This window comes from Massilia sp. Masssp93, assembly GCF_059491295.1.
Window position 1 is genome coordinate 1,085,790 of the sequence record NZ_CP168502.1, and the last position, 56,052, is coordinate 1,141,841.

Here is a 56,052-nt window from a genome sequence, read left to right on the forward strand (position 1 = left end):
TAGTTCGTTCAAGTCCGGCTTCGGCCAGTCCCTGCGCATCGGGATCGCTCCGGACGCGCTGGCGCTCGTGCGCACCAGCATCTGGCCGCACGAGCGCGCGCGCCTGCTGGGCCAGGTCGCGGCGACGGGGGCCGATCCGGTGTCGCTCGGCGCCGCGCTCGGCATGCTGCTGGGCGAGCACGACGTGGCCGGCCTGCCGGCGACGGTGGTGCTGTCGGACGATCTCGTGCGCCTGTGGCAGGTGACGCCGCCGCAGGGCGCGGCGCGCCTGGCCGACCTGGAAGCCGCGGCCGCGCTGCGCTACCAGGCGCTGTTCGGCGGAGGCCTCGGCGGCTGGAGCATCAGCGCCGACTGGGACGCCGCGCGTCCGTTCCTCGCGGCCGCGCTGCCGCTGGCGCTGCTCGAACAGCTGACGGCGGCGGCATCCAGCCAGCGTTTCAGGCTCGTCGAGATCGTGCCGCAGTTCGTCGCCGCGATGAACCAGCACCGCCGCGTGCGCCGCGCGGGGGCGTGGTTCGGCGTCGTGCACGGCGGCGTGCTGTCCGTGGCCGCGTTCGACGGCGACCTGCTCGCCGCGGTGCGCACGGCCCCGATACCGGCCGGCGCCGACCGCGACTGGCTGGAAGGCCACGTGGCGCGCGAGGCGTTGCGCGTGGGCCTGTCGCGGCCGGAACGCCTGCAGATCTGCGGGCCGGCGCCGACGGGCTGGGCGAGCAGCGCGGGACGGTTGAAATTCGCCTGTACGCTGTTCGAGGACGAGACCGATCCGCTGTGGCCCGATTGCGCGCGGCTCGCGCTGACGGGGAGGGCGCCATGAAGAAAGTCCGCATCGATTTCGCGCCGCCGAGCCTCGCCCGGACCTGGTATCGCGCGCCGCCGGGGACGTGGAGCCTGCTGATCGCGGCGGTCGCGTTCGTGGGGCCGCTGGCCAGCACGGTCGCGCAGTACCGCGGCCTGCAGCGCATGGAGGCGCAACGCACGGCGCAGGTGGCCGAGGCGCGGGCACGCGCGGCCGCGCGCGCGCCCGTGGCGGCGCCTGCGCGCACGGTGCCGCCCGCGCAGGCCGGCGCCGTCAACGCGTCCGTGCAGCAGCTGAACCTGCCGTGGCGCGGCCTGCACGACGCGGTCCAGGCGGCGACGCCCGCCAGCATCGCTTTGCTGGCGCTCGAGCCGGACGCGAAAAAGAGCACCGTGCGCATCACGGCGGAAGCGAAGAGCAGCGACGACATGATCGCCTACGTCGAGCAGCTGGAGCGCATCGAGTGGTTCACCACCGTGCTGCTGGCGCGCCACGAGATCAACGAGCAGGACCCGAACCGGCCGATCCGCTTCCAGGTCGACGCCCAGTGGAGGGCCGCCCAATGAAGACGACGTTCGCCTCGCCCATGCTGCGGCTGCGTTTGACGCTGCTGCGCGCGAACCCGATCGTGCTGGCGGCCGCAATCGCGCTGGCCGTCATGGCCGGCGGGCTCGCGTGGACGCTGAACGCCGTGTGGGCAATGGAACGCGCGCAGGAAGCGTACGCCGCGCAGGCGAAGCAGAAAGCGCAAGCGGCGCGCGTGCCGCAACCCGCGCCCGCGCCGGCACCCGCGCCCGCCCCGGCCCCGGACAACCTCGCCGCGTTCTACGGCGCGCTGGGCGAGCGCCACGGCGCCGAGCAGCAGGTCAAGACGCTGTTCGCCCTCGCGGCCAAGTCCGGCCTCGTGCTGCGCCAGGGCGAGTACAAGCCCGGCTACGACCGCAACGCGCACGTCTACACGTACCAAGTGAACCTGCCCGTGAAAGGCAGCTATGCGTCGATCTGGCAGTTCGCGATGGCGGCGCTGCGCGCGATCCCGTTCGCATCGCTGGACGAGATCACCTTCCACCGCGACGCCATCGGCGACGCGACGGTGGAAGCGCGCCTGCGCCTGACGCTGTACCTGCGCGACGGGAAGCCGCAGCCATGAAGACGGGCGGGATCAAGCCGCGCCACGCGATCCTCGGGCTGGCCCTCGCCGGCGCGGGCCTGCTGGCCGCGTTCGGCGACAAGGCGCCAACCGGGGGCATCGCCGAACCTTTGGTGCGTCCCGCGCAGCCGGCGCTCGTGCGCACGCCGGTGCCCGCACGGGCGCCCGCCGCGGCGCCGGCCGCGAAGGCCGGCGAGGCGGGCGAAGCGCAGGCGATCCTCGCGCTGGTGCCGCGCGACACGCTGATCGGCGACGGCGACGCCGCGTTCGGCCAGGGGCAGAACGGCGCCGGTCCGTTCGCGCACCAGGACTGGACGCCGCCCCCGCCGCCGCCACAGCCCGCGCCGCCGCCCCCGCCGCCACCGCCGCCCACCGCGCCGCCGCTGCCTTTCACCTTCATCGGCAAGTCCGTCGGCGACGGCGCCTGGGAGGTCTACCTGGCGCGCGGCGCACGCATCTATGTCGTGCGCGAGAAGGGTGCCGTGATCGACGGGACGTACCGCGTCGATTCGATCGCCCCGCCGGTCCTGACCCTGACCTACCTGCCGCTGAACCAGGTTCAACAGCTCAATATTGGAGTATTCGATTGATCGCTCGCCCCATTCTGGCCCGCCGCCTGCTCCCCGCGCTGCTCGCCCTCCTGCTGTCCGGTTGCGCGGCACAAATGGCCTACCGCGAAGGAAACGAGCTCGTGGCCCAGGACAAGGTCGAGGCGGGACTGTCGAAATACCGCGAAGCGCTGGCCGCGGATCCGGCCAACGTCGTCTACAAGGCCGCCTTCCTGCGCGCGCGCGACGCCGCGACGAACCGCCTGCTGCCCCAGGCCGACCATGAACTGGCCGACGGCAAGCCGGAACTGGCCGTGGCCGATTACGAGCGCGTGCTGGCGATCGATCCCCTCAACGAACGCGCGCGGGCCGGCCTGCGCCAGGTCGAGGCGGACCATCGCCACGGCGTGCTGATGGGCGAAGCGCGCGCCGCGCTGGAGCGCAAGGATTACGACACGGCGAAAACCAAGCTCACCGCCATCCTGACCGAGCGCCCGACCCATGAAGCGGCGCGCCGGCTGCTGGCCGAAGTCAACGAGAAGATCGCGGCCAACTCGCCCGAGGCGGCGCTGGCGGCCGTGTTCCGCACGCCCATCAATCTCGAATTCCACGACGCGCCCCTCAAGCAGATCTTCGAAGTCATCGCGCGCCACTCGGGCCTCAACTTCCTGTTCGACAAGGACGTCAAGACGGACCAGCGCGCGTCCATCTTTCTCAAGAACAGCACGGTGGAAGCGGCCATCTACTACCTCCTGATGACCAACCAGCTGGAGCGGCAGGTCATGGACGGCAACACGATCCTGATCTACCCGAACATCGCGGCCAAGCAGAAGGAATACCAGGAGATGACGGTCAAGACCTTCTACCTGGCGAATACGGACGCCAAGACGATCGGCAACACGCTCAAGACGATCCTGAAATCGCGCGACGTGGTGGTGGACGAGAAGCTCAACCTCGTGATCCTGCGCGACACCCCGGAAGCCGTGAAGCTGGCGTCGCAGCTGGTGGCGCTGCAGGACGTGCCGGAGGCCGAGGTGATGCTGGACGTCGAGGTGCTGGAAGTGCAGCGCAACCGCCTGCTCGACCTGGGCGTCGACTGGCCCACGAGCCTCGCGTTCGCGCCGCTGCTGTCGGCGACGGGCGGCGCGATCACGATCGACGAGCTGCACCACCTGAACAGCCAGACGATCGGCGTGACGGGCGTCGCCGGTTCCATCACCGCGAGCAAGACGGACGGCGATTCCGAAACGCTGGCCGCGCCCCGCATCCGCGTGCGCAACAAGGAAAAGGCCAAGGTCGTCATCGGCGACAAGCTGCCGACCATCACGACGACGATTTCGTCGGGCGTGGGCGGCTTCGCGTCGGAGTCGGTGAACTATGTCGACGTCGGCCTGAAGCTGGACGTCGAACCGACGATCTACCTGAACAACGAGGTCGGCATCCGCATCTCGCTCGAAGTCAGCAACCTCGTCGACACGGTCACGACGAAGGGCGGCACGACGGCCTACCGCATCGGCACGCGCTCGGCGTCCACGATGCTGCAACTGAAGGATGGCGAGAACCAGGTGCTGGCGGGCCTGATCAAGAACGAGGACCGGTCGAGCAGCACCAAGCTGCCTGGCCTCGGCGACTTTCCGATCCTGGGCCGCCTGTTCGGCAGCCAGCAGGACACCCGCAACAAGACCGAGGTGGTGTTGTCGATTACGCCGCACCTGATCCGCAACCTGCAGCGCCCGCCGGCGTCCAGTTCCGAATTCAGCGCCGGCACCGAGGCCAGCTTCCGGCGCCGTCCCGACACGAGCGTGCGCTCGCCGGTGCAGCTGCCGGCCCAGGGCACGCGGGCGTTGCCGGGCATGCCTGCGCGCGTGCCGGTGCCGGCGCAGCCCGCGCAGGCGCCCGCGCAACCGCATGCGCCGCCGCCCGCGGCAGCGAACGTGCAGGGCGGGATGGTCCCGGCCAGCAGCGTCGGCGCCAGCGCCGCGCTGCCGCCCGCACCGGCGTCCGTGGCGCCGTCGGAACTGCCGTCCGCGCCGCCGATCCAGATCACGCCGCTGCCGCAGCCGGAGGTCATGCCGATGCCCCAGCCGGCCGCCAACCGCGTGCCGGCATCGCAGGCCGCGTTCCCGAACCAGAAATGAACGCCCGGCGCCCGCGCGGCTTCACGCTGATCGAGCTGCTCGTCACGCTGGCGATCCTGGCGCTGCTCGGGACGCTCGTCGTGCCGACCGCCCAGGTCGTGCTGCAGCGCCGCCACGAACAGGCGCTGCGCCTCGCGCTGCGCGAGATCCGCGCCGCCATCGACGCCTACAAGAAGGCGGGCGACGAGGGCCGCGTCGCGCGCGCGGCGGGCGCTTCCGGGTATCCGCCGAAACTGGAGGTGCTGGTCGAGGGCGTGCCCGACCAGCGGAGCCCGAAGAAAGCCAAGATCTATTTTCTGCGCCGCCTGCCGCGCGACCCGTTCAACGGCGACGCCGACCTGAAGGACGCCGAGACCTGGGGCAAGCGCAGCTACGCCAGCGAGCCGGACGAGCCGAAGGAAGGGGACGACGTGTACGACGTCTACTCGACCTCGGGCAAGGTCGGGCTGAACGGCATCCCCTACGACCGCTGGTGAGCGCATGAAGATGAAACGCAAGCTGGGCTTCACCCTGATCGAACTGCTGGTCGTGCTGGGCATCGTGGCGCTGCTGCTGACGCTCGCGGTGCCGCGCTTCTTCCCGAAGGTCGACAGCGCCAAGGAGACGATCCTGGCCGAGAACCTGCGCAACACGCGCGCCGTCATCGACCAGTTTCATGAAGATACCGGGCGTTATCCGGAATCGCTGCAGCAGCTCGTCGAGAAAAAATACCTGCCGGCGCTGCCGTTCGACCCCATCGCCGACAGCGACTCGGCCTGGATCGTCGTCCCGCCGGAAGACGGCGACAAGGGCGGCGTCTACAACATCCGCAGCGGCGCGCCGGGTTCGGGGCGCAACGGCACACCGTATGCGGAATGGTAAAGCGCTCCGGCGCGAGGGCGGCTTCACCTACCTCGGCCTCGTGATCCTCGTGACCGTGATCGGCCTCGTCGGCGCGGCCACGTTGAAGGTCGACTCGCTGCTGCGCAGGGCACAGGCCGAGGACGACCTGCTGGAGACGGGCGCCGCGTTCAGCGAAGCGCTGCGCACGTATGCCGAGGCGACGCCCAAGGGCCAGCCGTCGCAGCCGCCGTCGCTGCAGGAACTGTTGAAGGACCCGCGCTTTCCCGGCGTGCGCCGGCACCTGCGCAAGATCTACGTCGACCCGCTGACCGGCAAGGCCGAGTGGGGCATCGTGTGGGCCAATCCGGGCGAGCGGCGCGGCGTGCTGGCCGTGTACAGCCTGTCGAAGGCGAAGCCGCTGAAGGTGGCGCATTTCGACGCGCGCTTTTCCGGATTCGAGAACAAGCAGCACATCTCGGACTGGAAATTCGTGGCGACCGGGCAGGGCCTCGTGCAGGGCCAGGTGCTGGCACAAGGCAAGCCCCAGGCGCAGGGCCAGCCGTCGCTGTTCCAGGCGCCGCCCGCGGGCGCGCCGCCGGAGCAACCGTCGCTGTTTCCCGGGCGGGGCGCGACGCAGTCGGACACGGCGCGGCCGGACGACAGTCCGGCGCCCGCGCCGTCCGAGCCGGCCGTGACGGCACCGGCACCGTTGGAGAAAGACGGGGAGCCCGCGCCGTCCGCCGCGGACGACGGCCGCCAGGGTCTATCTGACTAACGAAAAGCCAGCGGCATAAGTTTTACGTCGTTCCCGCGGAGGCGGGAACCCAAGTTTGAAAGGCCGCCCGCGTAAAGTGGGTCCCCGCCAAGGAGTGCCCAGGCGGACCGGCCCGTCACTTGGCGCGGCGCATGAACTGGCGCGGACGGAAGCCCAGCGCCAGCAGCGCGGCGAAATACACGCTCGCGCTGGCGCCGATGATGAGGAACAGGGCGCCGGCGCGCAGCACGGCGTGGGCACGCAGCGCGGCCCAGTCGAGCTGCGCCTGGCTGAACCACGCCACGGCGCCCATCAGCGCGACGGCCACGACGACCTTCACGAAGAACGGCAGCCAGCCCGCATGCGGCACGTAGATCGCGCGCCGGCGCAGGCCCGTGAACAGGAACGTCGCGTTGATGCAGGCGCCCAGGCCGATCGACAGCGCGAGTCCCGCCACGCCGAGTACCGGCACGAACACCATGTTCATCAGCTGCGTGGCGACGAGCACGCCGACGGCGATTTTCACCGGCGTGCGGATGTCCTGGCGCGCATAGAAGGCCGGGGCGAGGATCTTGACGAGGATGATGCCCAGCAGGCCGGCCGCATAGGCCATCAGCGGCGCCGTGGCGGCGGTGACGGCGTGCGCGTTGAAGGCGCCGTAGTTGAACAGCGTGGCGATCAGCGGCTCGGCCAGCGCGGCCAGGCCGACGGCCGCCGGCAGCGCGAGCAGGAACGTGAGGCGCAGGCCCCAGTCGAGCAGGGCGGAGTATTCGGCGGTGTCGCCGTCCGCGTTCGCCTTCGACAGGCTGGGCAGCAGCACCGTGCCCAGCGCCACGCCCAGCATGCCGGTGGGGAATTCCATCAGCCGGTCCGCGTACTGCAGCACGGAGACGCTGCCGGCGCCCAGGCGCGACGCGATGTTCGTGTTGATGAGCAGGCTGATCTGGGCGGCCGACACGGCGAACACGGCCGGGCCCATCTTCTTGAGGATGCGGCGCACGCCGGGATCGGTCAGGCCGGCGAGGGGATTGAACGACAGGCGCGGCAGCATGCCGATGCGCTGCAGGGCGGGAATCTGGATGCCGACCTGCAGGACGCCGCCGACCATCACGGCCACGGCCATCGAATAGACGGGCACCTCGAAATACTTCACCATGAACAGCGAAAAGAAGATCGAGGACAGGTTCCACAGCACGGGCGTGAACGCCGGGATCTTGAATTCGCGCCAGGTATTCAGCACGGCGCCGGCCAGCACGACGAACGACATGCACAGGATGTACGGGAACATGAGGCGGGTCATGACGACGCCGGCATCGAACGCCGCGCCCTTGAGGCCGCTGGCGATGACGTACAGGACGACGGGCGCGCCGATGATGCCGATGATGCTGGTCGCCAGCGTCGCCCACACGAGGGTATTGGCCACGTGGTCGACGAGGGTGCGGGTGGCGGCGTCGCCTTTCTGGCTCTTGTATTCGGCCAGGATCGGCACGAAGGCTTGCGAGAACGCCCCTTCGCCGAACAGGCGGCGCAGCAGGTTCGGCAGGCGGAAGGCGATGTTGAAGGCGTCGGTGTAGTCGCTGGCGCCGAAGGCGCGGGCAAACAGGGAGTCGCGCAGCAGGCCGGTGATACGGGACAGCATCGTCATGCTCGAGATGGCTGCCAGGGTCTTGAGTAGGTTCATAGCCCGCGATTATAGCTGGGCTAGTGCCTCCAGAACCCTTTGCGCTGACGAAATGCGAACGAGGATTTGCCCTGCGATGAAACCTTCGCTATAATCGAGGGCTGTATTGAATTCTGTTAGCAGACACTCGTTTGGCAGGCACTGGAATGGGCCGGTTTGAATGTTTGCAAACGCAACTTGACCCCGATTAGGAAATTCCATGGCAAATACCGCACAGGCACGCAAGCGCGCTCGTCAAGCAGTCAAGCAAAACGCACACAACTCGGCCCAGCGCTCGACCCTGCGTACCGCAATCAAGGCCGTCCGCAAGGCCATCCAGGCTGGCGACAAAGCCGCCGCCTCGCAAATCTTCCAGCAATCCGTGTCGACCATCGACAGCATCGCTGACAAGAAAATCATCCACAAGAACAAGGCCGCTCGCCACAAGAGCCGCCTGGCTGCCGCCCTCAAGGCACTGTCGGCTTAATACACCCGACAGCAACGCACGCGCGGCCGCAGGCCGCGTCCAGCGTGGATGAAAAACCCGCCCGACCACGTCCGGCGGGTTTTTTGTTGCCTGAAACCGGGGTCAGAGCCCGTTTTTGGGTAATAAAAAAGCAGCCTGGCAGGCTGCTTCCTTGGCAGGCCGGAGCCTGCTGGATGTCGAGAAGCTTACTTGGTTGCCGGCTCGGCAGCAGCAGCGTCGGCGGCAGCGGCCTTCTTGGCTTTCTTGTGGTGCTTCTTCATTTTCTTCGCAGGAGCGGCGGCCGGCTCGGCGGTGGTCGATGCGGCCGGAGCGGCTGCGGCCGGGGCCGGAGCTTGCGCGGCGAATGCGGAAACGGCGAACAGGGAAGCAACCAGGCCAGCGATCAGTTTGGACATTTCGGGTTCCTTTAAGAAGAAGGTGATCCACAACGGTGAATCTGTTCCCTTAACGATGCCCAAGAGTTGCCGGTTGACAGGCTTTTGTCGCTCCCACATTAACTTTTAGAAAGGTTGATTTTCCTCAACCCGTCAACCCTTGCCGCCCACGGCCGCCGCCGGCACTTCCATCCATTCCCCGGGCATCAGCGGATGCGTCGCCAGCGAAAACGGGCCGATGCTCGAGCGCACGAGGCGCAGCGTGGGCAGGCCGACGGCGGCGGTCATGCGCCGCACCTGCCGGTTCTTGCCTTCCTCGAGCGTGATGGCGACCCAGCTGGTCGGCTTGTCCTGGCGCACGCGGATGGGCGGGTTTCTCGGCCACAGCCAGTCCGGTGCCGCGATCAGGCTCGCGCGGCACGGCTTCGTCGTGAAGTCGCCCAGGTCGATGGGGGCCTGCAGCCGATCGAGCGCGGCGCGGTCGGCGACGCCCTCCAGTTGCACGAGATACGTCTTCGCTTCCTTGTGGTCGGGGTGGGCGATCTGGTGCTGCAGGCGGCCGTCGTCCGTGAGCAGCATCAGGCCTTCGCTGTCGGCGTCGAGGCGCCCGGCCGGATAGATATTCGGGATGGTCAGGTAGTCGGCGAGGGTCTCGCGGTCGTCCTCGCGCGAGAACTGGCACAGTACCTGGAAGGGTTTGTTGAACAGGATGAGGGACATGAAGAATGGATTTGGTGCATAATGTTGTGCCAGTGTTGCGTCTTAGACAAGACCGACGGCCATATCACTATTCTAATGGAGATCGCAGACCTGGCGGGCTGACGCCGCCTTCGCGACCCGCCGTGCGCCCACTTCGGAGAACATGATGCTTCAACATATCAAAGTACCTACCGATGGTCAGAAGATCACCGTCAACCCGGACTTCACGCTGAAGGTCCCCGACCAGCCGGTGATTCCCTATATCGAAGGCGACGGCACCGGCGTCGACATCACGCCCGTGATGCTCAAGGTCGTCGACGCGGCCGTGGCGAAGGCCTACGGCGGCCGGCGCAAGATCGCGTGGATGGAAGTGTTTGCCGGCGAGAAATCGACGCAGGTCTATGGCCCGGACGTGTGGCTGCCGGCCGAAACGCTGGACGTCGTGCGCGAGTACGTCGTGTCGATCAAGGGCCCGCTGACGACGCCCGTCGGCGGCGGCATCCGCTCGCTGAACGTCGCGCTGCGCCAGGAACTCGACCTGTACGTCTGCCTGCGCCCCGTGCGTTATTTCACCGGCGTGCCGTCGCCGCTGCGCGAGCCGCACAAGACCAATATGGTGATCTTCCGCGAGAACTCGGAAGATATCTACGCCGGCATCGAATGGGCGGCCGAGTCGCCCGAGGCAAAGAAGGTCATCGAGTTCCTGACCCGCGAGATGGGCGTGCGCAAGATCCGCTTCCCGGAGACCTCGGCGATCGGCGTCAAGCCGGTGTCGCGCGACGGCACGGAGCGCCTTGTGCGCAAGGCGCTCCAGTATGCGATCGACAACGACAAGCCGTCCGTGACCATTGTCCACAAGGGCAATATCATGAAGTACACGGAAGGCGGGTTCCGCGACTGGGCCTATGCGCTGGCGCAACGCGAATTTGGCGCCGAGCTGATCGATGGCGGTCCGTGGTGCAAGTTCAAGAACCCGCGCACGGGCAAGGACATCGTCGTCAAGGATTCGATCGCGGACGCGTTCCTGCAGCAGATCCTGCTGCGCCCGGCCGAGTACAGCGTGATCGCCACGCTGAACCTGAACGGCGACTACGTCTCGGACGCGCTGGCGGCGCAGGTCGGCGGCATCGGCATCGCGCCGGGCGCCAATATGTCCGATTCGGTCGCCATGTTCGAAGCGACGCACGGCACCGCGCCCAAGTATGCGGGCAAGGACTACGTGAACCCGGGTTCGCTGATCCTGTCGGCCGAAATGATGCTGCGCCACATGGGATGGACGGAGGCTGCCGACCTCATCATCAGTTCGATGGAAAAGGCGATCGCGTCGAAACGCGTCACCTACGACTTCGCGCGCCTGATGGAGGGCGCCACCCAGGTATCGTGTTCGGGCTTTGGCGAGGTCATGATCGAGAATATGTAAGCAGTTTTATTGACGCACATCAAGCCCCGTCCATGCGGGGCTTTTTGTTTTCTCCACTAATATATAGAGAGTGCGATGCTGGGCGCGTGAGGCAGGCGTATTTTGTGCGTTGCGCCATAAAAAAACCCCGCCGTAGCGGGGCTTTCTGCTTCCGAGGGTGCTTACGCGCCGACGATGTTGGAAGCTTGCTTGCCTTTCGGGCCTTGCGTGACTTCGAATTGGACTTTTTGACCTTCTTTGAGGGTCTTAAAACCGTTCATATTGATCGCGGAGAAATGTGCGAACAAATCTTCGCCGCCGTCATCAGGGGTGATGAAGCCAAAACCTTTGGAATCATTGAACCACTTAACAGTACCTGTTGCCATAAAATAACCTTCGATTAAAAACAAATCACACGAGCCATAAAAGCAAGAAGCTTCTTGCCCCCTCCTCAGCCTGCTCACTTCTTATCAACAAGTACATAAGTACATGTCAATAACTGCATTGTTGGTGCAATAATCTTGTAAGTCAAGCGGTTTTGAACACGCGTTGTAAAAATTTACATAGTGGCCAAAAATCAAGCTCTTGATTTTCGCAACGGAACCGCCATCTGCGCACCAACTGGAAAACGCGTAAGATGGAAAGCAAATGGGATTACCCTGAGCGTTAGTTTCCGCACACACGAAGATCGAAAGCAATTTAGAATACCCCTATGGCAACCAAGCACGATACCGAACAGCTGCTGGAGCGGCAGACAGTCAAGCCACCTCCCTTGTATCAGGTGGCGTTGCTCAATGACGACTACACGCCGATGGAGTTCGTGGTCGCCATCATCCAGGAGTACTTCAACAAGGATCGCGAGACGGCGACGCAGATCATGCTTTCTGTACACCGCCATGGCAAAGGCGTGTGCGGCGTGTTTTCCAAAGATATAGCGTGTACCAAAGTGGAGTTTGTATTAACGCATGCGCGCAAGGCAGGCCACCCCCTGCAGTGCGTGATGGAGGAAGTATGATTGCGCAGGAACTTGAAGTATCACTACACATGGCCTTTGTCGAAGCGCGGCAGGCTCGGCACGAGTTCATCACGGTCGAACACCTGCTGCTGGCGCTGCTCGACAATCCGTCGGCCGCTGAAGTCCTGCGTGCGTGCGCGGTCAATATCGAAGACCTGCGTAAGACCTTGACGAATTTCATCGGCGACAACACTCCGACGGTGCCCGGCACCGGCGAAGTCGATACCCAACCGACGCTGGGCTTCCAGCGCGTGATCCAGCGCGCGATCATGCACGTCCAGTCGGCGTCGAACGGCAAGAAGGAAGTCACGGGCGCGAACGTGCTCGTGGCGATCTTCGGCGAGAAGGACTCGCATGCCGTTTACTACCTGCACCAGCAGGGCGTGACCCGTCTCGACGTGGTCAATTTCATCTCGCACGGCGTGCGCAAGGACCAGCAGATCGACAGCCAGAAGGCGTCGGAAGGCGTGGAAGAGGCGCAGGTCGAAGGCCAGGCCAAGGAAAGCCCGCTGGATCAGTTCACCACGAACCTGAACAAGGCTGCCGCCGACGGTCGCATCGACCCGCTGATCGGGCGCGAAGAGGAAGTGGACCGCGTGATCCAGATCCTGTGCCGCCGCCGCAAGAACAATCCGCTGCTCGTGGGCGAGGCCGGCGTCGGCAAGACCGCGATCGCGGAAGGCCTGGCATGGCGCATCGTCCAGGAAGACGTGCCCGAGATCCTGCAGAATGCCGTCGTGTATTCGCTGGACATGGGCGCCCTGCTGGCGGGCACCAAGTACCGCGGCGACTTCGAGCAGCGCCTGAAGGCGGTGTTGAAGCAGCTCAAGGACACGCCGAACGGCATCCTGTTCATCGACGAGATCCACACGATCATCGGCGCCGGCTCGGCGTCGGGCGGCACGCTCGACGCATCGAACCTGCTCAAGCCGGCCCTGGCGAACGGTCAGCTGAAGTGCATCGGTGCGACCACGTTCACGGAATTCCGCGGCGTGTTCGAGAAGGATCATGCATTGAGCCGCCGCTTCCAGAAAGTGGACGTGAACGAGCCGTCGGTCGAGCAGACCGTGCAGATCCTGCGCGGCCTCAAGTCGCGCTTCGAAGAGCACCATGGCGTGAAGTATTCGGCGTCGGCGCTGTCGACCGCCGCCGAGCTCGCTGCGCGCTTCATCAACGACCGCCACCTCCCCGACAAGGCGATCGACGTGATCGACGAAGCGGGTGCGGCCCAGCGCGTGCTGCCGAAGTCGAAGCAGAAGAAGACCATCGGCAAGACCGAGATCGAGGACATCATCGCGAAGATCGCGCGGATTCCTCCGCAGACCGTCAACCAGGACGACCGCAGCAAGCTGCAGACCATCGACCGCGACCTGCGCAACGTCGTGTTCGGGCAAGACCCGGCCATCGATGCGCTGGCGTCCGCGATCAAGATGGCCCGTGCCGGCCTCGGCAAGCAGGACAAGCCGATCGGTTCGTTCCTGTTCTCCGGCCCGACCGGCGTCGGCAAGACGGAAGTCGCGAAGCAGCTGGCGTTCATCCTCGGCATCGAGCTGGTACGTTTCGACATGTCCGAGTACATGGAACGTCACGCCGTGTCGCGCCTGATCGGTGCGCCGCCGGGCTACGTCGGCTTCGACCAGGGCGGCCTGCTGACCGAGGCCATCACGAAGAAGCCGCATGCCGTGCTGCTGCTGGACGAGATCGAGAAGGCCCATCCGGACATCTTCAACATCCTGCTGCAGGTGATGGACCATGGCACGCTGACCGACAACAACGGCCGCAAGGCGGACTTCCGCAACGTGATCATCATCATGACCACGAATGCAGGTGCGGAAAGCCTGACCAAGCGTTCGGTGGGCTTCGTGGATTCGAAGGCGCAGGGCGACGAGATGGCCGACATCAAGCGCATGTTCACGCCGGAGTTCCGCAACCGCCTGGATGCGATCATCAGCTTCCGTGCGCTGGACGAGGACATCATCCTGCGCGTCGTGGACAAGTTCCTGATGCAGCTGGAAGAGCAGCTGCACGAGAAGAAGGTCGAAGCCATCTTCACCGAGAAACTGCGCAAGTTCCTCTCGAAGAAAGGTTTCGATCCGCAGATGGGCGCCCGTCCGATGTCGCGCCTGATCCAGGACATGATCCGCAAGGCGCTGGCCGACGAGCTGCTGTTCGGCCGTCTCGTGAACGGCGGCCGCGTCACGGTCGACCTGAACGAGAAGGACGACGTGTTCCTCGAGTTCCCGGAAGGGGACGTCCCGCCGCCGCCGGAGCCGGTCGAGACCGTCGAAATCGAATAAGCGACCCCGGTCGCTGCAACGAAAGCCCGCCTCGTGCGGGCTTTTTTTTCGTCCCGGATCAGGACGCGCGCCTTGTCATTCGCATGTCACAAAAGAATGCGTGTGTGTCACATATATTCATTTTGATGTCATATGGCATTCCTATAATCGGTCGCATCCCTCCCATCCGGACATTGCCCCATGCGACTCGCGCACCTCCAGACCGGCACCAAGATCATCGGCGCCTTTGCCGTGGTGTCTCTTGCCATCGTCATCATTTCCTTCGTCGCGCTGTGGCGCATGCAGGCCGCCGACGCCATCACGAACGATCTCGTCAACGATAAACTGGCCCGCCAGCAGCTGACGGCGGAGTTGCTGGGCGTGACGCGCCTGAACGGCGTACGCACCGTCGCGATCGCCCGCAGCGACAGCCTCGAAGCCGCCGATTATTTCCAGGGCCTGCTCGCGCAGGGCGACAAGAACGCGGCCGCGCTGGAAGCGAAACTGGGCGCGCTGGCCTCGAGGACGGATGAGCGCGCGCTGATCGACGGCGTCGCGCGGCGCAAGGCCGCCTATGTGAAAGTGCGCGCGCAGGTGTTCCAGGCCAAGGATCTCGGCAAGACGCAGGAAGTCGAACAGATGGCGGCCGGCGAGCTGGCGGCGACGTTCGACGCCTACACGCACGCGCTCGACGCGCTGCTCGCCTGGCAGACCCGCGAGGCGCACGCGATGGCGGCGACGTCCGCGCAAGCCTTCGCGCTCAGCCGCGTGCTGCTGCCGGCGTTCGGCGCGGCCGCGCTGCTGATCGGTTGCGCGGCCGGCTGGCTGCTCACGCGCAGCATCGTCACGCCGCTGCAGGATGCCGTCGTGCTCGCCGAGCGCGTCGCCAAGGGCGATCTGTCGGCCACCATCGCGCACGACCGCGGCGACGAGATCGGCCGCCTGTTCGACGCGCTGAACGATATGACGGGCGCCGTGTCGGCCACCGTCGTGAAGGTGCTCGACAGTGCGCAGATGATCGACGACGCATCGGCCGGGATCGCGGCCGGCAACCGCGACCTGTCGCAACGTACCGAAGCCCAGGCGTGCAGCCTGCATGCGACCGTGCAGGCCATGTCCGACCTGACCGAGGCCGTGGAGCAGAACCACGTCAACGCGCACGACGCCAACGAGCTCGCGCTGGCCGCATCCGGCGTGGCGCGGCAGGGCGCCGGCGCCGTCGAGCAGATGGTCGAGCGCATGGAAACGATCCGCCAGTCGGCCGCGCGCATCGGCGACATCACGGCGATGATCGACGGCATCGCGTTCCAGACGAATATCCTCGCGCTGAACGCGGCCGTCGAAGCGGCCCGCGCCGGCACCGAAGGACGCGGCTTCGCCGTCGTGGCGGCCGAGGTGCGCAACCTGGCCCAGCACTCGGCGGCGGCGGCGAAGGAGATCAAGCACCTGATCGGCGAATCGACGGGCGCCATCGAATCCGGCGCCGGCATCGCCAGCGCCGCGGGCGGCACGATGCGCGAGATCCTCGACCGCGTGCAGCAGGTGGCCGACCTGCTGCATGCGATCGACGGCGCCAGCTCGGAACAGGCGGCCGGCATCGCCCGGGTGCGCGGCGTCATCGCCGACATGGACGAAGCGACGCAGCAGAACGCGGCGATGGTCGAACAGGCGGCGGCCGCCGCGGCGACGCTGCGCGCGCAGGCGGAGGGGTTGACGGAGGTCGTGGCCACGTTCCGCGTGCGCAGCGAGGAGGCGGGGCGTCACGTGCTGGTCGTGGAAGACGAGGACGAGCAAGGCCGCGGGCTGGCATTGCCGGCACCGGCGTACGCCTGAGTCGCCGGCGCCATCCTTACCGTCGTTCCCGCCCAGGCGGAACCCAAGTATTGCGTGCATCGCCGCGGCGCACGCGACATTGGGTCCCTGCCTGCGCAGGGACGACGTTCATATTGCGCGGCCTAGATCGCCGCCAGCGCCTTCGCCAGGTCCGCCCGCTGGTCGTCGACGTGCTCGATCCCGACCGACAGCCGGATCAACCCGTCGCCGATCCCCAGCCGCGCGCGCTGGTCCGCCGGAATCGTCGCATGGGTCATGATGGCCGGATGCTCGATCAGGCTCTCGACGCCGCCGAGGCTCTCGGCCAGCGTGAACACTTCGCACTGTTCGAGGAAGCGGCGGGCGCCGGCGATGTCCGTGTCGAGGTCGATGGAGATGATGCCGCCGTAGCCGTGCATCTGGCGCCTTGCCAGTTCATGCTGGGGATGCGCGGCGAGGCCCGGGTAGTAGACGTGCCGGACCTTGGCCTGGCCCTGCAGCCACTGCGCCAGGTCGAGCGCATTGGCGTTGCTGCGTTCGACGCGCAGCGCCAGCGTCTTGATCCCCCTGAGCACGAGGAAGCTGTCGAACGGTCCCTGGATGGCGCCGACGGCGTTCTGGATGAAGCCGAGGCGTTCGCGCCAGGCCTGCTGGTGCGCCTGGCCGCCGACGACGGCGATGCCGCCGATGACGTCGGAGTGGCCGTTCATGTACTTCGTCGTCGAGTGCACGACGATGTCGATGCCCAGTTCCAGCGGACGCTGGTTGATGGGACTCGCGAACGTGTTGTCGCACACCGTCATCACGCCGCGCTCGCGGCACTGCTGCGCGATCGCGTGCAGGTCGGCGAGCTTGAGCATCGGGTTCGTCGGCGTTTCGACCCACACCATCTTCGTCTCCGGCCGCAGCGCGTTCGCCAGCGCGAGCGGGTCCGTCAGGTCGACGTAGGTGAATTCGTGGCCGGCGCTCACGCGGCGCACGCGCTCGAACAGGCGGTAGGTGCCGCCATACATGTCGTCGCCGGCCACGATGTGCGAACCGGCCGGGAGCAGTTCGAGCACGGCCGCGATGGCCGCGAGGCCGGACGCGAACGCGTACGCGGCGCCGCCGCTTTCGATGTCGGCCACGCAGCGCTCCAGCGCCCAGCGCGTGGGGTTGTGCGAGCGGCCGTAGTCCAGGCCCTTGTGCACGCCCGGGCTTTCCTGGGCAAAGGTCGAGGTCGCGTAGATGGGCGGCATCACGGCGCCGGTGGCCGGGTCGGGCGCCTGGCCGCCATGGATCACGCGCGTGGCGATGTGGCGTTTTTGGGTGTCTTCTGGATGGCTCACAGGATAACTCACGTCAGGGTCCGGCGCAGGTGGTTGAGAAGGTCGAAGCGGGTGATCAGGCCGTAGAAATGGTCGCCGTCGGCGATGACGGCGGTCAGGCCGCGGTCGAGGATGTCGCGCAGCTGCTGCATGCTCGCGGATGGCGCCAGCTTCTGCAGGTCGGACGTCATCGTACCGGAGACGGGCGCCTTGAAGCGCTCCCGTTCGCTCGTTACGTGCAGGAGCAGGTCGGATTCGTCGATCAGGCCGACGAGCTTGCCGCGTTCCACCACCGGCATCTGCGCGAGGTCGGCGCTGCGCATGCGGTTGAAGGCGGTCAGCAAGGTGTCGGACGGGGCGACGGTCACGACTTCGCCGTCGTCGAAGCGGCGCCCGATCAGGTCGCGCAGGTCGCCCATGCGCGGGCGGTGCAGCAGGCCCTGGTCGACCATCCAGCCGTCGCTGTACACCTTCGTCAGGTAGCGCGTGCCCGTGTCGCACACGAACGTCACGACGCGTTTCGGCGTCGTCTGCTCGCGGCAAAAGCGCAGCGCGGCCGCGAGCAGGGTGCCGGTCGACGAGCCGGCCAGGATGCCTTCCTGGCGCAGCAGGTCGCGCGCCGTGTTGAAGCTCTCTTCGTCGCTGATCGAATACGCCGTCTTTACGCGCGACATGTCGGCGATGGACGGGATGAAGTCCTCGCCGATGCCTTCCACGGCCCAGGAGCCGGAGACCTCGCTCACCTTGCCGGTCTTGACGTAGTCGGCGAGGATCGAGCCCTGCGGGTCGGCCAGCACGAACTCCAGGTCCGGCTGCACGCGCGCGAAGAAGCGCGACAGGCCCGTCAGCGTGCCGGACGACCCCACGCCCACGACGATGGCGTCCAGCTCGTGGCGCATCTGGTCCCAGATCTCGGGGGCCGTCGTGGTTTCGTGGGCCTGCGGGTTGGCGGGATTGTTGAACTGGTCGGCGAACCAGGCGCCGGGGATCTCGCGCGCGAGCCGGGCCGCGTAGTCCTGGTAGTACTCGGGATGCCCCTTGCCGACGTCGGAGCGGGTGAGGTGGATTTCGGCGCCGAGCGCCTTCAGGTGCAGGATTTTTTCGGAGGCCATCTTGTCCGGCACGACGAGCACGACGCGATACCCCTTGATGCGCGCGACGAGGGCGAGGCCGAGGCCCGTGTTGCCGGCCGTCGCTTCGACGACGGTGCCGCCCGGCTGCAGGCGGCCGTCGCGTTCCGCCGCCTCGATCATGGCGCGGCCGACCCGGTCCTTGATGGAGCCGCCGGGGTTCTGGGATTCGAGCTTGAGGAACAGGCGGCAGGGGCCTGTGTCCATGCGGGTGACTTCCACCATCGGGGTATTGCCGATCAGAGAAAACAGTGCAGCTTGCGACAAGTCTTGCATATTGCCTCCGTGTGAACGGGCGGGCGCGCCGCAGCATATCGCCGGGCCCGTGCGCGGGCCTCGTGGGCGCCGCGAGCGAAAAGCTGGCACCGATCGGGCACCAGGCCGTAGTAAAAAAATAATAATACGGCTTTTCGCGCGCGCGTGGGTTGGGCCGCGTTAAGGCGGACCTGGCATACGCGTGGCGGGTCGACCTGGGAATGCATGACCGGGCACTATCTTGCTCCGAGAGCAATAAACTCGTACACTGGGTCGTTCTGCAGTTTGCGATCGGCCCAGGAGCGATCATACGGTTCCGGGCCAAAACCACGAACAGTTTGCGAAATTCGCTCTCGCCGTCAACCGTCGGTCGAGACCGCGACCTCTTCCCACGCATCGAGATCGCGCATCAGGTCAGCCAGCTTGCCCCGCACCAACTGCAGCGCATCGCTGCCCAGCAGCAGATGCGTCGGCGGCACCTCCGCCCCGATTACGGCCAGCATCGCGCGCGCCGCCTTGGCCGGATCGCCCAGCTGTTTGCCGCTCTTTTCCTCACGCGCATGGCGAACCGGATCGAACAGCGTGTCGTAGTCTGTAATCGAACGCGCGGTACGCTGCATTGAGCGGCCGGCCCAGTCGGTGCGGAACGAGCCTGGTGCGACCGCGGTTACGGCGATACCGAACGCCTGGACTTCCTTGGCGAGCGTGTCCGAGATGCCTTCCAGCGCGAACTTGCTGCCGCAGTAGTAGGCGATGCCGGGCATCGTGATGTAGCCGCCCATCGACGTGATGTTGACGATATGGCCGCGCCGGCGAGTGCGCATAAACGGCAGCACGGCCTTTATCATCGCGACCGGGCCAAAGACGTTGACGTCGAACTGGCGGCGCATGTCCGACAGCGGCGATTCTTCCAGGATGCCTTCGTGCCCGTAGCCGGCATTGTTGACGAGTACATCAACAGCGCCGACGTTCGCTTCGATGTCCGCGACGACGCCGTCGATTGCATCGAATTGCGTCACGTCGAGCAGGCGCGCGTGGGCACGCGCCGGACACAGAGACTCGAACGCTTCCGCAGCCTGCACGTTCCTGACCGTGCCGACCACGCGGTGGCCGTCGGCGAGCGCTTGTTCGGCAAGGGCGCGGCCGAAGCCGCTGCTGACGCCGGTGATCAGCAGGAGTTTATTGGATGCCATATGGACGTTCCTGAGTTGGTGGAAGCCGCATGTTATTCTTCAAAAATTGATTCAATAAGCCACGATCACCTGCTTTTCTTGCCTAAAACTATGTCCCACTCGACTGCCGCGCATGAAAGCGACGATGCAGCCGGCAGCGCGCAGCGACGCATGGTCGAGCTGCTGCACGCGTTGGCGCCCGACGAGGGCTATAACCTCACTGCACTGCCCAGCGTGCGGATCCTGCGTTCCGACCGGGCGTTGACGCGCACGCCGGTGCTCTACGATCCGGGTATCGTGATCGTTTGCCAGGGCCGCAAGCGCGGCTACTTCGGCGACAAGCTGTACGTCTACGATGCCCAGCACTACCTGGCCGTTTCCGTTCCCGTGCCGTTCGACATGGAGACGGATGCGACACCGGCGCAGCCGTTGCTCGCGCTGTACCTGCACCTCGATTTCTCCATCGCCGCGGACCTGATGCTGCACATCGACCGCCAGGCAATGGTCGAACCTGCGCAGGCGCCGCAGAGCATGCTGTCGAGTCCCATTGATGCGGATATGCGCGTCTCGGTGTTGCGTTTTCTGGAGGCCTTGAACCGGCCACTGGAGGCGGCCGTACTGGGCCCCGGCCTGTTGCGCGAACTGTACTTCCGCGTGCTTACCGGCGCGCAGGGAAGCGCGATGCGCGAGGCGCTTGCGCAAAAAGGCCAGTACGGGAGGATCGGCCGCGCATTGCGCCGCATCCACGCCGATTACGCGGAAGCGCTCGACCTGGCGCAGCTGGCACGGGAAGCGGGCATGAGTATTCCTGCCTTTCACAGCCACTTCAAGGCGATCACGCAGGCGTCACCGATGCAGTACCTGAAGTCGACGCGGCTCCACCAGGCCCGCTTGCTCATGGTGCGCAAAGACCTTACCGCGGAATCGGCGTGTTATGCCGTGGGCTATAGGAGTTCGTCGCAGTTCAGCCGAGAGTTCCGGCGGCTGTTCGGCTTGACCCCGGCAGCAGAGGCCAGGCGGATGCGCGCGAACTTTGCCATTCCGCCAGCGTTTCCCGGCGTCGAGTTTGTCTCGTCACACTGAAAACATGGTAGAGCTTCGCCGCCACGTCGACTGCCGACCACGACCGGCAAGGAAGGACGGTCGTCTCCCTCATCAGCAAATCGCATCCTCGCTCGACCCCGGCTCCGAGGCGCTCAACGACCGGGTCGAAAGCTGCACGTCTTGAGCGAACCGTGGGCGGGGTCGCCGAAGCTGGCGTTCGAGCAGGTGACGGGACCCGTGAATACCTTGGTCACGTTTTCGGTTTCGGTACCGTAGCGCACGCGATTGGTGCCGCTGAGCTGGCAAATCGCGCCCTCGCCAGCGCAAGGCGTCCAGGCGCCGGCAACCGCGGTTTTCCGCGTCGCGGCCGGCGCCGCCGCCGTGACGCTGGCATAGCTGCAGGTCTTGGCAAGACCATGGACCGGGTCGCCGAACGCCGCGGTCGTGCAAGGCATCGATGTGGTCACGATCTTCGACGTGTACAGCCCCTTGGCGCCGAAACGCACTTCACGCGTGCCGCTGAAGTGGCAGGACTTGCCTTCGACGGCGCATTCGGTCCAGGTGACCGGTTTTGCGCTGGCCCTGATGCCCGGTTGCTCGTACGCGCCGACGTCGAGCGCGCCGGCCACGGGACGTTCCTCGCCCGACGCGACGTCCTTGTACTGTCCGGTAGGCGCCAGCGGCACGCCGGCGGCCGACCTGCCCGGGTCGGCGCCCGCGTCGATCACGAGCGCGCTGGCAAAACGCCGCAGGCTGTCGGTGGAATGGTCGACGGCGCCTGCCGCGAGCGCACGATAATTGTTCTTCAGTACCGCGGTGGCTTGCGTGCTCAATGCGCCTTCGCCGACGAAAATATTGTTCTGGATGAGCGCGGGCGTCGATACCTTGCCGCTGACGAACAGGAAGGTCCCGCCGGCAAACTCGTTGACCACCGTGTTATTGACGAAGTACAGGTCCTGGGATGGATTGGTCGGCCCTTCCTCCCCGTATGCGACGATCGTCGGATTTTGATTGGCGGCCGGCTGCTCGATGACGTTGCCGATGACGTAGGATGTGCCTGCGTTCGGGAGGTCGATCTCGTAGCTCGGCTGGCCCGGGGCCGTGCTGCCTTTTTCGCCGGGATTCGTGCTGGAAAAGCGGCTGTAGACGATCGTGTTCGTCATCGCGCGCGACTTCAGGTTGTGGCCGACGTTCGCATCGTGCGAATAGCTGTAGCGGAAGGTCAGGCTCTTGACCTTGCCGATGTACAGGTTGTGCGTCTGGCCGGCGCCGCCGAAGCCGTTGTGGCCGAACTCGGTGTATTCGATCAGTACGTCGCTGTTCTCGTTGCGGTTGCTGAGTATGCCGTTCTCGTTATCGTGCAGGAAGCTGTTGCGCAGCGTGAAGTTGGTGCCTTCCAGGCGCAGCGCCGCACCGTTCTGATCGGCCACCTTGGCGCCGTACATCTCGACGTTGTCGACGACGATGTCGTTGCCGGCGACGACCCAGGTGCCCTTGCCGCTGTTTTCCTTGCCGGCGGCGTCGATCCGCGGGCGGCCGTTCACGCCGCGGATAGTCAGTTTGTTGCCGGCGATCTTGCAGGCGTCGCCCTTGTACGTGGTGCCGCCTTCGATCTCGATCGTGTCGCCGTCGCGGGCGGCGGCGATGGCCGCGCACGGTGCGGAAAAGGTTTTACCGGGGCCGACGGACAGTGTGGCGGCAGAGGCGCTGCCGATGAAGACTGCGGCCAGCGACATGGCTGCGATCGAGCCGGACAGGATGGGTTTGTTATGCATGGGCTGGAGAATATCACTGCGTGGTGCCGAACGTCGAATGCGAAACGGCTGACGCAATGCGGACAGACTATAGTCGGCCAAAAGCGGCCGCTGTGACTTTGTGTGCATTATCGGGCTGCCGGATCGTGTACGCTGCGAACCTCCGTGTTTTCGGAAGCATGATGAAGAAGCGTTTTTTTCAGAAGCAGTCCATTGGATTTGTTCCGCTCGCCTCGGCGCGTGACTGGGCAATTGTCGCCGTCATTGTTGCGGGCGTCCTGGGTGTGCGAGAACTCGTCCTGCTGTTTTCACTCATGGACCGGGAGGACTTGCGAATCACATTGATCGGCGCATGTTTCGGCATGCTCCCGTCAGTCTTGATGTGCTTGCCGGTGCATGGGGTCGTCGACGGACTGTCACGCGATGCGCTTCGATCCTTCCTCGGGTCGATGAAATTCATTCGGCTTGTCGAACGCAACGGCACCCGGTTCTATACCCAGAACACACCTTCCTGGATGCGGTGGGCCTCGAATCGCGTGGCGATCAAGCCGCTGCCTGACGGGCAGTTGGGTGTCACGATGCCGTTTTACTGTTATTGGACCTTGACGCGGCGGCGCTGAGTCGCAGCCCCCGCGCTTTTTTTCTTGACGAAAGACGGTACGCCCGGCACACAATGGTTGCCATTTCTACCGCCTTCATGTCATGACGCCATTACCTCCCGATTTCCAGCCCGTCGCCTGCGACGATCCCGGCGTGTACCGCACCTTGCTGGAATCGACCAGGGCGATCCCGTGGCGAATCGACTGGGCCACGATGCGCTTTACCTACATCGGTCCGCAAATCGAAGCGCTGCTGGGATGGAGCCCGGCAAGCTGGCTGTCCGTGAACGACTGGGCCGATCGCATCCACGAGGAAGATCGCCAAAAGACGGTCGATTTCTGTGTGGCGCAGTCGCAGCGCGGTGTCGACCACGAGGCGGACTACCGGGCCGTCACGCGCCAGGGCGACTATGTCTGGATCCGGGACGTGGTGCACGTGGTACGCCGCCCGGACGGCAGCGTCGACTCCCTGGTCGGCTTCATGTTCGACATCACGGCGCGGAAACAGGCCGAGGACAAGATCCTGCAACTGCAGCGCGAGCTCGAGCTGCTGTCCTACCGCGACAGCCTGACCGGCGTCGCCAACCGGCGCATGTTCGACACGCTCTATCCCGTGGAATGGGCCAAGGCGCGCGACACCGGCCACCCGCTGTCGCTCGTCATCATCGACATCGATTATTTCAAGCAGTACAACGATCACTATGGTCACGTGCAGGGGGACGAGTGCCTGCGACGCGTGGCCCAGGCCCTGGACGCGGCCGCGTCGCATCCGGGCGACCTGTGCGCCCGACTCGGCGGCGAGGAGTTCGTCCTGCTGTTGCCGGGCACGGACGCGGAAGCCGCCCGCAGCAAGGCCGAGCGCTGCCGCAAGCTGCTGAAGCAGGACGATATTCCGCATGCCCGTTCGGGTGTCGGCCGGCTGGTGACCGTCAGCATGGGCATCGGCACCATCGTTCCCGGCGCCCAGGACGATCCCGGCGTCTTCCTCGACCGGATCGACCGCCGTCTTTACCAGGCCAAGTCCGCGGGGCGCGACCGGCTCTGCGACGTCGAGGCGTAGCGGGCGCCCGTCGACTTTGAATCAACGCGAAAGACATCGGTAACGTCATGAAGAAACGGATACTCCAGTGGATTGCCGTGGCGACGGTCGGATCAGGCGCCTGCGCCGGACCGCTGCACGCGGAGGACTTCGAACCGGTGTTCGGAAGTGAAGACCAGACACATCGTCCCCTGCCGCCCGATGCGCTTTCCGCAGTACGCGCACATGCCAGAACGACGGAATACAGCGACTGTGCAGCGGGCGGGTTTGTCGGGTCTGCCGTCGACCTCACCGGCCATGGACGGCCCGACGACTGGATCGCGGAGACGGCGGATGGTTGCGCATGGGGTGCCGCGTCCGTGGCGATATGGGTTCTCAAGCGCGAGTCGAACGGCTATCGCGTGGTGCTGTTCAGCGGCGGCCAGATGGTGGGCCTGAACGAGGCAAGGGCAGGCGCCGTCCGGGATCTGCAGATCGTCAGCCAGACAGCGGGACACTATGCGCAAACGACCTATCGATTCGATGGGAAGGCCTATCGGGAAGCGAAGTCGCGCGCGGTGGATTTTTCCGATCCTGCCGACTGCAGGCGGAATCGCGACGTTTGCGACGTCCGTTGATCGGGCGAGCCGGCGGCCTGTCCGTGACCCGGGCTGACCGCGCGCCGTGCGATGCGCGGCCGCGATCTCAGTTTCCCGCCTTGAGCCTCCGCCACAACGTCGTCCGGCTGATGCCCAGGTAGCGCGCGGCCGCGTCGCGCTGGCCGCCGAAGCGCGCCAGCACGTCGGCCACGGTGTCGCGTGCCGGGGCGGCGGGTACCGGCGCGATGGCGGGCGCGGTCGGCGGCGCGCCGAGTTCCGGCGCCACCGACAGCAGGAACGCCGGCGTCAGCGCCTGCAGCGGCTCGGCCGCGAGGAACAGCGCGAGGCGTTCCATCAGGTTGCGCAGTTCGCGCACATTGCCCGGCCAGGCATAGGTCTGCAACAGCGGCGCGCAGGCCGCGATTTCCGCCGCCAGGTTCGGATGCGGCCGCGCGCTCAGCGCGGCGAGGGCATTCTTGAGTGCCCATTCGGCGAGCGGGAGGATGTCGGCGTGGCGATCGCGCAGCGGGGGCAGGGCGAGGCGCAGCACCGCCAGGCGGTAGAACAGGTCGGCGCGGAAGCGGCCTTCGCGCACGCGCGCCTCGAGGTCGCAGTGCGTGGCGCTGATCACGCGCACGTCGATGGGGATCGGGCGCGTGCCGCCCACGCGCATCACTTCGCGCTCCTCGAGCACGCGCAACAGGCGCGTCTGCAGCGCGAGCGGCATCTCGCCGATCTCGTCGAGGAACAGCGTGCCGCCGTCCGCCGCCTCGAACAGGCCCGCGTGGCCGCCGCGGCGCGCGCCCGTGAACGCGCCTTCCTCGTGGCCGAACAGTTCCGATTCCAGCAGCGACTCCGCGATCGCGCCGCAGTTGACGGCGACGAACGGCCGGTTGGCGCCGCGCCGCGGGCTCTCGCGGTGGATGGCCTGGGCGACGAGTTCCTTGCCGCTGCCCGTCTCGCCGTGGATCAGCACCGTCGCGGGCGAGCGCGCATACAGCACGACGGTCTGGCGCAGCCGCTCCATCGCGGGCGATTCGCCGCGCAGGTCGGCGAGGCCGCGGCGCGCGCGGCGGCTGTCGGCGGCGGCCGCGCGGCGTCCGCGGCCGCTTTCGAGCCGGGTCAGGCGCGCCATCTCGAGGGCGTCGTCGAAGGCGCGCCGGATCGATTCGAGCGAGTACACGAAGACGGGCGTCAGGCCCGCTTCCTCGGCCAGGTCGACGATCAGGCCGGCGCCGACGATCACCTCGACGCCGGCCGCCTTGAGTTCGGCGATGCTGGCGCGCGCGTCGTCTTCCGTCACATAGGTGCGCTGTTCGACGGCGAGCTTGAACGTGGCCGTGAACTCGGCCAGTTCCGCCACCGGGCGCTGGTAGTGGACGAAGCCGATGCGCGCGGACATGCGCCGCGCGCGCGCCAGGGCTTGCATGACGTCGAAACCGCTCGCGGTGGCGACGACGACCGGCACCGACACGCGTCCCTTGAGGTACGCGGCATTGGAACCGGCCGCGATCACGACGTCGCAATGCTCCGTCGCCATGCGCTCGCGGATGTGGCGCGCGGCCTCGTCGAAGCCCAGGTGCAGCGCTTCGATGTGCGCCAGGTGGTCGTATTCGGGGGTGATGTGGCGGAACAGGTCGGACAGCCGCGACACGGACACCGTCCAGATCACGGGCTTGCCGGCGCCCTGGTCCGGCGCGGGCGCGGGGCGGGTGGGATAGCTCATGTTGCAAGTGTAACCGAATCTGCAACCTGCGTTTCATCCTTGTTTCACGCTGAAACTGTTGGGCGTAAACATTTCCGCCTGCCGTAAGAATCGGGTAAGGCGACCCACTTAGGATCGATATCAGCCCGTCAACCTGAACGGCGTATGACTAGAAAACGGAGACAAAAGTGGAAGATGATATTGTCCAGCGGGTCAAGAGCGACCCCAATTACCAGAAACTTGTCCGGACCCGCTCCCGCTACGGCTGGATGCTGACCTGGGCCGTGATGATCGTGTACTACGGCTTCACGCTGCTGAACGCGTTCGACAAGGGGTTCATGGCCTCGAAGATCGGGTCCGGCGTCATGTCGTGGGCCGTGCCGCTCGGCCTGTTCGTGATCCTGTTCACCATCGCGATCACCGGCATGTACGTGCGCCGCGCCAACAACGAATTCGATGCGCTGACCGATGCCATCCAACGCAACGCCGCCGCCGGCAAGGAAAAGGTCCGCGCATGAAGACGACAACCCTCATCCGCAGTGCCGCCGCCACGGCCCTGCTGGCCGCCACCGGCGCCGCGCTCGCCTCGCCCGACCTGGGCCAGGCCACCAAGCAGGCCACCAACTACACGGCGATCGGCATGTTCGTCGTGTTCGTGATTTTCACCCTGTTCATCACCAAGTGGGCCGCCAAGCGCACCCGCTCCGCCTCCGACTTCTACACGGCCGGCGGCGGCATCACCGGCTTCCAGAACGGCCTGGCGATCGCCGGCGACTACATGTCGGCCGCCTCGTTCCTGGGCATTTCCGCCGCCGTGTTCGCGAGCGGCTTTGACGGCCTGATCTATGCGATCGGCTTCCTCGTCGGCTGGCCCGTCATCACGTTCCTGATGGCCGAGCGCCTGCGCAACCTGGGGCGCTTCACGTTCGCCGACGTGGCCGCCTACCGCTTCGCCCAGAAGCCGGTGCGCATGTTCGCGGCGTCGGGCACCCTGGTGACCGTGCTGTTCTACCTGATCGCGCAGATGGTGGGCGCGGGCCAGCTGATCAAGCTGCTGTTCGGCCTGGACTACTGGATCGCCGTCGTGATCGTGGGCGTCCTGATGATGGTCTACGTGCTGTTCGGCGGCATGACCGCGACCACGTGGGTGCAAATCATCAAGGCCGTCATGCTGCTGGCCGGCGCCACGTTCATGGCGTTCTCCGTGCTGGCCATGTACAACTTCAGCCCGGAAGCGCTGTTCGCCAAGGCCGTCGAAGTGCACAGCAAGCATGATGCGATCATGGGCCCGGGCGGCTTCATCAAGGACCCCATATCCGGCATCTCGCTCGGCATGGCGCTGATGTTCGGCACGGCCGGCCTGCCGCACATCCTGATGCGCTTCTTCACCGTCCCGAACGCCAAGGAAGCGCGCAAGTCGGTGCTGTGGGCGACCACCTGGATCGGCTACTTCTACATCCTGACCTTCATCATCGGCTTCGGCGCGATCGTGCTGGTGAGCACCAACCCGGCCTTCAAGGACGCCGCCGGCAAGCTGCTGGGCGGTAACAACATGGCGGCCGTGCACCTCGCGAACGCGGTCGGCGGCGACGTCTTCCTCGGCTTCATCTCGGCCGTGGCCTTCGCGACCATCCTGGCCGTCGTGGCCGGCCTGACCCTGTCCGGCGCCTCGGCCGTGTCGCACGACCTGTACGCCACCGTGATCAAGAAGGGCCAGCCGGCCCCGGGCAGCGAACTGCGCGTCTCGAAGATCACGACGGTCTGCCTGGGCATCGCCGCCGTGCTGCTGGGTATCGTGTTCGAGAAGGTCAACGTCGCGTTCATGGTGTCGCTGGCCTTCGCGATCGCCGCCTCGGCCAACTTCCCGGTGCTGTTCATGTCGGTCCTGTGGAGCAAGTGCACGACCCGCGGCGCGACCGTGGGCGGCTTCCTGGGCCTGGCCACGGCCGTGGCGCTGACCGTCGTGTCGAAGTCGGTGTGGGTCGACGTGTTCCACAACACGGCCGCGATCTTCCCGTACACCTCGCCGGCGCTGTTCTCGATGACGGTCGGCTTCGTCGGCGTCTGGCTGTTCTCGGTCACCGACAAGAGCCCGCGTGCCGCGATCGACAAGGCCGGTTTCGAGGCGCAGGAAGTGCGTTCCGAGACCGGTATCGGTGCCTCGACCGCATCGGCGCATTGACGGGTTGATGCACGCAACCGCGGGCTCGGGGAGCCCGCCCTACGGTTTGCGATGACGTTGGTGGATGCAAAAACGGCGGGCTTGGGGGAGCCCGCCGTTGGTTCGCCTTGACGTAGGGCGGGCATTTGAGGCCGGGGGCCTCAAATGAAACGTGCCCACGAGAATTCGACCCGCCGCGTGCGGTTTTTTTCGTTTACGGCGCCACGTCCCCGGCCCTTTCCGCGAACGGCCGCGCGTAGCGCACGAGCGAGATCAGCGTCTTGCCCGGCTCCTCGTTGAACATCTCGTGCGCCGAGTTCTCGAACCACACGAGCTGTTTCGACGGCGCCCGCACCTTCGCGAACCATTCCGCCGTCGCGGACGACGAGACGTTGTAGTCGTGGCGCCCGTTGAAGATGACGATGGGGCAGTCGAACTTCGTGTAGACGCTGAAGTCCTGCGTGAGCACGTCCGTCAGCATGCGGCTGCTCGAGAACTCCGTGCCTTCCCACATGGTCTTCAGGTCGGCGTCCGTGTATTCCGGCGCCAGCTTCGCGGCCGCCGATTCCGCGTCGAAGTCCGTCCGGCCGTACACGGCGCCGCCGTAGCGGCCCATCCATTTGCGCTGCAGGTACAAATCCTTGAGCACCAGCGGCTTGCCCGGCGCGGCATACGGCGCGATCGATTCCAGCTCGCGGATGGCCTGTGCGTTGCCCTCGCGCCGCGCCGCATCCATCGCGAACTGCCAGCCGCGGCGCTCGCTCTCCATGCCGTCGGTGATCTGGCCCAGGCCGATGTACGCGTGCAGCCAGTCCGGATGGCGCTGCGCCAGCTGGATGCCCAGCGACGAGCCCCACGAGTGGCCCAGCACGAAGATGCGCTCCTTGCCGAATTCCTTGCGCAGCCACGCCACCATCTCCTCGGCATCGAGCAGCATGCGCGCGCGGGTCATCGTCGGCGCGACCTTGGCCGGATCGTTGGCGGCATACGTCTTGCCGGCGCCGCGCTGGTCCCACTGCACGACCGTGAAATATTCTTCCCAGCCGCGCTGGAAGTACCAGCTCGTCGGCATCGACACATAACCCGGGCCGCCGTGCAGCATCAGCAGCACCGGATTGCGCCGGTCCGTGCCGCGCACGCTGATCCACTGGTCGATGCCCCCGATGCGCACGGCCCGCGTCTCTTCGATGCCGTGCGGGGTGACGATGCGGCGCATGTCGGCGATGATCTTGACCGCGTCCGCGCGGCTGTCCGGGCCGGCGGCGCCGGCGGGCGTGGTGATGGACAGGCCGGCCAGCAGCAGGGCGCACAGCCTGGATGGGTGTCTGAACATGGTCTCCCCGGTGATGTGTGGTCGCGCGAAGTCTGTTCAATTTCATGGGGCGTGTCAATCGCCGCCGGTTGTTTCACTGGGTGTTTCATATTGAAACGGCCTGCAACGCATTTCCGGCAGCCGTGCTCGCGGCGCGCGCCCAAGTCCTTGAAAATCCGGGCTGTCCACGTGCGGGAACGATTGGCACGGTCTTTGCAATGCATGTGTCATAACCAATAGACCCGCTACATGAAAGGTAAGGACATGACCCAACAATCCGCCGGCGCCAGATTCCGCCAGGCCGTCCAGGAAGAACATCCGCTGCAGGTCATCGGCGCCATCAACGCCAACCACGCGCTGCTGGCCAAGCGCGCCGGCTATCGCGCCATCTACCTGTCCGGCGGCGGCGTCGCGGCCGGGTCGCTCGGCCTGCCGGATCTCGGCATCTCGGGCCTCGAAGACGTGCTGATCGACGTGCGCCGCATCACCGACGTGTGCGACCTGCCGCTGCTCGTCGATATCGACACCGGCTTCGGTTCGTCGGCGTTCAACGTCGCGCGCACCGTGCGCTCGCTGATCAAGGCCGGCGCGGGCGCCTGCCACATCGAGGACCAGGTCGGCGCCAAGCGCTGCGGCCACCGTCCGGGCAAGGAGATCGTCAGCCAGGGCGAGATGGTCGACCGCGTCAAGGCCGCCGTCGACGCGCGCACGGACGATAACTTCGTCATCATGGCGCGCACGGATGCGCTGGCCGTCGAGGGCATCGACAAGGCCGTCGAGCGCGCGGTCGCCTGCGTCGAGGCGGGCGCCGACATGATCTTCCCGGAAGCCATCACGAGCCTGGAGATGTACGCGCAATTCAAGAAGGCTGTGAAGGTGCCGATCCTCGCCAACATCACGGAATTCGGCGCGACGCCGCTGTTCACCGTGGACGAGCTGCGCGGCGCCGACGTCGACATCGTCCTGTATCCGCTGTCCGCGTTCCGCGCCATGAACAAGGCCGCGGAAAACGTCTACGCCGCGATCCGCCGCGACGGCACGCAGAAGAACGTCGTCGACACGATGCAGACCCGCGCCGAACTGTACGAGCGCATCGACTACCACAGCTATGAACAGAAGCTCGACGCGCTGTTCGCCCAGAACAAAGCAAAATAGGAGACCCAAATGACCGACGTGAAAACCGAGACGCCAACGTTCAAACCCAAGAAATCCGTCGCGCTGTCCGGCGTCGCCGCCGGCAATACCGCGCTGTGCTCCGTGGGCCGTTCCGGCAACGACCTGCACTACCGCGGCTACGACATCCTGGACGTCGCCGGCAACAGCGAGTTCGAGGAAATCGCCTACCTGCTCGTGCACGGCAAGCTGCCGAATGCGGCGGAACTGAAGGGCTACAAGGCCAAGCTGAAATCGCTGCGCGGCCTGCCGCATGCGGTGAAAGCCGCGCTGGAGGCGCTGCCGGCCGGCGCGCATCCGATGGACGTGATGCGCACGGGCGCGTCGGTGCTGGGCTGCGTGCTGCCGGAAAAGGACGACCACAACATCGCTGGCGCGCGCGACATCGCCGACCGCCTGATGGCGTCGTTCGGGTCGATGCTGCTGTACTGGTATCACTACAGCCATAACGGCAAACGCATCGAGGTGGAGACGGACGACGATTCGATCGGCGGCCACTTCCTGCACCTGCTGCACGGCGTCAAGCCTTCCGAGGAGTGGGTCAAGGCGATGCACACGTCCCTGAACCTGTACGCCGAACACGAATTCAACGCGTCGACGTTCACCGCGCGCGTCGTCGCCGGCACCGGCTCGGACATCTATTCGGCCATTACCGGCGCGATCGGCGCGCTGCGCGGTCCGAAGCACGGCGGCGCCAACGAAGTCGCGCTCGACATCCAGAAGCGCTACGAGAACGCGGACGAAGCGGAAGCCGACATCCGCAACCGCGTGGCGAACAAGGAAGTCGTCATCGGCTTCGGCCATCCGGTCTACACGATCTCCGACCCGCGCAACAAGGTGATCAAGGAAGTGGCGCGCACGCTGTCGCACAGCGCCGGCTCGATGAAGATGTTCGACATCGCCGAGCGCCTCGAGTCCGTGATGTGGGAAGTCAAGAAGATGTTCCCGAATCTCGACTGGTTCTCGGCCGTCTCGTACCACATGATGGGCGTGCCGACGGCGATGTTCACGCCGCTGTTCGTCATCTCGCGCACGTCGGGCTGGTCGGCCCACGTCATCGAGCAGCGCATCGACAACAAGATCATCCGCCCGAGCGCGAACTACGTCGGACCGGAAGACCTGCAGTTCGTGCCGCTGGCCGAGCGCAAATAAGGCCCGACACGCAAAACCGTCGCCCCCGCGCAGGCGGGGGCCCAATTACGATGCGGGTCGGCGCACTTGAATTGGATCCCTGCCTGCGCAGGGACGACGTGCTGTTGGCGCGGCCGAGCGCAAGCAATGCCACGGTTCGCACACATACCGTCTAACGAGGTTCCTCATCATGAACAGCAATTATCGCAAACCCCTGCACGGCACCAGCCTGCATTACTTCGACGCCCGCGCGGCAGTCGACGAGATCCAGCCCGGCGCCTGGGACACCCTCCCGTACACCTCGCGCGTACTGGCCGAAAACCTCGTGCGCCGCTGCGACCCGGTCGCGCTGGTGCCGTCGCTGAAGCAGATCATCGAGCGCCGCCGCGACCTCGATTTCCCGTGGTTCCCGGCGCGCGTCGTCTGCCACGACATCCTCGGCCAGACGGCCCTCGTCGACCTGGCCGGCCTGCGCGACGCCATCGCGCAGGAGGGCGGCAACCCCGCGCTGGTGAACCCGGTCGTGCCGACGCAGCTCGTCGTCGACCACTCGCTGGCCGTCGAGTGCGGCGGCTTCGATCCGGACGCCTTCACGAAAAACCGCGCCATCGAGGACCGCCGCAACGAAGACCGCTTCGACTTCATCGAATGGACCCGCAAGGCGTTCGAGAACGTCGACGTGATCCCGCCCGGGAACGGCATCCTCCACCAGATCAACCTGGAGCGCATGAGCCCCGTCGTGCAGGTGAAGGACGGCGTGGCGTTCCCCGACACCCTCGTCGGCACCGACTCGCACACGCCGATGGTCGATGCGCTGGGCGTGATCGCCGTCGGCGTCGGCGGCCTCGAAGCGGAAAGCGTGATGCTGGGCCGCGCGTCGTACATGCGGCTGCCGGACATCGTCGGCGTCGAATTGACCGGCAGGCCGGGCGAGGGCATCACCGCGACCGACATCGTGCTGGCGCTGACGGAATTCCTGCGCAAGTCGAAAGTGGTGTCCGCCTACCTCGAGTTCTACGGCGAAGGCGCCGCGAACCTCACGCTGGGCGACCGCGCGACGATCTCCAACATGGCGCCGGAATACGGCGCCACGGCCGCGATGTTCGCCATCGACGAGCAGACCATCAAATACCTCAGGCTGACGGGGCGCGACGACGACCTGGTAAAACTGGTCGAGCTGTATGCGAAGGAGACGGGCCTGTGGGCCGACACGCTGCGCAATGCACAGTACGAACGCGTGCTGCGCTTCGATCTGTCGACCGTCGTGCGCAACATCGCCGGTCCGTCGAACCCGCACAAGCGCGTGGCGACGTCGGAGCTGGCGCAGCACGGCATCACGGGGTCAATCGACCACGAACCGGGCAAGATGCCCGACGGCGCCGTCATCATCGCGGCGATCACGAGCTGCACGAACACGAACAACCCGCGCAATATGGTGGCCGCGGGCCTGCTCGCGCGCAACGCGAACGCGCGCGGGCTCGCGCGCAAGCCGTGGGTGAAGTCGTCCCTCGCCCCGGGCTCGAAAGCGGTGCCGCTGTACCTGGAAGAAGCGGGGCTGCTGCCGGAGCTGGAGAAGCTGGGCTTCGGCGTCGTCGCCTTCGCGTGCACGACGTGCAACGGCATGTCGGGCGCGCTGGACCCCGCGATCCAGCAGGAGATCGTGGAACGCGACCTGTACGCGACGGCGGTCCTGTCGGGCAACCGCAATTTCGACGGTCGCATCCACCCGTATGCGAAGCAGGCGTTCCTCGCGTCGCCGGCGCTCGTCGTCGCGTATGCGATCGCGGGCACGATCCGCTTCGACATCGAGAAGGACGTGCTGGGCGTCGACGCGGACGGCAATCCGGTGCGCCTGGCCGACCTCTGGCCGAGCGACGCGGAGATCGACGCCGTCGTCGAGCGCGCCGTGAAGCCGCAGCAGTTCCGCAAGGTCTACGACATCATGTTCGCGCGCCGCGAAGCGGGCGACGAGGCGGTGTCGCCGCTGTACGACTGGCGCCCGATGAGCACCTATATCCGCCGTCCTCCGTACTGGGAAGGTGCGCTCGCGGGCGAACGGTCGCTTGCCGGCATGCGGCCGCTCGCGGTCCTCGGTGACAACATCACCACCGACCACCTGTCGCCGTCGAACGCGATCATGATGAACAGCGCGGCCGGCGAATACCTCGCGAAGATGGGATTGCCGGAAGAAGACTTCAACTCGTACGCGACGCACCGCGGCGACCACCTGACGGCGCAGCGCGCCACGTTCGCGAACCCGACCCTCAAGAACGAGATGGTGCGCAACGCGGACGGCAGCGTGAAAGCCGGTTCGCTCGCACGCATCGAGCCGGAAGGCACCGTGACGCGCATGTGGGAAGCGATCGAGACCTACATGGAACGCAAGCAGCCGCTGATCGTGATCGCCGGCGCGGACTATGGCCAGGGCTCGTCGCGCGATTGGGCGGCCAAGGGCGTGCGGCTGGCCGGCGTGGAAGCCATCGCGGCCGAGGGCTTCGAGCGCATCCACCGCACGAACCTCGTCGGCATGGGCGTGCTGCCGCTGGAATTCGAGCCGGGCACCACGCGGCTCACGCTGGGCATCGACGGGACGGAGACGTTCGACGTCGTGGGCGAGCGCACGCCGCGCGCGACCTTGACGCTGGTGATCCACCGTCGCGACGGCGAGACCGTCGAGGTGCCGGTGATCTGCCGTCTCGACACGGCCGAGGAAGTGTCGATCTACGAGGCGGGTGGGGTGCTGCAGCGGTTTGCGCAGGACTTCCTCGCGTCTTCCAAAGTGGCGGCATAAAAACACCGTCGCCCCCGTGCAGGCGGGGGCCCAAGTTTGCACGTGCCTCGACGGCGCATGCAAAACTTGGGTTCCCGCCGCCGCGGGAACGACGGGGAAACGGAAACTCTTATGACTCACGTACCCCAAATCAAAATCCCCGCCGTCTACATGCGCGGCGGCACGAGCAAAGGCGTGTTCTTCCGCCTGCAGGACCTGCCCGCAGCGGCGCAGGTGCCGGGCGCGGCGCGCGACAACCTGCTGTTGCGCGTGATCGGCAGCCCCGACCCCTACGGCAAGCAGATCGACGGCATGGGCGGCGCCACGTCCAGCACGAGCAAGACCGTCATCGTCGCTCCCGGTACGCGGCCCGGCCACGACGTCGACTATCTGTTCGGCCAGGTCGCGATCGACAAGCCCTTCGTCGACTGGAGCGGCAACTGCGGCAACCTGTCGGCCGCGGTCGGGTCGTACGCCATCGCCAACGGCTTCATCGATCCCGCGCGCATCCCGGACAACGGCATCGTCACCGTGCGGATCTGGCAGGCCAACATCGGCAAGACGATCGTCGCCCACGTACCGATCACGAACGGCCAGGTCCAGGAGACGGGCGACTTCGAGCTGGATGGCGTCACGTTCCCGGCGGCCGAGGTCCAGCTGGAATTCATGGACCCGGCGGCGGAGGAGGGCGACGGCGGCAAGGGGGAGAAAAATTCGATGTTCCCGACCGGGCACCTGGTCGACGACCTCGAGGTGCCCGGCGTCGGGACACTGAAGGCCACGATGATCAACGCCGGCATCCCGACCATCTTCGTCAATGCGGCCGACATCGGCTACACGGGCACGGAACTGCAGGACGCCATCAACGGCGACCCGAAAGCGCTGGCGATGTTCGAGACGATCCGCGCGTACGGCGCCATGCGCATGGGCCTGATCGCGCACGTGGAAGAGGCCGCGCTGCGCCAGCACACGCCGAAAGTCGCCTTCGTCGCGCCGCCCGCCGGCTACACGGCGTCGAGCGGCAAGCGGGTCGAGGCGGGCGACGTCGACCTGCTCGTGCGCGCCCTGTCGATGGGCAAGCTGCACCACGCGATGATGGGCACGGCGGCCGTCGCCATCGGCACGGCGGCCGCGATTCCGGGCACGCTCGTCAGCCTCGCCGCGGGCGGGCGGGCGCACGAGGCGGTGCGCTTCGGCCATCCGTCCGGAACCTTGCGCGTGGGCGCCGAGGCGCGCCAGGAGGGCGGTAACTGGGTCGTCACGAAGGCCGTCATGAGCCGCAGCAGCCGGGTGCTGATGGAAGGCTGGGTGCGCGTGCCGGGCGACGCATTCTGAGACCGTTGCTGCGCCGCGTCAGTTGCTGAAATTCATCTTTATAAACGATAAATTGCGTTGAATTTCGGCTATGATCCACTCAAATTCGATAAAGAGCCCTGTCAAAGGGCCTATTTAGGAAGAGGGATGGATCGGGGAACGAGCACACCGGCCTTGGTGGCCGAGGCATTGGCATTGATCGCCGCGCCGGCCTGCGCCTGCGATGGCGAAGGCAGGGTCTGGGCCGCGAACGCGGCGCTCGTCGAACTGGCCGGCGGCGCGGTCGACGGCCGTCCGCTGGTGTCGCTGTTCTGCGCGCACATGGCGGCGGCGCTGGCGGTCGAGATCCGCCTGTCGCTGGCCGGCGAGCGGCGCTGGGACGCGCTGATCGCGCAGGGTGCCCAGGGCCGGCCCGTCGAGGTGCGCGCCAAGCCGCTGCCGCCGGGCGCCGGGATCGCGGGCGCCATCTTCGTGTTCGGCGACGTGCTCACGTTCGGCGACGGCCAGGCCGCGTTGCGCGGGCGCCTGCTGGAACAGGCCGCGGTGGTCGAGCATGCGCCGGTCGGCATCGCCGTCACCTTGCCCGACCTCGTCAAGTCCTGCAATCCGCGCATGGCCGAGATGCTGGGCTATGCGCCGGAAGAACTGGTCAACCACAGCCCGGCCCTGGTCTTCGCCACGCGCGCCCAGTACGAAGCGTTCATCGGCGAAGCCGTGACCGTGCTGACGAGCGGGAGCCTGTTCGAAAAGAACGACGTGCCGCTGCGCCACCGCGACGGCAGCACGATCTGGTGCCGCATCCGCGCCAAGGCCGTCGACATGAGCGCGCGCGAGGCGGGCACCGTGTGGATCGTGGAAGACGTCTCGGAAGCGCGCCAGGCGCTCACCGAGATCCAGGCGATCATGACCAACGCCACGATCGGCATCTTCTTCACGCGCGAGCGCACGATCACCCGCTACAACGGCTGCTTCGGCGCGATGTTCGGCTATGGGCCGGGCGAGGCGCTGGGCCTGTCGACGCGCATGCTGTACGCGGACGACGCGGCGTTCGTCGAGACCGGACACCGGGCCTACGGCGTGCTGGGACTCGGCGGCTCGTTCAAGGCCGAGATGGCGATGGTGCACCGGGACGGCACGCCGATGTGGGTCAACCTGATCGGCTATGCAGTCAATCCGCGCGAGCTCGGCACGGGCACGATGATCTGGATGATCGAGGACCGCACCGGCCAGAAGGCCGCCGAGGAATCGCTGCGCAACGCGCTGCTGGAAAACCAGGCGATCCTCGACAACGCGGTGCTGGGCATCGCCGTCGTCGAGAACGGCCGCACCTTGCACTGCAACCGCAAGATGGAAGAGTTGTTCGGGCACCGCGGCGGCAGCATCGAGGGCTTGCCCGTGCGCGAGCTGTATCCCGACGCCGCGGGGTGGATGACCGCGCGCGAACAGACCCGGCGCGACTTCGAGGCGGGGCGCGTGCACATGGCCGAGTACGAACTGGTGCGGCGCGACGGCAAGCGCTTCTGGGCGCGCCTGTCGGGCCGGCCGTTCGACCTGGCCGAGCGGGGCGGGCGCAGCGTGTGGCTGATCGACGACGTCACCGCCCAGCGCGAGGCCGCCGATGCGCTGCGGCGCGCGCGCGACGAACTCGAAGTGCGCGTCGAGGAACGCACTGCGGAGCTGCAGGCCGAGATCGTGGAGCGGCGCCAGGCCGAGGCGCGCGTGCACCACATGGCTTACCACGACGCGCTCACGGGCCTGCCGAACCGCGCGCTGCTGTCCGAACGCCTCGACCGCGCGCTGCTGGCGGCGCGCCGCGACGAGCTCAAACTGGCGCTGATGTTCATCGACCTGGACCGCTTCAAGACGATCAACGATTCGCTCGGCCACCTGACCGGCGATTACCTGTTGAAGGAAGTGGCGCAGCGCCTGTGCCGCGTGGTGCGCGCCAGCGATACCGTCGCGCGCCTGGGCGGCGACGAATTCGTCGTGCTGGTGCCGGGCGTGCGCGCGGCCGAGGAATGCGGCCGCGTGGGCGACAAGATCATCGAGGCGCTGGCGGCGCCCGTCGAATTCGAAGGCCGCAGCCTGCACATCTCGCCGTCGATCGGCATCTGCCTGTACCCGGACGACGGCGCCGACGCAGCGAGCCTGATGCGCAAGGCCGACGCCGCGATGTACTACGCCAAGGCGGCGGGCCGCAACAACTACCAGTTCTACGCCGAGCCGATGAACGCGGCGGCCGCGCGCCATTTCGAGCTGGAGACGCGCCTGCGCGGCGCCCTGGCGCGCGAGGAGTTCGCGCTGTTCTACCAGCCGATCGTCGGCACGCAGGACGGCCGCGTGCATGGCCTGGAAGTGCTGCTGCGCTGGCGCCATCCGGAGCAGGGACTCGTGACGCCCGACGAGTTCATCCCGATCCTGGAAGAGAATGGCCTGATCGTGGCGGTCGGCGAGTGGGTGATCCGGCGCGCCTGCGAGCAGGCGATGGCCTGGCAGCGCGCGGGCCTGCCGGCATTGCCGCTGGCGGTGAACCTGTCGGCGCGCCAGTTCATGCACCGGGGCCTGATCCAGGCGATCCGCGACATCGTCGACGACACCGGCATCGATCCGGGCCTGCTGGAATTCGAGATCACGGAGACGGCGCTGATGCAGCACGGCGGCCAGACGCTGGAGACGCTGGGCCAGATCTACCGCATGGGCATCCGCCTGTCGATCGACGATTTCGGCACCGGCTATTCGAGCCTGGCGTACCTGAAGCGCTTCCCGGTCCGCAAGATCAAGATCGACCGCGCCTTCGTGCGCGACCTCGAGTCCAGCAGCGAGGACCAGGCCATCGTCGCCGCGATCATGGCGCTGGCGGGGAGCCTGCAGATGGCCGTCGTGGCCGAGGGCGTCGAGAACGATGCGCAGCTGGCGCTGCTGCGCCGCGCCGGCTGCCAGTATGCGCAGGGCTATCTGTTCGCGCGGCCGGTGGAGGCCGGCGCCGTCCCGGCGCTGCTGGCGGTCGACCGCGCGGCGGATTAAGCGATGGTCGCGATCACCGGCGTGTGATCCGACGGTTGCTCCCACTTGCGCGGATCGCGGTCGATGACGCACGCCTCGCAACGCCTGGCGAGCGCCTGCGACAGCAGGATGTGGTCGATGCGCAGCCCGCGGTTGCGGCGGAACGCCATCTGGCGGTAATCCCACCAGCTGTACTGCTTCTCGGGCTGTTCGAACAGCCGGAACGCGTCGACGAGTCCCAGGCCGCACAGCTCGCGCAGGGCCCCGCGCTCGAGGTCGGAGCAGTGGATCTGGCCGGCCCACAGTTCCGGATCGTGCACGTCGCGGTCTTCGGGCGCGATGTTGTAGTCGCCGAGGATCGCGAACTGTTCGTGGATCGCGAGTTCTTCGCCGACCCACGTGCGCAGCGCGTCGAACCAGCCCAGCTTGTAGGCGTATTTGTCCGAACCGACGGCCTGGCCGTTCGGCACGTAGGCGCAGATGAAGCGCACGCCCCCGATGGTCGCGGCGATCAGGCGCTGCTGCTCGTCCTGGTAATGCGGATTGTTGCGCACGACGTCGGCGATGGGGAGGCGCGACAGGATCGCCACGCCGTTGTACGTCTTCTGGCCGCTGAACACGACTTCGTAGCCGGCCGCGTTGATCTCGGCGACGGGGAATTTGTCGTCGGTGAGCTTCGTCTCCTGGAGGCAGAGCACGTCGACGGGGTTGGCGGTCAACCACTGGAGCAGGTGCGGCAGGCGCACTTTCAGGGAGTTGACGTTCCAGGTGGCGATTTTCATTGTTTTTTCTCTGCGGTGAAAATGGGAGTAAATTGCGGCTTGGCAAGTAGAGATTGTACCGGACGCGGACCCATCATCCGGCGTGCGCCGCCGGCGCTGACCCACACGGACAATATCGAGCCTGCATAAATGGCTGTTCTTTTGCCGTCCGTTACCGTTGTTGTTACCCATCATGACTCGCAAAGCCGCGACACGATTGTCGTTATTTGTGCGGATTGCAACAAACATGTCGTAAAATTATTGTCCACAGAGTAAAAATTCGTAACGAGGCTGGAAAGTTGCGCCGAACTGTGACAAGATGTAACAATCACAGCAAGAGAAGCGGCATTTACGTATCGTCTCCTTCTCAAAAGAAAAAAATTGCAGTAGGCCAACTTACGTTGTACTATTGGCATATTGCTCTGGGACCAAGTATTCGAAAGCAATCCGTTGCTTTGATATATGGTTGCCTTGGTCGGTCGAGCGACCGCCTCAGGTAGGTGTGTAACGATCGCGGATCCGAGAGCAGGATTTGCACACAGCTTTGTAAAGGACAACAATGCGCCAAGCATTTGAAGCATGGGCCCAACGCGATGGCCACATTGTCCGGCGTCGTGAAGACAAGCCGGAAGAGTACCTCGTGTACGAAACCCAACGCCGCTGGCTGATCTGGCAGGCCGCGCTGGCACACGGGCAGAAGGCTGCGGCCGAGGCGCCGCAGAAATTCGCGCCGTCCGAGAACCCGCCGCAGAAGATGCAGGCCGACGAGGCGAGCGTACGCAATCGCGTGCTCAACGAGGTGCTGGACGCTTTCAGCGAGCTCGACGACAACGCCGGTGTCGAAGGCATCGTCAAGGTCATCCAGAACCTCAAGAAGAAGAGTCGCGCCGCGGTCGAAGAAAAGGCCTGATGCGTTTCCGCCACTACAAGGGCGGGGTGTACGAGGTGGTCTGCGAGGCCACCCTCGAGGCCGACCACACGGCCGTGGTCGTGTATCGCGGGCAGGACGGCAAGACCTGGGTCCGCCCGCGCGACGCCTTCTATGGATCGGTCGACGTGGACGGCGCGCGCGTGCCGCGCTTCACGCCGGTCGCCGCCGCCTGACCATGCCATCCCGGCGATCCCGGGATGCGCTTCGCCTCATGTCTTCCCGATTGCCGCCGTAAACGGACAGGTATGCATTCCCGGTGAAGACATGTTCCATCTTTATTTCCGTATCGCCTGCGCGCTGGCGCTGTCCGCCGTCCTGGGCGGCTGTGTGACGGCTCCGGCCGAGACATCGGCGCAGCAGCTGGAAGTCCACGCCATCCTCGACCACCGCGAGGTGACGGGCGTCGGCTGCGTGCTGTCGAACGCGGCCGGGCGCTGGTTCGTCGTGGCGCCGGGCCGGGTCACGGTCGAGCGCAGCCGCAGTCCGCTGACGATCGATTGCGCGCGCGACGGCGCGGGCAGTGCGCTCGAGGTGACGCAGGCACGCAACACCTCGTTGTTCGATACCGGCCGGCTGATCGGCAGCATCATCGTGCGCGTCGGCGGCACCCATGCGGACCCGTACGACGGCTCGGGCGTCGCGTACGAGTCGACCCTGACCGTGCTCATGCATCCGGCGGCGACCCGGTCCGGCGCGGCGGATGCGCCCTCGGACACCGGCAACGTCGTCTTCTGACCGCGCAATGAACAACGGACGCCGCGGCGTCCGTCGTGACGTCGTCTATGGCGCCGCTTACACGCGGTTCAGCAGGAACGTGGCCAGCAGGGGCACCGGACGGCCGGTCGCACCCTTGGCCGCACCCGATTTCCACGCCGTGCCGGCGATGTCCAGGTGCGCCCACGTGTAGTTGCGCGTGAAGTTCTCCAGGAAGCACGCGGCCGTGATCGACGCGCCGCCCGGCGTGCCGATGTTGGCCAGGTCGGCGAAGTTCGACTTGAGCTGTTCGCTGTAGTTCTCGCCGATGGGGAAGCGCCAGGCGGCGTCGCTCGCCTGCGTGCCGGCGTCCAGCAGTTCCTGGGCGAGGGCGTCGTGGGCGTCGTCGTGGCGGGTGAACAGGCCCGACGTGTGGTGGCCCAGGGCGACGATGCAGGCGCCCGTCAGCGTGGCGATGTCGACGACGGCGGCCGGCTTGAAGCGTTCGGCGTAGGTCAGGGCGTCGGCCAGGATCAGGCGGCCCTCGGCGTCCGTATTCAGGACCTCGATGGTGGTGCCGTTCATCGCCGTGACGATGTCGCCCGGCTTGGTGGCGCGGCCGGACGGCATGTTCTCGCAGGCGGCGACGATGCCGACCACGTTCAGCTTGAGGCCCATCTCGCCGATCGCGCGGAAGGTGCCCAGCACCGAGCCGGCGCCGCACATGTCGTACTTCATCTCGTCCATGTTAGGACCAGGCTTGAGCGAGATGCCGCCCGTGTCGAACGTGATGCCCTTGCCGACGAGGACGACCGGCGCATCGTTCTTCTTGCCGCCGTTGTGCTTGAGGACGATGAATTTCGGCGGCTCGTCGCTGCCGCGGGTCACGGACAGGAAGCTGCCCATCTTGAGGGCTTCGAGCTGCTTGCGGTCCAGGACTTCGACGTCGAAGCCGTAGTCGCCGGCCAGCTTCTTCGCCGTGTTCGCGAGGTAGGTCGGGGTGCAGACGTTCGGCGACAGGTTGCCCAGTTCTTTCGTGAGGTTCATGCCGCCCGCGATGGCCTGGGCCTGCGCCAGCGCGGCCTTCAGCGCGGGCGTCGCCTGCGGGACGGCGACGGCCACCTTGCGCACGCCCGTGGGGGCAGGGTCCTTCTTGCTCTTTTGCGCGTCGCTGCGGAATTCGAGGTCGCTGGCGGCGACGACGATGCTGCGCAGGGCCCAGTTCAGGTCGCGCGCTTTCACATTATCGAGCGGGAATGCGATAATGGCATCCTGCGCGCCCAGCGAAGCGAAGGTTTTCAGGGCAGCGGACACGGCACCGGCAAAGCTTTTCTCGCTGACCGCTTCGTCGGCACCCATGCCGACCAGCAGCACGCGGGCAGCGCTCACGCCGGCGACGCCGCGCAGCAGCAGGGTGGAGCCGGGCTTGCCGGAGATGTCACCCGACTTGACGGCAGCGCTGACGGCGCCGTTCAGATCGAGGGCTTTGGCCGCCTCCGACAATTTCTTGTTTTCGAACACCGCGACTGCCACACAGCCCGATTTGGCTGCGGCCAGCGTGTTTTTTGTGTCGAATGCTTTTATGCTAAAGTCCATTTGATTCTCCGTTTCGAGTTTTTGACGCGCGTGCTGTCCAAGGAACCCTCGTGATGGCGCCCGCTCGTGACGGTTCCCCGGGGTTCCTTCAAACCAGCAATTATAACTATCGAATGATTTTCCAACGCGCCCTACAGCGTGAATTGGCCAGTGTGGCCGGTGCCACCTTCACGGTCCTGTTTACGATCTTCGTCACCTGGACCCTGATCTCCATCCTCGGCAAGGCCGCGGGCGGCAAGGTCGCCTCGAGCGACGTGCTGGCGCTGATCGGCTTTTCGGTGCTGAATTATCTGCCAACTATCCTCATTCTTACCAGCTTTATCGCGGTCATCGTCACCATCACGCGCAGCTACCGCGACTCCGAGATGGTCGTGTGGTTCGCGTCCGGCCAGTCGCTGATGCGCTGGGTGGGGCCGGTGCTCGTCTTCGGCCTGCCGCTCGTGGCGCTGGTGGCCGTGCTGTCCTTCGTCGCGACGCCGTGGGCCAAGATGAAGAGCGCGGAGTTCGTCGAGCGCTTCGAGAAGCGCGAAGACCTCAAGCGCGTGTCGCCCGGCCAGTTCCGCGAGTCGACGTCGACCAACCGCGTGTTCTTCGTCGAAGGCAGCACGCGCGGATCGACCGTCGTGCAGAACGTGTTCGTGAATTCCGTCGACGAGAGCGGCAGTTCGATCGTCGTCGCCAAGGAAGGCGTGATCGAACCGGACGGCAAGGGCGGCCAGTACCTCGTGCTCAAGAACGGCCGGCGCTACCTGGGCCATCCGGGGCGGGCCGATTTCCAGTCGATGGAATTCGAGCGCTACCGCATGCGCGTGTCCAGCCAGGTGCCCATGATGGGCACCGACACGCCGGCCGACGCGCTGTCCACGCCCGCGCTGCTGGCGCTGCCGGACAACCGCTTCACGAACGCCGAACTGCTGTACCGCATCTCGGCGCCGATCACGTGCGTCGTGCTGATGCTGCTGGCGATTCCGCTCGGCTTCGTCAATCCGCGCGCCGGCAGCTCCGCGAACCTGATCCTCGCGCTGCTGATCTTTTTCACGTACAGCAACCTGTCGAAACTGTTCGAGGCCAGCGTCAAGCAGGGCAAGATGGGCTTCGGCATGGCGTGGTGGCCGCTGCACGTGTTCGCGATCCTCGTCGTGGCCGGGCTGTTCGCCTGGCGCCTGAACGTCAACCACCGCTGGCACCCGCTCGCGCTGCTGGGCGCCTTCAAGCGCCGCCGCCTGCTGCGCGATGCGCGCAGCGCGGCGCGGGAAGGTGCGCAATGAAGATCCTGCAGCGCTACTTCTTCGTCAACATCGCGCAGGCCGTCGCCTTCGTGCTCGTGGCCTTCCTCGGCCTCATCGCGTTCATGGACCTGACCCAGGAACTGCCGGCGGTGGGCAAGGGCGGCTACATGATCCAGCACGCGGTGCTGTACGTACTGCTGCTCGTGCCCGGCCACGTGTACGAAGTGATGCCCGTGGCCGCGCTGATCGGCACCATCTACACGATGGCGCAGTTCGCGCAGAGTTCGGAATTCACGATCATGCGCGCGTCGTCGATGTCGACGCAGCAGGCCGGCATCATCCTGGCCAAGATCGGCGTGCTGTTCGTCGCGCTCACGTTCATCTTCGGTGAACTGATCACGCCGCGCACGGCGCCGATCGCGGAACGCGTGCGCCTGTCCGCGAAGGGCGCGACGGTGTCGGCCGAATTCCGCTCCGGCATGTGGACCAAGGACACGATCCACGCGGACGGCGTGAAAGGCCCCGTGACGGGCTCGCGCTTCTTCAACGCGCGCCAGATCCGCCCGGACGGCCAGCTGGTCGACGTGCGCCTGTACGAGTTCGACACCGCCATGCGCATGCGGTCGCTGATCACGGCCGCCAGCGCCACGTTCAGCGGCAACAGCACGTGGCGCCTGAACGACGTCACGGAGACGCTGTTCGCGAACAGCCGCGAGCTGCCGGCGCCGGACACGCCCGTCGCGGCCGGCCTGACCATCCAGAGCCGGTTCGGCCAGGACACGGCGTCCGTCTCCACGCGCAAGGTCGCCAGCCTCGACCTCGTGTCCGAGATCACGCCCAAGATCCTGTCCGTGTCGCGTTCCGATCCGGCGCAGATGTCGGCCAACGAGCTGGCCGTGTACACGCGCCACCTGGCCGAGAACCGCCAGGAGACGGAGCGCTTCAAGATCGCGTTCTGGAAAAAGCTGTTCGACCCGCTCTCGATCTTCGTGCTGATGGCGCTCGCGCTGCCGTTCGGCTACCTGCACACCCGCAGCGGCGGCGTGAGCCTCAAGATCTTCATCGGCATCATGATCGGCGTGAGCTTCCTGTTGATAAATTCGTTGTTTTCGCACGTGGGCATGTTGTCGACCTGGCCGGCCTTCGTGACGGCGGCCGCGCCCAGCCTGCTGTTCCTGCTGCTGGCGATCGGCGCGCTGCGCTGGGTGGAGAGACATTGATGGAAAAAGCACTCGTATTGTTCGCCCACGGCGCCCGTGCCGCCGCGTGGGCCGCGCCGTTCCAGCGCCTGCGCGACCTGACCGCCGCGCGCCGTCCCGACTGCGCCGTGTCGCTGGCCTTCCTCGAGCTGATGACACCGACCCTGCCCGACGAGGTGGGCGCCCTCGTGGCGCTGGGCGCGCGCGACGTCACCATCGTCCCGATCTTCCTGGGGCAGGGCGGCCATCTGCTGCGCGACCTGCCGCTGCTGCTGGACCAGCTGCGCGCCAGCCATCCGCAGGCGACGTTCCGCACAGTGCCGGCCGTCGGCGAGGACCCGGGCGTACTGGCCGCCATGGCCGCCTATTGCGCGGGTGTGGCTGAAACATCAAGTTGACCTGGTCGTCATCTTTGTTGTCGCGGATGCATCCCTTCGTGTCAATATGATTGATCCGGTGCTAAGAATTCGTTGGTTTTTGGCGGTGGTTACGCTCGAAAAGTAATTCCTCATTGCATTTTAATTTGCCGTGAGGAATCATATGCGTTCAGGGTTGCCACCCAATTCCGACGCCATGACCACTCCCACGACTTCCCTTTACGTCCGCCCGGGCTGGGCCAGCTCGGCCTGGAGCTATACCGGCGTCACCGCCGTCGCCTTCGACATGTCGACCGCGCTGGGCCAGACGTTTTCGCGCGGCGCCATGCAGTACAGCCAGGACGGCGGCCGGACTTGGATCGCCTACACGATGCCGCTCGACGCCCAGGGCGCCTACGTGGCGACGGCGGGCACCTCGTGGCGCTTCCAGGACAATCTGGGCAGCGACGCGGCGTCGCCGGAAATGTTCAACGTCCACTACAAGCTGGCGGACGGCAGCGTCGTCACGGCGGTGGACACCGTGTTCCCGGACAGCCAGCCCGTGGGCGCCGTCGGCAGCAACGACATCGTGTTCACGACGGCGCACGCGGGCGACGTCGTCGACGTCCTCCAGCCGATCGACACCGGCGACCAGACGGGCGGCCGCTGGGTCATCGACGGCCAGTCGCAGCCGGGACTGTTCGCCATCGACTACAACCCGGCCGTGGACACGAGCGCGCGGCTGGTCGTGGCCGACGCGAGCCTGCTGCCGGCCGACGGGCAGGCAGCCGCGGTGACCGTGCACTTCTACGACCGCTACCAGCTCGATACCAACGGCAATCCGGTCGCGAATTCCGGCGTCACGCAGACCCTGACCTATTCGGTGGAAAACGGCATGACGGGCGACCTGCCCGGCTTCGGTAACGAAGCGAAGGCCGGCGCCGCGCTGGACGCCTACGGTTCCGCCCCGGCGCTCGCGACGCTGGCGGGCGGCGGCTTCGTCGCCGTGTGGCACGGCCCGGATACGGCCGCTGGCGGCGCGGGCAGCGGGCTGTGGGCCCAGTTGCGCGACGCAGGCGGCAATGCGCTCGGCGCCGCGTTCGCGCTGACGCCGGACGGCGACGCCGGCGTGGAAGGCCAGCCGGCCGTGAGCGCGCTGGCCGGCGGCCGCTTCGTCGTCGCCTACGCGCTGAACGACGGCGGCGCGAACAAGATCGCCTACCGCGTCGTCGACGCGAACGGCAGCGCCGGCGCCGAGCACGTGCTCGATGCGGGCGCCAGCGGCGACGCATCGATGCCGACCGTGGCCACGCTCGCCGACGGGTCGTTCGCCGTCGGCTGGCGCAGCGGCGCGGCCGTGCACGTGCAGCAGGCCGCGGCGGACGGCAGCATCATCGGCGCGCAGCAGGTCTACGGCGCGCTCGGTTCGGCCTACAGCCCGGCCGTGGCGAGCCTCAAGGACGGCGGCTACGTCGTCTCGTGGGGCGAGATCAACGACGGCAACGTCTACGCCGCATCGAGCCGGGCGCCGTCCGCCGTGTTCGTGGCGAGCGGCGACGGCTACGCGGCCAGCATCACGACGGCCGCGCCGCTGCCGCACGTGACGTCGCTGGCCGATGGCGGCTTCGTCGTCGCGTGGGACAGCTATGCCAACGACCAGCTGGGTTTCTCGAACAGCGACATCTTCTTCCAGCGCTTCGACGCAGCCGGCAACAAGGCCGGCGCCGTCACGCAGGCGAACGTCGACTCGGGCGGCGGCCATTACGACGCCGACGTCGCGGCGCTGTCGGACGGTACGTTCCTCGTCGCCTGGCAGGGCGCCGACGGCGACGGCAACGGCATTTTCGGCCGCCGCTTCGGCGCGGACGGCATTGCCATCGATACGCAGGAATTCGCCATCAGCCAGCTGCGCAGCGGCGACCAGGCCAGCCCGGACGTGACGGCGCTGGCGGGTGGCGGCTTCGCCGGCGCCTGGGTGGACACGTCGGCATCCGGCGTCGCCATCGAGATGCGTACGCTGTCGGGCACGGCCGGCACGACCGGCGCCATGGCGACGGTCCAGGGCGGCGCGCAGACGGCGGGTGCGGGCGACGTCGCCGCGGCGCCAGCTTCCCATCCCGTGGCCAGCACGCCCGCGGCCGGCAGCTCCGTCGCCAGCGCGTCCGGGACCGGCATGTCCGCTACCGGCATGTCCGGGACCGGCACGTCCGCTACCGGCACGTCCGGGACCGGCACGTCCGCTACCGGCATGTCCGGGACCGGCATGTCCGCGACCACCACGCCGGTGGCCGGCGCGCCGGCGCCGGCGGCCGTCACGAGCCTCGCGTTCAGCGGCGCCACGCATGCGCTGGCCGCCGTGGCGGGCGAGAGCAAGGTGGCGGGACATGGCGGCCTCGATACGCTCGTGTACGCGAGCGCGCGTGCCGGCGCGACCATCGTCGACGACGGCGGCAGCGTCTCGGTGACGGATGTGGCGGGCAATCACGCGACGCTGTCGAACGTCGAGCGCCTCGCGTTCAGCGACGGCATGGTCGCGCTGGACGTGCACGGCACGGCGGGCGAGGCCTATCGCCTGTACCAGGCCGCGTTCGACCGCACGCCGGACAAGGCGGGCCTCGGCTACTGGATCGACGCGATGGACAAGGGCATGAGCCTGACGCAGGCGGCGGCGGGGTTCGCCGGCAGCGCTGAATTCGCGAACCTCTACGGCGCGCACGCGAGCGATACGCAATTCGTGCAGGCGCTGTACCAGAACGTGCTGCACCGCGCCGGCGACAGTGCCGGTGCCGATTTCTGGATGCACGCGCTGGAATCGTCCGTGACCCGCGCCGACGTGCTGGCCAACTTCAGCGAGAGCGCCGAGAACCAGGCCCAGGTCATCGGCACCATCCAGAACGGCATCGATTACCTGCACTGGGGCTGATGCGACGGAAGTTTGCTGCGCATCATGACCGCCGGCGGCCGGAGCATCGAGACTGCTCCGATGTCCGTTACGGCGTCGATCCGGCCATGCCCAGCAAGCTCGTCTCCCTGTTCGTCCGTCTCCGCACGGCGCTGCATCCACTCAACCTGCTGCCGGCACCGCGTGCCTGGGTGGAGCTGCGCTGCGCGCGCCGCCTCGACCGCCTGGCGCGCCGCCTGCAGTGCATGCACGCGCGCATCGCCGTCATGCAGGACCACCTGACCGGCAACGACGCGCCGGCCATTCCGCCATCCGATGCCGACGGCAGCCTGCGCCGCATGCTGGCGGGCCTGCGTGCGGAACTGGCGCGGATGCGTTGCGACCTCGCGCTCTGGCATGTGCGCGAATGCGGTGGAGAGAGCGGCGCGCGGCTCGCGGCGGCGCTGGCGCGCCTGAACCGGATCGCGGTGGACACGCATGCGGCCGCGCTCAGGCTCGAGGCCGAGCTGGAGGCGCGGGCGCGGTAGGTTGGGCATTTGAGGCCGGGGGCCTCAAATGAAACGTGCCCACCTTGCGTTACCGCGACATATGCGTTTGGTGGGCGAGGCCGCCCACACTACCAAGGCTTCAGAGGGTCTGGTGCGGCCGGTGGGCCATCGCCTCGCCGATCATGACGAGCACGGGACCGTGGGCCACGTCGAGCCCATGCGCCAGGTCCGACAACGTGAGGCGGCGCACGCGCTGGTCGGCGCGGCTGCAGTTTTCCACGACGACGACGGGCAGGTCCGGACGGCGCCCTTCGGCCAGCAGGCGCTCGGCGGTGGCGGCGGCTTCGCGGCCGCCCATGTACTGGACCAGGGTGTCCGTTTCCGGCAGGGCGGGATGGTCCGGCTGGTCCGGCGCCGTGCTGGACGTGAAGAAGGCGACGCTGCGGGCCACGCCGCGCTTCGTCAGCGGCTGCCGGGTCGCGGCGGCGGCGGCGACGGCCGTCGTGATGCCGGGGACCACTTCGACCTCGACGCCGGCTTCCTCCAGCACGCGCAGTTCCTCGTCGGCGCGGCCGAACAGCATCGGATCGCCGCCCTTCAGGCGCACGACGCGCCGGTAGCGCCGGGCGCAGTCGACGAGTTTGTCGTTGATGACGGTTTGCGCCGTCGACCGCTGGCCGGAGCGCTTGCCGACGGCGACCAGCTCCGCCTGCGGACACAGCGCCAGCATCTCCGGGGTGACGAGGGCGTCGTACAGCACGACCTCGGCCTCCCCGAGCAGGCGCGCGCCGCGCACGGTGATGAGATCAGCGGCGCCGGGACCGGCTCCAATCAGATAAACCTTCCCCAGCACTGCCATGCCATCCCTTGTCGACAAAGTTTAAGACTTTTACGGCGCATCAGGGCCTCGAGAAACCGTAGCGCAGCAGGTTGATCGAGGCCCCACCACTCAAATGCGGATCATACCTGCGGCGACCGTCTGATGGGTGACTTCATCGATCAGGATGAAGGCGCCCGTCGCGCGGATGGCGTCGTAGGCGTCGGCGGCAAGCGGCTGCTGCACGGCCAGCTCGATCAGCGCGATGTCGTTCAGCTTCAGGCCTTCGGACGGGTTGTCCACTGCATGGCGCGTTTGCGTGTTGACGTCGAGGATCGATTCGATGGCCTTCACCCTGGCCATCGTCTGGCGGGTGCCGTGCTTGATCCAGTACTTGCGGCGCACGTCCAGGGGTTCGTCGGCCATCCAGCACACCTCGGCCTTCACCTGCTTGAGCAGCGTGGCCGGTTGTTCGGCCGGGGCCAGCACGTCGCCGCGCGAGATGTCCACGTGTTCGTTGAGGGTCAGCGTGATCGACTGGCCGGCGACGGCCTGCTGCAGCGGACCGTCGAACGTGAGGATTTCCTTGACGGTAGCGGCCTGGCCGGACGGTTGCACGAGGAGCTTGTCGCCCACCGCCACCTTGCCCGATTCGACGCGTCCCATATAGCCGCGGAAGTCGTTGGCTTCGTGGCCGTTGTGGCGCGCCACCAGCTGCACCGGGAAGCGGAACGGCGCGGCGTGGGTCTCGTCGTACACGGACAGGCCTTCCAGCAGTTCGATCAGGGTCGGGCCTTCGTACCATGGCATGTTGTCGCCCTGCTCGACGACGTTGTCGCCGGCCAGTGCCGACAGCGGGATCGCGGTGATGTCCTTCAGGCCCAGCGTGTCCGCGAACTTGCGGTACTCGGCGACGATGCGGTCGTACACGGTGCGGTCGTAGTTCACGAGGTCCATCTTGTTGACGGCGACGATCACGTGCTCGATCTGCAGCAGCTTGGCGAGGGTCGAGTGGCGCTTGGTCTGCACCAGCAGTTCGACGGAACCGTCGTCGCCGAGCTTCACCTTCGACACGTCGACGAGGATGATGACGGCATCAGCGGTCGACGCGCCCGTCACCATGTTGCGGGTGTACTGCTCGTGCCCCGGCGTGTCGGCGATGATGAACTTGCGCTTCGGCGTGGCGAAGTAGCGGTACGCGACGTCGATCGTGATGCCTTGCTCGCGCTCGGCTTCCAGGCCGTCCGTCAGCAGCGACAGGTCGATCGTGTCGCCCACGGTGCGCTTGTGCTTGGAGCGCGACACGGCGGCCAGCTGGTCGGCGAAGATGCCCTTGCTGTCGAACAGCAGGCGGCCGATCAGCGTGCTCTTGCCGTCGTCGACGGAGCCGGCGGTGATGAAGCGCAGCAGGCCGGCCTGGCCGCTCTGGTCTTTGTTGTGGTCCAATTTTTCAGTCATCGCGTTCATCAGAAATATCCTTGTTTCTTGCGCTTTTCCATCGAGGCTTCCGAGGTCTGGTCGTCCATGCGGGTCGCGCCGCGTTCGGTGATCTGCGTGATCGCCGTCTCGGCGATGATGGCGTCGACCGTCGATGCGTCGGACGCGACCGGGCACGTGCACGAGATGTCGCCGACGGTACGGAAGCGCACGGTGCGGGTTTCGATTTCCTCGCCGTCGCGGGCCGGGGTCAGCGGCGTCAGCGGCACCAGCAGGCCGTTGCGCGGGATCACCTGGCGCTCATGCGCGAAATAGATCGGCGGCAGGGCCAGCTGTTCGCGGGCGATGTATTGCCAGACGTCGAGCTCGGTCCAGTTCGAGATCGGGAACACGCGCATGTTCTCGCCCGGGTGCACGCGGGTGTTATACAGGTCCCACAGTTCCGGACGCTGGGCTTTCGGGTCCCACTGGCCGAATTCGTCGCGGAACGAGAAGATGCGCTCTTTCGCGCGCGCCTTTTCTTCGTCGCGGCGGGCGCCGCCGATGCAGGCGTCGAAGCCGTATTCGGCGATGGTTTCCAGCAGGGTAACGGCCTGGGCCGCGTTGCGCGAATCCGTTTGCGGGTTGCGCAGGCGGACCGTGCCTTTCTTGATCGAGTCCTCGACGGAGCCGACGATCAGGCGTTCGCCCAGCTCGGCCACGCGCGCGTCGCGGAAGGCGATCACTTCGTCGAAGTTGTGGCCCGTGTCGATGTGGACCAGCGGGAACGGGAATTTACCCGGACGGAAAGCCTTTTCGGCCAGGCGCAGCAGCACCACGGAGTCCTTGCCGCCCGAGAACAGCAGCGCGGGATTCGAGCATTCCGCAGCGACTTCGCGCAGGATGTGGATGGCTTCGGATTCGAGGGCGTCGAGGTGGCGCGCATTCACATCACTGAGTGCGAGCGGCGTATCGGAAAAAGTCGTCATGTTTTACTGTGCCTGTCGATGTCTTGTTGGGCCCGCTCACGCGGCCACGGATTTGATTCGGATGAGCTTGCCGTCCACGAGGTGCAGGCCGCATTCCTTGGAGTCGGCGTTTTCCCACCACCAGCGGCCGGCGCGCACGTCCTCGCCCGGCTGGATCGCGCGGGTGCAGGGTTCGCAGCCGATCGACGGATAGCCGCGGTCGTGCAGGTCGTTGTACGGCACGTTATTGCCGCGGATATATTCCCACACGTTCTCTTCGCTCCAGTCGGCCAGCGGATTGAACTTGGCCAGGCCATGCGCCGTGTCGTCTTCCTGCACGGGCAGGTCGGTACGGGTCGTCGACTGCGCGCGGCGCTGGCCCGTGATCCACGCCTTGTTGCCGGCGAGGGCGCGGCCCAGCGGCTCGACCTTGCGCACGTAGCAGCAGCCCTTGCGCATCTCGACGCTGTCGTAGAACGCGTTCAGGCCGTTCTTGCTCACGTACTCGTCGACCAGTTCCTGTTTCGGGTGCATCACCTGGATGTCGTAGCCGTAATGGGCCTTGACCTTGTCGATCATGGCCACGGTTTCCTTGTGCAGACGGCCGGTCTCCAGCGAGAAGATGGTGATCGGCAGGCCGGCCTTCAAGATCAGGTCGGTCAGGACCATGTCCTCGGCCGCCAGGCTGGAAGCGAACACGGCGGGAGAAAATTCGCGCGCAATGCGCTCCAGGATGCCACGGGTCTCGTTCACCCGCGCGTTCAGGTCGCTCATGGGTTTCCTTGTTTGCTCGTCAGATGCCGGCGCCGACGTCGCTGTGCTCGGGCAGTGCGCCGCGCGCGTGGCGGCGGAACAGCGGCAGTGCGTTGTCGACGGATGCCTGGTAGGTCTCGGAAAAGACCGTCAGGCCCTTCAGCGCGTCATGGATGTTGCGGTCCTGGCGCGTCGCGTAGGCGTTGAAGCCGCAGCGGACCATCTGGAACAGCTGGTCGCGCAGCACGTCGCCGATCGCGCGCAGCTCGCCCTGGTAGCCGAGACGCTTGCGCAGGTTGTAGGCGATCGAGTAGCCGCGCCCGTCGCTGAACTTCGGGAAGTCGACGGCGACGACGGCGAACTGGCCGAGGTCGTCCTTGACCGTGTGCGCCAGCTCGTCGGAGGCGAACCAGATGCCGATTTCCTTGCGCGCCGCGCGGGCAGCCAGCTGCTCGCGCTGGGCCAGCCAGACTTTCACGGGGACGATGATCTTGCCGGCCGGGACCTCGATGCTCTCGGGCGCCGCGTCGTCGACGAGTTTCAGGACGCTCCAGTCGTCGTCGACCACTTCGCGGTGCTTGATGATCTGCTTGTGCGAGTGCAATTCGAAATTAGGCATATTCGTCTTCCCCAACCAGTTCGCCGGCCGGGATCGGCGTGGCATACACATGTTCCTTGAACGGCGCGACGCCGAGGCGCTGCGCCACGTCGACGAAGCGTTCGCCGTCGACGCGGTTCTTCACGTACACCTCCAGCAGGCGGCCGACGACTTCCGGCATCTGCGTTGCCGAGAACGACGGGCCGATGATCTTGCCGATGGCCGATTCATTGCCCTGGGCGCCGCCGATCGACACCTGGTACCACTCGGAACCGTCCTTGTCCACGCCCAGCACGCCGATATGGCCCACGTGGTGGTGGCCGCAGGCGTTGATGCAGCCGGAGATGTTCAGTTCGATGTCGCCGATGTCGTGCTGGAAGTCGAGGTTGTCGAAACGCTCGGCGATGGCGGCCGCGATCGGGATCGATTTCGCGTTCGCCAGCGAGCAATAGTCGCCGCCCGGGCACGAGATCATGTCGGTCAGGAGGCCGATGTTCGGCGTCGCGAGGCCGCGGGCCTTGGCCTGTTGCCAGACTTCGAACAGCTTCGATTGCTCGACGTCGGCCAGCACGAGGTTCTGCTCGTGCGTCACGCGCAGTTCGTTGAAGCTGTACTTGTCGGCCAGGTCGGCCACGAAATCGATCTGTTCCGCGGTCGCGTCGCCCGGCGGCACGCCGGTCTTCTTGAGCGACAGCACGACGGACGCATAGCCCGGCACCTTGTGCGGCTTGACGTTGCGCTGCAGCCAGTTGGCGAAGGCTTTATCACCGGCGTGCTCGGCGCGCGGATCGATGTTCGGCAGGGTCAGGTAGGGCTTCGGATTGAACCACTGGGCCACGCGCTCGACTTCCTCGCGGGTCAGCGTTTCCGGACCGTCCTTGAGGTCGGCGAATTCGGCCTCGACCATGCGCGCGAATTCCTCGGCGCCCACGGCCTTGACGAGGATCTTGATGCGGGCCTTGTACTTGTTGTCGCGGCGGCCGAACTGGTTGTACACGCGCATGATCGCTTCCGTGTACGTCAGCAGGTGCTGCCAGGGCACGAAATCGTTGATCACGCTGCCGATGATCGGCGTACGGCCCAGGCCGCCACCGACCATGAACTTGAAGCCGACTTCGCCCGCGTCGTTGCGCACGGCCGTCAGGCCGATGTCGTGGACGGCGATGGCGGCGCGGTCTTCCACGGCGCCATTGATCGCGATCTTGAACTTGCGGGGCAGGGCGATGAATTCGGGGTGGAACGTGCTCCACTGGCGGATGATCTCGGCGTACGGGCGCGCATCGACGAGCTCGTCGGCCGCGACGCCGGCGAATTCGTCCGTCGTGGTGTTACGAATGCAATTGCCCGACGTCTGGATCGCGTGCATCTCGACGGAGGCGAGGTCCGCCAGGATGTCCGGCGTCTGCTCCAGCTCGATCCAGTTGAACTGGATGTTCTGGCGCGTCGTGAAGTGGCCATAGCCGCGGTCGTACTTGCGCGCGATGTGCGCGAACATGCGCATCTGCGCCGTCGACAGCAGGCCGTACGGGACGGCGATGCGCAGCATGTAGGCGTGGCGCTGCATGTACAGGCCGTTCTGCAGGCGCAGCGGCAGGAATTCTTCTTCGGTCAGCTCGTCGGCGAGACGGCGCCGTACCTGGTCGCGGTACTGGGCGATGCGTTCACGCACGATGAGATGGTCGTATTGGTCGTAACGGTACATGTTCAAGATCCTTAGGAGCGGGTCAATCCTGACCCTTCTCTGGGGAAACCTGCTGCGCGTTGCAGTCTTGGTGGGGGCGCCTGGCCCTGTGAGGCGCGCCGTACCGAAGTACAGCTGCGCTTCCCAGCCGGAACTGCTGCCGCTCGCGACGGTTTCAAGCTCGGTAAACTATCCCGAATATTAATAAATTCCAGCTATATTCCAAACGACGGAGAATTTATTTGCTTATATGAGCCTGCGGTATAAGCAAGCTTGTAAAATGC

51 protein-coding genes (2 of these 51 running past the window's edge) are annotated in these 56,052 nt (G+C 66.4%); 33 read left to right on the top strand and 18 right to left on the bottom strand.

The features are described from left to right. Window positions 1–3, top strand: the 3' portion of a protein-coding gene (locus tag ACEN9Q_RS04725) for a GspE/PulE family protein (protein WP_495627538.1). The gene continues 1,698 nt to the left of window position 1, outside the view; the window shows 3 of its 1,701 coding nt (coding positions 1,699–1,701); its start codon lies beyond the left edge, outside the window; its stop codon occupies window positions 1–3. Further along, window positions 1–817, top strand: partial view of a hypothetical protein gene (locus tag ACEN9Q_RS04730; RefSeq protein WP_082548243.1) — the 3' portion only. 5 nt of this gene lie to the left of the window's left edge; only the last 817 of its 822 coding nucleotides appear in the window; its start codon lies off the left edge, out of view; the stop codon is at window positions 815–817. The genes ACEN9Q_RS04725 and ACEN9Q_RS04730 overlap by 8 nt, the downstream gene beginning before the upstream one ends. Next, window positions 814–1,365 carry a PilN domain-containing protein gene (locus ACEN9Q_RS04735; RefSeq protein WP_495627539.1) on the top strand — a complete coding sequence of 184 codons (552 nt, stop codon included), beginning with the start codon at window positions 814–816 and terminating at the stop codon, window positions 1,363–1,365. Before ACEN9Q_RS04730 ends, ACEN9Q_RS04735 begins: the two co-directional genes overlap by 4 nt. Continuing rightward, entirely contained in the window at window positions 1,362–1,949 is a 588-nt protein-coding gene (locus tag ACEN9Q_RS04740; protein WP_056447368.1) for a hypothetical protein, read from the top strand. The genes ACEN9Q_RS04735 and ACEN9Q_RS04740 overlap by 4 nt, the downstream gene beginning before the upstream one ends. After that, window positions 1,946–2,539 (top strand): hypothetical protein, encoded by a 594-nt coding sequence (locus ACEN9Q_RS04745; protein WP_495627540.1) that lies wholly within the window; start codon window positions 1,946–1,948, stop codon window positions 2,537–2,539. The genes ACEN9Q_RS04740 and ACEN9Q_RS04745 overlap by 4 nt, the downstream gene beginning before the upstream one ends. Next, on the top strand, window positions 2,536–4,635 hold the full coding sequence (locus ACEN9Q_RS04750) for a secretin GspD/PilQ domain-containing protein (RefSeq protein ID WP_307189023.1): 2,100 nt from the start codon (window positions 2,536–2,538) through the stop codon (window positions 4,633–4,635). The genes ACEN9Q_RS04745 and ACEN9Q_RS04750 overlap by 4 nt, the downstream gene beginning before the upstream one ends. Then, complete coding sequence (locus ACEN9Q_RS04755) at window positions 4,632–5,111, top strand: type II secretion system protein (RefSeq protein WP_056447369.1); 480 nt, start codon at window positions 4,632–4,634, stop codon at window positions 5,109–5,111. The genes ACEN9Q_RS04750 and ACEN9Q_RS04755 overlap by 4 nt, the downstream gene beginning before the upstream one ends. A 10-nt stretch (window positions 5,112–5,121) precedes the next feature. Continuing rightward, on the top strand, window positions 5,122–5,496 hold the full coding sequence (locus ACEN9Q_RS04760; protein ID WP_495628915.1) for a type II secretion system protein: 375 nt from the start codon (window positions 5,122–5,124) through the stop codon (window positions 5,494–5,496). Beyond that, window positions 5,483–6,232, top strand: coding sequence for a type II secretion system protein (locus tag ACEN9Q_RS04765; protein WP_056447375.1), 750 nt, complete (start codon window positions 5,483–5,485; stop codon window positions 6,230–6,232). The genes ACEN9Q_RS04760 and ACEN9Q_RS04765 overlap by 14 nt, the downstream gene beginning before the upstream one ends. 115 nt (window positions 6,233–6,347) lie before the next feature. Here ACEN9Q_RS04765 and murJ read toward each other — a convergent pair whose 3' ends face one another. Then, window positions 6,348–7,892 carry a murein biosynthesis integral membrane protein MurJ gene (gene murJ, locus ACEN9Q_RS04770; RefSeq protein ID WP_495627541.1) on the bottom strand — a complete coding sequence of 515 codons (1,545 nt, stop codon included), beginning with the start codon at window positions 7,890–7,892 and terminating at the stop codon, window positions 6,348–6,350. 199 nt (window positions 7,893–8,091) lie between these two features. On the opposite strand from murJ, the gene rpsT reads away from it, so the two are divergent. Continuing rightward, the gene (rpsT, locus tag ACEN9Q_RS04775) at window positions 8,092–8,358 is read left to right on the top strand and encodes a 30S ribosomal protein S20 (RefSeq protein ID WP_056447379.1); all 267 of its coding nucleotides are present in this window, start codon (window positions 8,092–8,094) and stop codon (window positions 8,356–8,358) included. A 185-nt stretch (window positions 8,359–8,543) separates the two neighbouring features. Here rpsT and ACEN9Q_RS04780 read toward each other — a convergent pair whose 3' ends face one another. Together ACEN9Q_RS04780 and ACEN9Q_RS04785 are read right to left on the bottom strand one after the other, a co-directional pair. Further along, window positions 8,544–8,753, bottom strand: a complete 210-nt coding sequence (locus ACEN9Q_RS04780) for a hypothetical protein (protein WP_056447381.1) — start codon at window positions 8,751–8,753, stop codon at window positions 8,544–8,546. 132 nt (window positions 8,754–8,885) lie between these two features. After that, on the bottom strand, window positions 8,886–9,452 hold the full coding sequence (locus tag ACEN9Q_RS04785) for a pseudouridine synthase (RefSeq protein ID WP_495627542.1): 567 nt from the start codon (window positions 9,450–9,452) through the stop codon (window positions 8,886–8,888). Between the two features lie 145 nt (window positions 9,453–9,597). On the opposite strand from ACEN9Q_RS04785, the gene icd reads away from it, so the two are divergent. After that, a complete protein-coding gene (gene icd / locus ACEN9Q_RS04790) occupies window positions 9,598–10,851 on the top strand; it encodes an NADP-dependent isocitrate dehydrogenase (RefSeq protein WP_056447638.1) in 1,254 nt (417 codons plus the stop codon). Between the two features lie 161 nt (window positions 10,852–11,012). On the opposite strand, the gene cspE is transcribed toward icd, so the two are convergent. After that, window positions 11,013–11,216, bottom strand: coding sequence for a transcription antiterminator/RNA stability regulator CspE (cspE, locus tag ACEN9Q_RS04795; RefSeq protein ID WP_036165387.1), 204 nt, complete (start codon window positions 11,214–11,216; stop codon window positions 11,013–11,015). A gap of 326 nt (window positions 11,217–11,542) precedes the next feature. Between cspE and clpS the strand changes: the two genes are divergently transcribed. From clpS to ACEN9Q_RS04810, 3 genes are all read left to right on the top strand, one after another. Beyond that, window positions 11,543–11,845: an ATP-dependent Clp protease adapter ClpS gene (gene clpS, locus ACEN9Q_RS04800; RefSeq protein ID WP_027864722.1), complete on the top strand. Its 303-nt coding sequence runs from the start codon at window positions 11,543–11,545 to the stop codon at window positions 11,843–11,845. After that, on the top strand, window positions 11,842–14,142 hold the full coding sequence (gene clpA / locus ACEN9Q_RS04805) for an ATP-dependent Clp protease ATP-binding subunit ClpA (protein ID WP_056447385.1): 2,301 nt from the start codon (window positions 11,842–11,844) through the stop codon (window positions 14,140–14,142). The genes clpS and clpA overlap by 4 nt, the downstream gene beginning before the upstream one ends. Window positions 14,143–14,322: 180 nt before the next feature. Next, the gene (locus ACEN9Q_RS04810; protein WP_495627543.1) at window positions 14,323–15,954 is read left to right on the top strand and encodes a methyl-accepting chemotaxis protein; all 1,632 of its coding nucleotides are present in this window, start codon (window positions 14,323–14,325) and stop codon (window positions 15,952–15,954) included. Window positions 15,955–16,076: 122 nt separating this feature from the next. Here ACEN9Q_RS04810 and ACEN9Q_RS04815 read toward each other — a convergent pair whose 3' ends face one another. The 3 genes from ACEN9Q_RS04815 to ACEN9Q_RS04825 form a co-directional block, all read right to left on the bottom strand. Continuing rightward, on the bottom strand, window positions 16,077–17,261 hold the full coding sequence (locus ACEN9Q_RS04815; RefSeq protein WP_056447640.1) for a trans-sulfuration enzyme family protein: 1,185 nt from the start codon (window positions 17,259–17,261) through the stop codon (window positions 16,077–16,079). 8 nt (window positions 17,262–17,269) lie between these two features. Continuing rightward, a complete protein-coding gene (locus tag ACEN9Q_RS04820; protein ID WP_495627544.1) occupies window positions 17,270–18,646 on the bottom strand; it encodes a pyridoxal-phosphate dependent enzyme in 1,377 nt (458 codons plus the stop codon). A gap of 338 nt (window positions 18,647–18,984) precedes the next feature. Then, entirely contained in the window at window positions 18,985–19,818 is an 834-nt protein-coding gene (locus ACEN9Q_RS04825; RefSeq protein WP_495627545.1) for an oxidoreductase, read from the bottom strand. Between the two features lie 90 nt (window positions 19,819–19,908). On the opposite strand from ACEN9Q_RS04825, the gene ACEN9Q_RS04830 reads away from it, so the two are divergent. Then, a complete protein-coding gene (locus ACEN9Q_RS04830; protein WP_495628916.1) occupies window positions 19,909–20,880 on the top strand; it encodes an AraC family transcriptional regulator in 972 nt (323 codons plus the stop codon). A 113-nt stretch (window positions 20,881–20,993) separates the two neighbouring features. On the opposite strand, the gene ACEN9Q_RS04835 is transcribed toward ACEN9Q_RS04830, so the two are convergent. Beyond that, complete coding sequence (locus ACEN9Q_RS04835; protein WP_495627546.1) at window positions 20,994–22,616, bottom strand: right-handed parallel beta-helix repeat-containing protein; 1,623 nt, start codon at window positions 22,614–22,616, stop codon at window positions 20,994–20,996. 158 nt (window positions 22,617–22,774) lie between these two features. Here ACEN9Q_RS04835 and ACEN9Q_RS04840 point away from each other — a divergent pair, with 158 nt between their 5' ends. From ACEN9Q_RS04840 to ACEN9Q_RS04850, 3 genes are all read left to right on the top strand, one after another. Next, a complete protein-coding gene (locus ACEN9Q_RS04840) occupies window positions 22,775–23,215 on the top strand; it encodes a hypothetical protein (RefSeq protein WP_495627547.1) in 441 nt (146 codons plus the stop codon). A gap of 82 nt (window positions 23,216–23,297) precedes the next feature. Continuing rightward, complete coding sequence (locus ACEN9Q_RS04845) at window positions 23,298–24,254, top strand: sensor domain-containing diguanylate cyclase (protein WP_056447391.1); 957 nt, start codon at window positions 23,298–23,300, stop codon at window positions 24,252–24,254. Window positions 24,255–24,301: 47 nt separating this feature from the next. Then, window positions 24,302–24,850 carry a hypothetical protein gene (locus ACEN9Q_RS04850; protein ID WP_495627548.1) on the top strand — a complete coding sequence of 183 codons (549 nt, stop codon included), beginning with the start codon at window positions 24,302–24,304 and terminating at the stop codon, window positions 24,848–24,850. Between the two features lie 67 nt (window positions 24,851–24,917). Here the strand turns inward: ACEN9Q_RS04850 and prpR are convergent, their stop codons facing one another. Further along, window positions 24,918–26,537 (bottom strand): propionate catabolism operon regulatory protein PrpR, encoded by a 1,620-nt coding sequence (prpR, locus tag ACEN9Q_RS04855; RefSeq protein WP_495627549.1) that lies wholly within the window; start codon window positions 26,535–26,537, stop codon window positions 24,918–24,920. 167 nt (window positions 26,538–26,704) lie between these two features. On the opposite strand from prpR, the gene ACEN9Q_RS04860 reads away from it, so the two are divergent. Together ACEN9Q_RS04860 and ACEN9Q_RS04865 are read left to right on the top strand one after the other, a co-directional pair. Beyond that, entirely contained in the window at window positions 26,705–27,034 is a 330-nt protein-coding gene (locus ACEN9Q_RS04860) for a DUF485 domain-containing protein (protein ID WP_056447396.1), read from the top strand. Further along, window positions 27,031–28,698 (top strand): cation acetate symporter, encoded by a 1,668-nt coding sequence (locus ACEN9Q_RS04865; protein ID WP_495627550.1) that lies wholly within the window; start codon window positions 27,031–27,033, stop codon window positions 28,696–28,698. The genes ACEN9Q_RS04860 and ACEN9Q_RS04865 overlap by 4 nt, the downstream gene beginning before the upstream one ends. A 193-nt stretch (window positions 28,699–28,891) precedes the next feature. Here ACEN9Q_RS04865 and ACEN9Q_RS04870 read toward each other — a convergent pair whose 3' ends face one another. After that, window positions 28,892–30,010, bottom strand: a complete 1,119-nt coding sequence (locus tag ACEN9Q_RS04870; RefSeq protein WP_495627551.1) for an alpha/beta fold hydrolase — start codon at window positions 30,008–30,010, stop codon at window positions 28,892–28,894. 243 nt (window positions 30,011–30,253) lie between these two features. On the opposite strand from ACEN9Q_RS04870, the gene prpB reads away from it, so the two are divergent. The 5 genes from prpB to ACEN9Q_RS04895 all read left to right on the top strand — a co-directional run bounded on the left by prpB (window position 30,254) and on the right by ACEN9Q_RS04895 (window position 39,401). After that, window positions 30,254–31,144 (top strand): methylisocitrate lyase, encoded by an 891-nt coding sequence (gene prpB, locus ACEN9Q_RS04875; protein WP_495627552.1) that lies wholly within the window; start codon window positions 30,254–30,256, stop codon window positions 31,142–31,144. A gap of 9 nt (window positions 31,145–31,153) precedes the next feature. Further along, the gene (gene prpC / locus ACEN9Q_RS04880) at window positions 31,154–32,314 is read left to right on the top strand and encodes a bifunctional 2-methylcitrate synthase/citrate synthase (RefSeq protein WP_495627553.1); all 1,161 of its coding nucleotides are present in this window, start codon (window positions 31,154–31,156) and stop codon (window positions 32,312–32,314) included. A 169-nt stretch (window positions 32,315–32,483) separates the two neighbouring features. After that, a complete protein-coding gene (acnD, locus tag ACEN9Q_RS04885; RefSeq protein WP_495627554.1) occupies window positions 32,484–35,084 on the top strand; it encodes a Fe/S-dependent 2-methylisocitrate dehydratase AcnD in 2,601 nt (866 codons plus the stop codon). 111 nt (window positions 35,085–35,195) lie between these two features. After that, complete coding sequence (gene prpF, locus ACEN9Q_RS04890) at window positions 35,196–36,398, top strand: 2-methylaconitate cis-trans isomerase PrpF (protein ID WP_495627555.1); 1,203 nt, start codon at window positions 35,196–35,198, stop codon at window positions 36,396–36,398. 126 nt (window positions 36,399–36,524) lie between these two features. After that, a complete protein-coding gene (locus tag ACEN9Q_RS04895) occupies window positions 36,525–39,401 on the top strand; it encodes an EAL domain-containing protein (protein WP_495627556.1) in 2,877 nt (958 codons plus the stop codon). Here the strand turns inward: ACEN9Q_RS04895 and xth are convergent. After that, complete coding sequence (gene xth, locus ACEN9Q_RS04900; protein ID WP_495627557.1) at window positions 39,398–40,162, bottom strand: exodeoxyribonuclease III; 765 nt, start codon at window positions 40,160–40,162, stop codon at window positions 39,398–39,400. The genes ACEN9Q_RS04895 and xth overlap by 4 nt on opposite strands. 538 nt (window positions 40,163–40,700) lie before the next feature. Here xth and ACEN9Q_RS04905 point away from each other — a divergent pair. The 3 genes from ACEN9Q_RS04905 to ACEN9Q_RS04915 all read left to right on the top strand — a co-directional run bounded on the left by ACEN9Q_RS04905 (window position 40,701) and on the right by ACEN9Q_RS04915 (window position 41,807). Next, window positions 40,701–41,051 (top strand): phiTE_015 family protein, encoded by a 351-nt coding sequence (locus ACEN9Q_RS04905; protein ID WP_056447411.1) that lies wholly within the window; start codon window positions 40,701–40,703, stop codon window positions 41,049–41,051. Next, the gene (locus ACEN9Q_RS04910) at window positions 41,051–41,245 is read left to right on the top strand and encodes a DUF1653 domain-containing protein (RefSeq protein ID WP_056447412.1); all 195 of its coding nucleotides are present in this window, start codon (window positions 41,051–41,053) and stop codon (window positions 41,243–41,245) included. The genes ACEN9Q_RS04905 and ACEN9Q_RS04910 overlap by 1 nt, the downstream gene beginning before the upstream one ends. Before the next feature lie 91 nt (window positions 41,246–41,336). After that, on the top strand, window positions 41,337–41,807 hold the full coding sequence (locus ACEN9Q_RS04915; protein WP_495627558.1) for a hypothetical protein: 471 nt from the start codon (window positions 41,337–41,339) through the stop codon (window positions 41,805–41,807). A gap of 57 nt (window positions 41,808–41,864) precedes the next feature. Here ACEN9Q_RS04915 and ACEN9Q_RS04920 read toward each other — a convergent pair whose 3' ends face one another. Beyond that, complete coding sequence (locus tag ACEN9Q_RS04920; RefSeq protein WP_495627559.1) at window positions 41,865–43,361, bottom strand: leucyl aminopeptidase; 1,497 nt, start codon at window positions 43,359–43,361, stop codon at window positions 41,865–41,867. 113 nt (window positions 43,362–43,474) lie between these two features. On the opposite strand from ACEN9Q_RS04920, the gene lptF reads away from it, so the two are divergent. From lptF to ACEN9Q_RS04945, 5 genes are all read left to right on the top strand, one after another. After that, the gene (gene lptF / locus ACEN9Q_RS04925) at window positions 43,475–44,629 is read left to right on the top strand and encodes an LPS export ABC transporter permease LptF (RefSeq protein WP_495627560.1); all 1,155 of its coding nucleotides are present in this window, start codon (window positions 43,475–43,477) and stop codon (window positions 44,627–44,629) included. After that, window positions 44,626–45,810: an LPS export ABC transporter permease LptG gene (gene lptG, locus ACEN9Q_RS04930; protein WP_056447420.1), complete on the top strand. Its 1,185-nt coding sequence runs from the start codon at window positions 44,626–44,628 to the stop codon at window positions 45,808–45,810. Before lptF ends, lptG begins: the two co-directional genes overlap by 4 nt. After that, complete coding sequence (locus ACEN9Q_RS04935; protein ID WP_495627561.1) at window positions 45,810–46,187, top strand: sirohydrochlorin chelatase; 378 nt, start codon at window positions 45,810–45,812, stop codon at window positions 46,185–46,187. Before lptG ends, ACEN9Q_RS04935 begins: the two co-directional genes overlap by 1 nt. Window positions 46,188–46,362: 175 nt before the next feature. Then, window positions 46,363–49,068, top strand: a complete 2,706-nt coding sequence (locus ACEN9Q_RS04940; protein ID WP_495627562.1) for a DUF4214 domain-containing protein — start codon at window positions 46,363–46,365, stop codon at window positions 49,066–49,068. 86 nt (window positions 49,069–49,154) lie between these two features. After that, window positions 49,155–49,574, top strand: a complete 420-nt coding sequence (locus tag ACEN9Q_RS04945) for a hypothetical protein (RefSeq protein ID WP_495627563.1) — start codon at window positions 49,155–49,157, stop codon at window positions 49,572–49,574. A 100-nt stretch (window positions 49,575–49,674) separates the two neighbouring features. Here the strand turns inward: ACEN9Q_RS04945 and cobA are convergent, their stop codons facing one another. From cobA to ACEN9Q_RS04975, 6 genes are all read right to left on the bottom strand, one after another. Beyond that, on the bottom strand, window positions 49,675–50,394 hold the full coding sequence (gene cobA / locus ACEN9Q_RS04950; protein ID WP_056447429.1) for a uroporphyrinogen-III C-methyltransferase: 720 nt from the start codon (window positions 50,392–50,394) through the stop codon (window positions 49,675–49,677). 90 nt (window positions 50,395–50,484) lie between these two features. Further along, window positions 50,485–51,819 carry a sulfate adenylyltransferase subunit 1 gene (locus ACEN9Q_RS04955; protein ID WP_056447431.1) on the bottom strand — a complete coding sequence of 445 codons (1,335 nt, stop codon included), beginning with the start codon at window positions 51,817–51,819 and terminating at the stop codon, window positions 50,485–50,487. Further along, a complete protein-coding gene (gene cysD / locus ACEN9Q_RS04960) occupies window positions 51,819–52,757 on the bottom strand; it encodes a sulfate adenylyltransferase subunit CysD (RefSeq protein ID WP_056447433.1) in 939 nt (312 codons plus the stop codon). The genes ACEN9Q_RS04955 and cysD overlap by 1 nt, the downstream gene beginning before the upstream one ends. A gap of 36 nt (window positions 52,758–52,793) precedes the next feature. Continuing rightward, window positions 52,794–53,510, bottom strand: a complete 717-nt coding sequence (locus tag ACEN9Q_RS04965) for a phosphoadenylyl-sulfate reductase (protein WP_495627564.1) — start codon at window positions 53,508–53,510, stop codon at window positions 52,794–52,796. Window positions 53,511–53,529: 19 nt separating this feature from the next. Next, window positions 53,530–54,108, bottom strand: coding sequence for a DUF934 domain-containing protein (locus ACEN9Q_RS04970; RefSeq protein WP_495627565.1), 579 nt, complete (start codon window positions 54,106–54,108; stop codon window positions 53,530–53,532). Further along, window positions 54,101–55,789 carry a nitrite/sulfite reductase gene (locus tag ACEN9Q_RS04975; RefSeq protein WP_056447440.1) on the bottom strand — a complete coding sequence of 563 codons (1,689 nt, stop codon included), beginning with the start codon at window positions 55,787–55,789 and terminating at the stop codon, window positions 54,101–54,103. Before ACEN9Q_RS04975 ends, ACEN9Q_RS04970 begins: the two co-directional genes overlap by 8 nt. Window positions 55,790–56,052: the final 263 nt, after the last annotated feature.

What these genes read in the sequence shown, in the direction of transcription:
- ACEN9Q_RS04840 (WP_495627547.1), top strand. Translation starts at nt 22,775, where the DNA reads ATGATGAAGAAGCGTTTTTTTCAGAAGCAGTCCATTGGATTTGTTCCG.
- rpsT (WP_056447379.1), top strand. Translation starts at nt 8,092, where the DNA reads ATGGCAAATACCGCACAGGCACGCAAGCGCGCTCGTCAAGCAGTCAAG.
- ACEN9Q_RS04740 (WP_056447368.1), top strand. Translation starts at nt 1,362, where the DNA reads ATGAAGACGACGTTCGCCTCGCCCATGCTGCGGCTGCGTTTGACGCTG.
- prpF (WP_495627555.1), top strand. Translation starts at nt 35,196, where the DNA reads ATGACTCACGTACCCCAAATCAAAATCCCCGCCGTCTACATGCGCGGC.
- ACEN9Q_RS04835 (WP_495627546.1), bottom strand. Translation starts at nt 22,616, where the DNA reads ATGCATAACAAACCCATCCTGTCCGGCTCGATCGCAGCCATGTCGCTG.
- xth (WP_495627557.1), bottom strand. Translation starts at nt 40,162, where the DNA reads ATGAAAATCGCCACCTGGAACGTCAACTCCCTGAAAGTGCGCCTGCCG.
- ACEN9Q_RS04970 (WP_495627565.1), bottom strand. Translation starts at nt 54,108, where the DNA reads ATGCCTAATTTCGAATTGCACTCGCACAAGCAGATCATCAAGCACCGC.
- cobA (WP_056447429.1), bottom strand. Translation starts at nt 50,394, where the DNA reads ATGGCAGTGCTGGGGAAGGTTTATCTGATTGGAGCCGGTCCCGGCGCC.
- ACEN9Q_RS04955 (WP_056447431.1), bottom strand. Translation starts at nt 51,819, where the DNA reads ATGAACGCGATGACTGAAAAATTGGACCACAACAAAGACCAGAGCGGC.
- ACEN9Q_RS04915 (WP_495627558.1), top strand. Translation starts at nt 41,337, where the DNA reads ATGTTCCATCTTTATTTCCGTATCGCCTGCGCGCTGGCGCTGTCCGCC.
- ACEN9Q_RS04810 (WP_495627543.1), top strand. Translation starts at nt 14,323, where the DNA reads ATGCGACTCGCGCACCTCCAGACCGGCACCAAGATCATCGGCGCCTTT.
- cspE (WP_036165387.1), bottom strand. Translation starts at nt 11,216, where the DNA reads ATGGCAACAGGTACTGTTAAGTGGTTCAATGATTCCAAAGGTTTTGGC.
- lptG (WP_056447420.1), top strand. Translation starts at nt 44,626, where the DNA reads ATGAAGATCCTGCAGCGCTACTTCTTCGTCAACATCGCGCAGGCCGTC.
- ACEN9Q_RS04785 (WP_495627542.1), bottom strand. Translation starts at nt 9,452, where the DNA reads ATGTCCCTCATCCTGTTCAACAAACCCTTCCAGGTACTGTGCCAGTTC.
- ACEN9Q_RS04965 (WP_495627564.1), bottom strand. Translation starts at nt 53,510, where the DNA reads ATGAGCGACCTGAACGCGCGGGTGAACGAGACCCGTGGCATCCTGGAG.
- ACEN9Q_RS04820 (WP_495627544.1), bottom strand. Translation starts at nt 18,646, where the DNA reads ATGCAAGACTTGTCGCAAGCTGCACTGTTTTCTCTGATCGGCAATACC.
- ACEN9Q_RS04975 (WP_056447440.1), bottom strand. Translation starts at nt 55,789, where the DNA reads ATGTACCGTTACGACCAATACGACCATCTCATCGTGCGTGAACGCATC.
- ACEN9Q_RS04865 (WP_495627550.1), top strand. Translation starts at nt 27,031, where the DNA reads ATGAAGACGACAACCCTCATCCGCAGTGCCGCCGCCACGGCCCTGCTG.
- ACEN9Q_RS04935 (WP_495627561.1), top strand. Translation starts at nt 45,810, where the DNA reads ATGGAAAAAGCACTCGTATTGTTCGCCCACGGCGCCCGTGCCGCCGCG.
- lptF (WP_495627560.1), top strand. Translation starts at nt 43,475, where the DNA reads ATGATTTTCCAACGCGCCCTACAGCGTGAATTGGCCAGTGTGGCCGGT.
- clpS (WP_027864722.1), top strand. Translation starts at nt 11,543, where the DNA reads ATGGCAACCAAGCACGATACCGAACAGCTGCTGGAGCGGCAGACAGTC.
- ACEN9Q_RS04845 (WP_056447391.1), top strand. Translation starts at nt 23,298, where the DNA reads ATGACGCCATTACCTCCCGATTTCCAGCCCGTCGCCTGCGACGATCCC.
- ACEN9Q_RS04940 (WP_495627562.1), top strand. Translation starts at nt 46,363, where the DNA reads ATGACCACTCCCACGACTTCCCTTTACGTCCGCCCGGGCTGGGCCAGC.
- prpC (WP_495627553.1), top strand. Translation starts at nt 31,154, where the DNA reads ATGACCGACGTGAAAACCGAGACGCCAACGTTCAAACCCAAGAAATCC.
- clpA (WP_056447385.1), top strand. Translation starts at nt 11,842, where the DNA reads ATGATTGCGCAGGAACTTGAAGTATCACTACACATGGCCTTTGTCGAA.
- prpR (WP_495627549.1), bottom strand. Translation starts at nt 26,537, where the DNA reads ATGAGCTATCCCACCCGCCCCGCGCCCGCGCCGGACCAGGGCGCCGGC.
- ACEN9Q_RS04760 (WP_495628915.1), top strand. Translation starts at nt 5,122, where the DNA reads ATGAAACGCAAGCTGGGCTTCACCCTGATCGAACTGCTGGTCGTGCTG.
- ACEN9Q_RS04945 (WP_495627563.1), top strand. Translation starts at nt 49,155, where the DNA reads ATGCCCAGCAAGCTCGTCTCCCTGTTCGTCCGTCTCCGCACGGCGCTG.
- cysD (WP_056447433.1), bottom strand. Translation starts at nt 52,757, where the DNA reads ATGACGACTTTTTCCGATACGCCGCTCGCACTCAGTGATGTGAATGCG.
- ACEN9Q_RS04850 (WP_495627548.1), top strand. Translation starts at nt 24,302, where the DNA reads ATGAAGAAACGGATACTCCAGTGGATTGCCGTGGCGACGGTCGGATCA.
- ACEN9Q_RS04780 (WP_056447381.1), bottom strand. Translation starts at nt 8,753, where the DNA reads ATGTCCAAACTGATCGCTGGCCTGGTTGCTTCCCTGTTCGCCGTTTCC.
- ACEN9Q_RS04910 (WP_056447412.1), top strand. Translation starts at nt 41,051, where the DNA reads ATGCGTTTCCGCCACTACAAGGGCGGGGTGTACGAGGTGGTCTGCGAG.
- ACEN9Q_RS04895 (WP_495627556.1), top strand. Translation starts at nt 36,525, where the DNA reads ATGGATCGGGGAACGAGCACACCGGCCTTGGTGGCCGAGGCATTGGCA.
- murJ (WP_495627541.1), bottom strand. Translation starts at nt 7,892, where the DNA reads ATGAACCTACTCAAGACCCTGGCAGCCATCTCGAGCATGACGATGCTG.
- prpB (WP_495627552.1), top strand. Translation starts at nt 30,254, where the DNA reads ATGACCCAACAATCCGCCGGCGCCAGATTCCGCCAGGCCGTCCAGGAA.
- ACEN9Q_RS04755 (WP_056447369.1), top strand. Translation starts at nt 4,632, where the DNA reads ATGAACGCCCGGCGCCCGCGCGGCTTCACGCTGATCGAGCTGCTCGTC.
- ACEN9Q_RS04920 (WP_495627559.1), bottom strand. Translation starts at nt 43,361, where the DNA reads ATGGACTTTAGCATAAAAGCATTCGACACAAAAAACACGCTGGCCGCA.
- ACEN9Q_RS04745 (WP_495627540.1), top strand. Translation starts at nt 1,946, where the DNA reads ATGAAGACGGGCGGGATCAAGCCGCGCCACGCGATCCTCGGGCTGGCC.
- ACEN9Q_RS04765 (WP_056447375.1), top strand. Translation starts at nt 5,483, where the DNA reads ATGCGGAATGGTAAAGCGCTCCGGCGCGAGGGCGGCTTCACCTACCTC.
- icd (WP_056447638.1), top strand. Translation starts at nt 9,598, where the DNA reads ATGCTTCAACATATCAAAGTACCTACCGATGGTCAGAAGATCACCGTC.
- ACEN9Q_RS04825 (WP_495627545.1), bottom strand. Translation starts at nt 19,818, where the DNA reads ATGGCATCCAATAAACTCCTGCTGATCACCGGCGTCAGCAGCGGCTTC.
- ACEN9Q_RS04830 (WP_495628916.1), top strand. Translation starts at nt 19,909, where the DNA reads ATGTCCCACTCGACTGCCGCGCATGAAAGCGACGATGCAGCCGGCAGC.
- acnD (WP_495627554.1), top strand. Translation starts at nt 32,484, where the DNA reads ATGAACAGCAATTATCGCAAACCCCTGCACGGCACCAGCCTGCATTAC.
- ACEN9Q_RS04735 (WP_495627539.1), top strand. Translation starts at nt 814, where the DNA reads ATGAAGAAAGTCCGCATCGATTTCGCGCCGCCGAGCCTCGCCCGGACC.
- ACEN9Q_RS04870 (WP_495627551.1), bottom strand. Translation starts at nt 30,010, where the DNA reads ATGTTCAGACACCCATCCAGGCTGTGCGCCCTGCTGCTGGCCGGCCTG.
- ACEN9Q_RS04905 (WP_056447411.1), top strand. Translation starts at nt 40,701, where the DNA reads ATGCGCCAAGCATTTGAAGCATGGGCCCAACGCGATGGCCACATTGTC.